Origin of the sequence: Pseudarthrobacter phenanthrenivorans (genome assembly GCF_036455295.1) — a bacterium.
In the GTDB taxonomy this organism is placed as follows: Bacteria; Actinomycetota; Actinomycetes; order Actinomycetales; family Micrococcaceae; genus Arthrobacter; species Arthrobacter phenanthrenivorans_C.
The window spans coordinates 278,862-319,778 of the sequence record NZ_JAYXNX010000005.1; the positions used below are offsets into that span (position 1 = coordinate 278,862).

The following is a 40,917-nucleotide window of genomic DNA, read 5'->3' on the forward strand; positions in this document are numbered from 1 at the left end:
GGAGTTTCCGCGAAAAACGGATCTTCCTTCGGGGACGTAGCTTAATGGTAAAGCCTCAGTCTTCCAAACTGATTACGCGGGTTCGATTCCCGTCGTCCCCTCCATGGAAAAGGACCCCTCAGCTGAGGGGTCCTTTTCGTTTAACCCGGCAGGCGGTCGTGGGGCACTTTGCGGGCGTCGGCGCCGCCTTCAGGGCCGGCCGACGGCGTGTCCGCGCCAAAGTGCCCCGCTTCCGCACGGGAGCAAAGAAGCGGCTAGTCCTGCGGCTGCTGGCAGTACGGGCACCAGTAGAGGTTGCGTCCGGCGAGCTCGGCGGTCAGCACGAGCGTGCGGCACACCCGGCAGGGCAGCCCGTGCCGTTTGTAGACGAAGTGGACATCCTCGCGGTGGGGAAAGTGCGCGCTCTTGACGGGGACCGGCAGTCCCGCCGCGGCAGCCTTGGCAGCGCTGGTGCCGTCGAGGCGCCAGTATTTCGGCGGCGTGGTGATGATCCGCCCATCCGCGACGCCGTCACCCATGACGGCCACGATGTCGCGCCAGAGCTTGCGGGCATCGTTGTCCGGGAGGGCACCGCCGGGAAGCCACGGGTCCAGCCGGCGCCGGAAGAGGACTTCCGCACGGTACACATTCCCGACGCCGGCAATCACCTTTTGGTCCATGAGCAGCGCCGCCAAGGGCGTCTTCCGGGACCGGAGGGTGGCTGCGAACCGGCCGGCGTCACCGCGGAGATTGCGCAGCGGGTCAGGGCCGAGCCGCGCCAGGACAGCCTCCACCTCCGCGGCAGTGATGGTCTCGCAGGTGGTGGCACCGCGCAGGTCCGCCCAGCCGTGGCTCCCGGCCAGCCGGACGCGCACTGCCCCGACGGGAGCCGGCGGTCCCGCATACGGCGCGGACCCGTCGTCGTCCCCGTCGCCGAAGGCTTCCTGCTCCCCTACCCGCCGCGGGGCACCAATGCTGGACGCACCGGCGAACGTGCTGTCGCCGCCGAAGCTCCAGGCGCCGTACAGGCCAAGGTGGACGTGCAGCACCAGGGAGTTGTCGAAGTGCAGGAACAGGTGCTTGCCGTGCGCCTCCGCAGCCTCCAGCGTGTGGCCGTCCAGCAGCGCCGCTCCCCCGCTGAACCGTCCCTGCGGGCTGGACACGGCGAGCTTTTCACCGGCGAAGACGTCCCCGAACTGCCGGGCAAGCCTGCGGACGGAGTGGCCTTCAGGCACTACTCGACAACCTCGCCGGTGGCCTCGAAGACAGCGATTTTTTCGATCCTGCGGACGTGGCGCTCATCGTTGCTGAATGGCTCGGCAAGGAAGGCTTCAACCAGTGCGGTGGCTTCTTCAACTGTGTGCTGGCGGCCGCCCAGGGCAACCACGTTAGCGTCATTGTGCTCGCGGGCCAGGGTGGCGGTGGAAAGGTTCCAGGCGAGGGCCGCGCGGATGCCCTTGACCTTGTTGGCGGCGATCTGCTCTCCGTTGCCCGAACCACCCAGCACGATGCCCAGGGCGTGGACGCCGGCGTCCCGGTCTGCCACGACGGCGAGGGCGGCGTTGATGCAGAACGACGGGTAATCGTCCTGGGGGTCGTAAACCTTGGGACCGTGGTCCACCACCTCGTACCCCTTGCCGGACAGGTGGGTGACCAGGTGGGCGCTGAGCTCCATGCCTGCGTGGTCGGTGGCGATATGGACCCGCGGGAAGGCAGGGGAAGTTGTCACGTGCAATTTCCATTCGGTTGTGGGGAGCCTGGCCACCCGGGTGGAGGCCGAACGACACCGATAAGGATACTAGGACTCGCCATGGGCGGGCGGGGTCCCGCCCCGCCGGGCCCTGGCGGCCACCCGGGTGAGCACTTCGGCCAGCTGCGCGGCGGAGGCCTGGCTGCCGCCGCTGACGGCCAGCCGCTGGCCGTCAGTCTTGCTGACGACGACGGCGGGTCCGCTGCTGACGAGCATGGCGGCGGTTCCGCGGTGGTGGCGGTAGCCCCACCCGCCATAGTCGGCGGCTTTCACCTCTGCTGCGCTGGCGTCCGAGATGGCGCCTGCGGGTACATCCATGACGGGAACCACCCCGGCCAGCAGGACTTTCAACCCACGCCGGTCCGCCCTGATGCGCGCGAAGAGGAACGCGGCGCCGATGAAGGCCAGGACCACCAGCAGGATGCCCAGCCACGGCACCAGGACGGCGATGAGGGCAGCCGGGAACAGTGAGGCGATGGCGATCATGACGAACACCGAGCTCCTGGCGTGGACCCACATCCTGATGCTGTCGCGGGCAAGGTCAGGGTCCAGCTCCTTTGCGACGGCAATCTGCAGCGCCCGGTCGTCATCCGGGGACCACTGCCGGTCCGCTTTGTACACCATGCCCATGGCAACCCCAAGGGATACTGCCGCGCCGCTTCCGAGGGCAAGGACGGTCATATCCACGTGCGACTGCCGGGCGTCCGCCAGGCCGGTCTGGCCGACGAGGCCCGCGGCAAGAGCAGAGGTGACGAAGAGGCTCACGAAGAGGCCGGCGCCCATCATGATCCGCCGCATCATCACCGGCCGGCCAAGGGGCACTGCCTGCAGCAGGACCAGCCACCCTGAAACGACGATCCCCGCGGCGCCGACTCCCACGTAGGCGCCGAAAGGCGCAAAGGAGGCGCCGCCGTCGTCCGTCCACTGGACGGCGAGCGGCTCCGGCAAGTCGGAACGCAGCAGCAACGCGCAGAAGACAAAGCCGGCGGCAAGGACAACCGGGAACCCTGCAGCGAAACGCAGGGCCTTCGTATCCACCGAATCCAGCAGCTTTCCCATGCAATTAACGCTACCCCTGCAGGCGTTCAGCCAATCGCCAGGGCCTGCTGTGAGCTGCGCAACTTGCCAAGGAGTCAGGGGATGGAAGAATGCATCACAGTGCCGGAACCGGGACCACCGGCCGGCAGCCGAAACTTCTCTGGAGGATCTCCTTTGCCAGGCATGAACCTGACGCGCGCCGAAGCCCGTGAGCGCGCCGAACTGATCACGGTCGAGTCCTACGAAGTCAGCCTGGACCTGACGCGCGGCGGAGAGGTCTTCGGCAGTGCCACCACCGTGAAATTCACCGCATCAGCCGGCGCGTCCACGTTCATTGATGCCGTCACCCGGACTGTTCACAGCGTGACCCTGAACGGCCGGAGCCTCGACCCCGCAGCCGTCTCGGACGGAATACGTATCCAGCTCCCCGACCTGGCCGGCCACAATGAACTGACGGTCGTGGCAGAGATGCCCTACATGAACACCGGCGAGGGCCTGCACCGGTTCGTTGACCCGGTGGACAACGAGGTCTACCTGTACACGCAGTTCGAGGTTCCCGACTCCCGCCGGATGTTCGCCGTCTTCGAGCAGCCGGACCTGAAGGCAACCTTCGCCTTCACGGTTACGGCGCCGTCGCACTGGGACGTGGTTTCCAACTCCCCCACCCCGGAACCGGTGGACGCCGGGGACGGCACTGCCCGGTCCACGTGGACATTCGCGCCGACACCCCGGCTGTCCTCCTACGTCACAGCCCTGATCGCCGGCCCGTACCAGTCCGTCCGCAGTGAGGTCACCAGTTCGGACGGCCGGGTCATCCCGCTTGGGGTCTTCGCCAGGAAGTCGCTGATGCAGTACCTGGACGCGGAGAACATCTTCGAACTCACCCGGCAGGGTTTCGGGTTCTTCGAGGCACAGTTCGGCTGCCCTTACCCGTTTGAAAAGTACGACCAGCTCTTCGTTCCGGAGTTCAACGCCGGGGCCATGGAAAACGCCGGGGCGGTGACTATCCTGGAAGGCTACGTCTTCCGCAGCAAGGTCACCGGCGCCCAGATCGAGCGCCGCGCCATCACCGTGCTGCACGAACTGGCCCACATGTGGTTCGGGGACCTGGTGACCATGCGCTGGTGGAACGACCTCTGGCTCAACGAGTCCTTCGCCGAGTACATGTCCCACCTGGCGGCGGTGGAAGCCACGTCCTTCACCAGCGCCTGGACCACGTTCGCCTCCGTGGAGAAGTCCTGGGCCTACCGCCAGGACCAGCTGCCCACGACGCACCCCATCTTCGCCGAGATCAACGACCTGCAGGATGTGGAGGTCAACTTCGACGGCATCACGTACGCCAAGGGCGCCTCGGTGCTCCGGCAGCTGGTGGCATGGGTGGGGCCTGAGCAGTTCATGGCTGGTGTCCGGGAGTACTTCGCCAAGCACGCCTGGCGCAACACCGAGCTCCGCGACCTGCTGGTGGAGCTGGAAAAAGCCAGTGGCCGGGACCTGGACGACTGGGGCCGGCAGTGGCTGGAGACCGCCGGCGTCAACACCCTCGCTCCCGAACTGGAGGTGGACGCGGACGGGAACCTGGAGTCCTTTGCGATCGTGCAGACAGCTGTTCCGGAGTGGCCCACGATCAGGCCGCACCGCCTCGCCGTGGGCTTCTACAACCTGAACACCGACGGGAAGCTTGAGCGGGTGCACCGCGAAGAGTTGGATGTCGACGGCGAACGCACCGAAGTGCCGGGGCTTGCGGGCCTGGCACAGCCTGACCTGGTCCTCGTCAACGATGACGACCTTGCGTACGCGAAGGTGCGCCTCGATCCCAAGTCGCTGGCCACCGCCACTGCCCACCTGAAGGATTTCGCCCAGAGCCTGCCCCGGACCCTCGTCTGGAATTCCGCCTGGGACGCAGCCCGGGACGGCGAGGCTCCGGCGCGCAGGTACGTGGAGCTGATCCTGTCCAACGTCGCCGCCGAGACGGATTCCTCCGTGATCCTGGTGCAGCTCCGCCAGCTGGCCACCACCCTGAACTTCTATGTGGCCGAGGACCACAGGGAAGCAACCGCGGTTGCCGCCGTGGACCGGCTGTGGGACCTGGCCTCCGGCGTTGCGGGCGGCTCCGACGCGCAGCTGCAGTTCATCAAGTCCTTCGCGCTCCTGGCCCGCAGCGGTTCCCAGCTGGACCGGGTGGCCGGACTGCTGGACGGCTCCGTTGCCCTGGCGGGGTTGAGCGTTGACCAGGACCTCCGCTGGGAACTGGTGGCGTCCCTGGTTGCCGGCGGCCGGATGGGGCAGGAAGGCATCGACGCGGAACTGGAACGGGACAACACCTCCAGCGGCCAGAACGCGGCGGCGCTGGCCAAGGCCGCCATCCCCACGCCCGAAGCGAAAGCTGCCGCGTGGGAGTCCATCGTGGTCAAGGGCGAGCTGTCCAACGCACTGCAGGGATCGGCGGTCACCGGCTTCATGCGGGTGCTGGACCGCAGCCTGCTGGAACCGTACGCGGAAAAGTACTTCGCTGCCGTACCGGGGATCGTGGCAACCCGCACCCACGCCCTGGCCCAGCAGATCGTCGTCGGCCTCTACCCGGCGCTGCTGACCACACAGGAGACCATCGACCGGACGGACAGCTTCCTCGCCTCGCTGCCGGCCGAAAGTGCAGCGCTGCGGCGGATGATGATGGAAAACCGCGACGGCGTTGCGCGGGCCCTGCGCGCCCGTGCCGCCGACGTCGTTGAGGAAGGCAGCCCGCAGTGAGCCTTGATGAACACCACTACGCGCTGACCGTCCAGTGGACCGGGAACCGGGGTGACGGCACCTCGTCCTACCGGAGCTACTCCCGCGACCATGACGTGCTCGTTCCCGGCCTGCCGGTGCTGAAGGGCTCTGCGGACCCCACGTTCCACGGGGACCGGGAACGCTACAACCCGGAGCAGCTCCTCCTGGCCGCGCTGGCACAGTGCCACATGCTGTCCTACCTGCACGTGGCGGTGAAGCACGGGGTGGTGGTGACGGACTACCGGGATGAGGCGTCCGGGCTCATGCGGCTCAACCGGGACGGCAGCGGCCAGTTCGAGCGGGTGGTCCTGCACCCGCGCGTAACGGTGGCCGACGCCCGGCATGCCGAGCTGGCGGCCTCCCTGCATCACGAGGCCAACCAGGTCTGCTTCATCGCCCGGAGCGTGAACTTCCCGGTGGAGCATGAACCTGTCACGGTGGTGGGTTAAGCCCCGGGCTTCCCTGCCGGGCAGCTCCACACGCCCGGCAATGCCCAGGTTGCGGCGCTAGGGTTGAAGGACCACCATGCAATATCCCGAGGAGTTTCTTCCACCCATGACCACCATGTTGTCCCTACTTCCTCCTGCCCCCAGCCAGCCGAGCGGCGTGAGCATTCCGGGCATCGTGATCAGCCTGGGCATCGGCGTCGCCGTCTGGCTGGTGGCCACGTTCGTCATTTCCCGCATCACCAAGCGGGTGGCGTCGGGCAGCAACTTCTTCAAGAAACCCAGGTTCAAATGGGTGGCGCCGGCACTTCGCGCCCTTGACCACGAACGCCGCGTCCAGCGCGCAGAGACCATCGGTTCGCTCCTCAACAGTGTGGTGGGCGTCCTGGTGGTAATCATCACCGGCATGTACGTGCTGCAGAACCTTGACATCAATATCGCCCCGCTGCTGACCAGCGTGGGCATCCTGGGTGTGGCCATTGGTTTTGGCGCCCAGCAGCTCATCCGGGACTTCCTGGCGGGCATTTTCATTACCATTGAAGACCAGTACGGAATCGGCGATGTGATCGAAACGAGCGAGGTGGTGGGAGTGGTGGAGTCCATGGGGCTGCGGATCACCCGCGTCCGCTCCGACGACGGCGCCATCTGGTACCTGCGGAACGGCGAAATTCTGAGGGTGGGCAACCGGTCCCAGGGGCGGTACGTTCCGCTGCACGAATCCGACGACGGAACCACCGACCAGGGCTCGGCGCACGTTGAGACCAAGAAGACTGACCAGAAAGCCGGGGACTAGCATGTCGCTTCCCATCGAGCCGCGCCCCGGGCAGCGGCCACAGTTGATGCAGAACGACCCTTTCAGCAAGCCGGACTACACGGACAGCTTCTACGACGCCGTAGGCGGTCACGAAACCTTCGTGAAGCTCATCGACGTCTTTTACGATGGCGTGGCCACCGACCCGGTGCTGCGCCCGATGTACCCCGAAGAGGACCTGGCGCCGGCAAAGCGCAGGTTCCTGATGTTCCTGGAGCAGTACTGGGGCGGCCCCACCACCTACGGTGAGGAACGCGGCCATCCCCGGTTGCGGATGCGGCACATGCCCTTCAGGGTCACTCCCGAGGCAAAGGACCGGTGGCTGTTCCACATGCGCACCGCCGTGGACGCCCTGGAGTTGCCGCCGCTGTACGAGGGAACGCTGTGGGATTACATGGAGCGGGCAGCCCTGTCCATGGTGAACAGTCCCTCCGGTTCCTGAACCCCGGTTCCGGCCTTCTCAGGCGCAGCTGCCTGCGGCTACAGCAGGCCGCTTCCGGTCCGTGCCAGGACGTGGCCACGGGAACCGGACAGGCGGAACCAGCGGCCCGCGCGGTAAAGCTTTTGGTCGCCGTCCGCGAGGAACCCCAGCGCGAAGGCAGCGAACGCTGCACCGGCGGGCAGGCCGGCGTCGTCAAGCTCCCGTCCCCACACGGCTGCCCGGGCGTTGTTCACGATGAGGGCTCCGGGCTTGTCCGGCACGATTTCTGCCACCTCGGCCATGCCTGCCTCAGCCGCCGCGCGCAATTGGGCGTCGCTCACGGCCCCCAGCAGCTCCCATCCGCTCCGCGGGGCGCCCACCCCAGTCCATGACTCGGTGACGGTGGTGGGCGGAACGGGCAATTCGACGTCGTTCTCCCCCGTGCGGGCCAGCCGGTCCAGGACCGATGACAAGGCAACGGTGACGTCCGTGGCGGACGGTTCCGCCAGTGCCATGGTGCGCAGGCCCAGGATGGTGGGGGTTGATTCGCCCAGGAGCCTGGGCCGCAGGACGCAGACGTAGGCGGCCAGGACGGGGCCGGCCGCCTGCAGCCTCATGGCACCGCTGTCGTCGATGGCCTTGGCCCGGGTGGCGAACGTTTTCAGGTCCGCCAGATCCCGGGGATCGGCGAAACGGAACGACGAGGTGAGAAGTTCAGACACACCTATGACACTACCGGCTCCGCTGCGGTTGAGTGGTTCCCGGGGCGCCGTCTAGAGTCGGACCATGACTGAAGCCGAAGCCGGACTGCTGGCGCCGCCAAGCGGGGACCCAACCTCATCACTGATCGAATTGCTGGACCTTGGTGAGCTTGAGGGCGCCCGCACGGATGAGGATATTTTCCTCGGTCCGTCGCAGCAGCAGCCGCACCACAGGGTGTTCGGCGGGCAGGTGCTGGCGCAGTCGCTGGTAGCCGCCACCAGGACCGTGGACCCGGAACGCTTTGTCCACTCCATGCACGGATATTTCCTGCGCCCCGGTGACGCCAACAAGCCCATCACGTTCGGAGTTCAGCGGCTGCGCGACGGCCGTTCGTTCTCCGCGCGGCGGGTGCACGCGTACCAGGAGGGCGTGCCCATCCTGTCAATGATCGCCTCCTTCCAGGGTGAGGACGAAGGAGTGGACCACTCCTCCGTCATGCCTGCCGGTATTCCGGACCCTGAATCGCTGCCCAGCACGGCGGACCTGCTGGGTAAGTTCGACCACCCGGTAGCCCGCCACTGGGCCTACGAACGGCCCTTCGACATCCGGCACGTCGACCCCCCGCTGTACGTGTCAGCGGCGGGACCGCGGGAGGCACGCAATGCCGTCTGGATGAAGACCTTCGGACCAATGCCGGACGACTCCAACCTGCACCGCGCTGCCCTTGCCTACGCGAGCGACTACACGCTGCTCGAGTCCATTCTCCGAAGGCATGGCCTGAGCTGGACCACCCCCGGGATGAACGTCGCCAGCCTGGACCACGCCATGTGGTGGCACCGGCCGGCCCGGGTGGATGAGTGGCTCCTCTACGTCCAGGAGTCCCCCAGTGCCCACGGCGCCCGCGGCCTGGCAACCGGCAGGATCTTCGACCGTGAGGGCCAGCACGTGGCGTCCGTGGCCCAGGAGGGGATGGTGCGCATTCCCACCACCCCGGACGGGCCGTAGCTCCGGAGGCACGCAGAAGGCCGGGACCCCGAACTTGTCAGGGGTGCCGGCCTTCTGCGTTCTGTCAGGCTGGTCCGCGCTGTTAGTCGCGGGTCAGGCGCCGGTGCGTGACACGGTGCGGCTTGGCGGCGTCCGGGCCCAGCCGCTGGACCTTGTTCTCCTCGTAGGATTCGAAGTTACCCTCGAACCAGTACCACTTGGAGGGGTTCTCGTCGTCACCTTCGTAGGCCAGGATGTGGGTGGCCACCCGGTCAAGGAACCAGCGGTCGTGCGAAACCACCACGGCGCAGCCGGGGAACTCAAGCAGCGCGTTTTCCAGGCTGCTGAGGGTTTCGACGTCGAGGTCGTTGGTGGGCTCGTCGAGGAGCAGCAGGTTTCCGCCCTGCTTGAGGGTCAGGGCCAGGTTCAGGCGGTTGCGCTCACCGCCGGAGAGGACGCCGGCCTTCTTCTGCTGGTCCGGGCCCTTGAAGCCGAAAGCGGCAACATAGGCGCGGGACGGCATCTCAACGTTCCCCACCTGGATGAAGTCGAGCCCGTCGGAGACGACTTCCCACAGGGTCTTGTTGGGGTCGATGCCGCCGCGGCTCTGGTCCGCGTAGGAGATCTTGACGGAATCGCCGATCTTCAGGTCGCCACCGTCGAGCGGCTCGAGGCCGACGATGGTCTTGAACAGGGTGGTCTTGCCCACGCCGTTGGGCCCGATGACGCCCACAATGCCGTTGCGGGGCAGGGTGAAGGTCAGTCCGTCGATCAGGACGCGGTCCTCGAATCCCTTCTGGAGGTTCTTGGCCTCCAGCACCAGTCCGCCCAGCCGGGGTCCCGGCGGGATCTGGATCTCTTCGAAGTCCAGCTTCCTGGTGCGGTCTGCCTCGGCGGCCATTTCCTCGTAGCGGGCCAGGCGGGCCTTCGACTTGGTCTGGCGGCCCTTGGCGTTGGAGCGGACCCAGTCGAGTTCCTCGGCGAGGCGCTTGGCCTGCTTGGCGTCCTTCTTGCCCTGGATTTCGAGGCGCGCGCGCTTCTTTTCCAGGTAGGTGGAGTAGTTGCCCTCATAGGGGTAGAGGTGGCCGCGGTCCACTTCGGCGATCCATTCCGCCACGTGGTCCAGGAAGTAGCGGTCGTGGGTCACGGCGAGGACTGCGCCGGGGTAGCTGGAGAGGTGCTGTTCCAGCCAGAGCACGCTTTCGGCGTCCAGGTGGTTGGTGGGTTCGTCCAGGAGCAGCAGGTCCGGCTTCTGCAGGAGAAGCTTGCAGAGGGCCACGCGGCGGCGCTCACCACCGGAGAGGTTGGTGACGTCAGCATCCGCCGGGGGGCAACGGAGGGCGTCCATGGCCTGCTCGAGCTGGGAGTCGAGGTCCCAGGCATCGGCGGCGTCGATGGCCTCCTGCAGCTTGCCCATCTCTTCGAGGAGGGTGTCATAGTCAGCGTCAGGGCTGGCCATTTCCTCGGAGATTTCGTTGAAGCGCTGGATCTTGCCGTAGATCTCGCCGACGCCTTCCTGGACGTTGCCCAGAACGGTCTTTTCCTCGTTCAGCGGCGGCTCCTGGAGCAGGATGCCCACGCTGTACCCGGGGCTGAGCCTGGCTTCACCGTTGGAGGGTGTGTCCAGCCCGGCCATGATCTTGAGGATGGTGGACTTACCGGCACCGTTGGGGCCCACAACACCAATCTTGGCGCCCGGGAAGAAAGACATGCTTACGTCATCAAGGATGAGCTTTTCGCCAACGGCCTTGCGGGCCTTGGTCATTGTGTAGATAAATTCCGCCATGGTCTCAAATCTAGTGGGTTGGCGGGCAGATCTCACATTTTCGGCCGACGGGACAGAGGGGTCAGGACCCCACGAAGCATTTGCCGCTGGCCAGCACGGGAAGGACCGTGACGGTCACTGCCCCTTCACGCACCTGCCCGATGACGCAGTCCCGGCCCTGAAGCACGGCTGCTTCGATGGCGTCCGCCTCCAGTCCGGTTGGTGTTCGGCTCTGCGATACCTGAAGCTGCGATGCTGCAATACCGGCACCTGTGAGGGCGTCGCTGACCTGGGCCGTGGCCGGTTTTGGCGCTCCGGCAGCCAGCCTGGTCAGGGCGTCAGTCACGGTGACTTTTACTTTTTCGGTGGCGGCGGCTGCGGCGGCAGACGCACCGCCGGACGTGTCTGCCAGGGGTTGCGCGGAGGCTCCGGCGCTTTGCGGTACCTGATCCGCAGCCTGGCCAGGCTGTGGCGGTGCCGTGGTGCCGGCGGCCGGGGACGCTGATAGCTGCTGGCTGCCGGTTGTTTCTTTCACGGCCGGGCCGGCGGAAGGGCCGGCGCCACAACCTGACAGGACGGAGGCCAGGACCGCGCCTGCCAGTGCTGCACCGGCACAGGTTGTGTACCGGCGGGAGGGGGTCAGACGCATGCTGTCATTCTGCCACGGGTACCGGGAGGCTCCTGACCCGCAGGGCCGGGAGGCGGGCGATCCGCATTGGCAGGCGGACGGAAGGCGGTTCGGGGTGCCGCCATCCCGTCCGCCCGGGACTGGATGGAAAGGCTGATACCTGATGGGTGCTTCCTTAGACTTCGGCCAGCTCCCCCGTTTCCAGGTCCAGCGAGGCGAGTCCACCGTCATTGTCCTCAACGACGACGGCCGGGTGGCCGTCATCCTCAGGGTGTTCGTCCTGGCGGTCCTCCGGTTCGTCCTGAACCTCATCCATCCCGGGCGTATCGGAAGCCGGCGGCTGTTCGACGAGGGACAGGACCGGCCTGGAAGCCGTGCGGATGAAGTTGGCGGATCCAAAGGTGAGGTCGTGGCCCACGGTCTCTGCATCAATGACGGTGGAGTGGTACACCCGGCCGTCCTTCTCCCAGGTGCGGATCTTCAGCTTGCCCACGACAATGACCGGCTGCCCCTTCCTGATGCTGCAGCCCAGGGTCCCGGCAAGGGCACGGTAGCCCTGGACGGTAAACCAGTTGGTGTGCCCGTCACCCCAGGTTTTGGTTTCCCGGTCAAAGCGCCGGCTGGTGGAACCGAGGCGGAAGGAAGCTGTTGCCACTCCTCCCGGCGTGGTGAAACTCGTAATGCCGGTGGCCACGAAGCCCCGGATAGTGATCGTTTCGCTCATGTCTATGTCCTGTCTGGATGGTGGCGCCCTTAGGAGGCACGACCAGCATCGCGTGGGATGCCCGCCTGACAGGAGGGGCCGATCCCCGTATGTGGACAACAGCCCGTCGGATGCAGATGTGGAGGAGGAGTGGCTGGATGACACCGCCGGCATCCCGGGCAGGGTAAACTTTTCGAGGCGCCGGCTGCAGGCCGGAAACCGATGCCTCAGTAGCTCAGGGGATAGAGCAGCGGCCTTCTAATCCGCCGGTCGGGGGTTCGATTCCCTCCTGGGGCACCTTTACGCAGGACGCCCCGGTCTTCGGACCGGGGCGTCCTGCGTTTCGGCTACGCGTGCAGCCTGTGTGGCGCCTCCATGAGGGAGCGGATGACGCTGCCGGCCGAGCCCAGCAGGGCTCCGGCTTCACCTACCGCGGATACGGCGACCCGCTCCGGCGCATATTTGCCCGGTGCATACTTCCCCAGGCTTTCCAGCAACGGGCCGCGCAGCCACGGTTCAAGGAGTGCAAAGTGGCCGCCGAGGACCACAGATTGGATATCCACCACGCGCGCCGCGGACGCCAGCGCTATGCCCAGGCTGCGGCCGGCACGTTCGACGGCGGTCACCGCCCCGGGCTCGGCGGCCTTCAGCGCCTGCAGGAGCGCGGACATGCTGGCAGAGCGCGAACCGGTGTCCGGGACCAGCCCGGCGGCCGCAAAGATGGCATCCTGCCCGGCGACAGTTTCCAGGCAGCCAGTTCCCCCGCACGAACAATGTCCGCCTTCCGGGTCCACTACGATGTGTCCAACCTCGCCGGCATGGCCCTCAGGGCCGGTAAACAGCTCCGAGCCCAGCACGATGCCTCCACCGACACCCACCTCGCCCGAGACAAACAGGAAGTCGGAAGCACCGTCCGGCCGGTCCCGAAGTTCCGCCAGGGCCGCTGCGTTCGCTTCGTTGAACAGCGCAACCCCCAGGGGTGCTTCGGGAAGCAGGGCATCCAGATCAAGGTCCACGTCCACCCAGCCCAGGTTGGGAGCGGTGAGCACGCGCGCCCTGGCAGGATCCACGAGTCCAGGCACCGCCAGCCCTCCGCCCAGGACCTCCACTCCCCGTTCCCCTGCGGAACTCCGCACCCGCACGGCCAGGGCTGCGAGCGCTGCGAGCACCGGGGCGTGGGCACTGTTGCGGTTGTCGCGCTCCTTGACCTCCCGGATGAGGACCTTGCCGGACAGGTCAACCACCGCCGCCGAGATGTAGTCGACGTTAATCTCCATGCCCATGACGGCGCGGCTGGGGTTGAGTTCCAGGCCAACTCCGGGGCGGCCGCGCCCCTGGGGGTTCAGGCCAACTTCGCGGATGATTCCGGCGTCCAGGAGGTCCAGCACCAGGCTGGACACGGAAGCTTTGGTCAATCCGGTGGCGGCGGCCACCTGGGCGCGGCTTGGACAGGTACCGGGCGGAAACTCTGCGATGCCGCCCAGGACCAAAGCAAGGTTGCTGCGCCGCACATCACCCACGGTTCCGGGGGCTGCCCCTCCGGTCCCTGACACTGCAGGCGCCGGCATCACCATCACAAACCTCCCTGGTTGGGTACCGGCCGGATTTCCCGGCTCTTTCCCAGCTGAACTCTTGACCCCACCCTACGTCCGCTCATATAGTTCAAGCAATGAACTAAAGCTTCGCATTCCCGCGGAGCACCCGATCGCAAGGACGCATCATGACTCTTTCCCCCACCCCCGCCGACAAGTTCACCTTTGGCCTTTGGACCGTCGGGTGGACCGGCGCCGATCCGTTTGGTGTGGCCACCCGCAAAGCCCTCGACCCCATTGAGGCAGCCCACAAGCTCAGCGAACTCGGCGCGTACGGCCTCACCTTCCACGACAACGACCTCGTTCCGTTCGACGCCTCCGCCTCGGAGCGGGAGCTCATCCTGAAGAACTTCCGCTCAGCCCTGGCCGAGACCGGGCTGAAGGTGCCCATGGTGACCACCAACCTGTTCAGCCACCCCGTGTTCAAGGACGGCGGCTTCACCTCCAACGACCGCTCAATCCGCCGCTTTGCCCTGTCCAAGGTCCTGCGGAACATCGACCTCGCCGCAGAGCTTGGTGCCGAAACGTTCGTCATGTGGGGTGGCCGCGAGGGCAGTGAATACGACGGTTCCAAGGACCTGGCCGCCGCCCTGGACCGGATGAAGGAAGGCGTTGACACCGCCGCCGGCTACATCAAGGAGAAGGGCTACAACCTCCGCATCGCACTGGAGCCCAAGCCCAATGAGCCCCGCGGCGATATCTTCCTGCCCACCGTCGGCCATGGACTGGCCTTCATTGCCCAGCTGGAACACGGCGACATCGTAGGCCTGAACCCGGAAACGGGCCACGAGCAGATGGCCGGCCTGAACTTCACCCACGGCATCGCCCAGGCCCTCTGGGCGGGCAAGCTCTTCCACATCGACCTCAACGGCCAGCGCGGCATCAAGTACGACCAGGACCTGGTGTTCGGGCACGGCGACCTCACCAGTGCGTTCTTCACCGTGGACCTGCTCGAGAACGGTTTCCCTGGCGGCGGCCCGAAGTACGACGGCCCCCGCCACTTCGACTACAAGCCGTCCCGCACCGACGGTTACGACGGCGTCTGGGAATCCGCCAAGTCGAACATGGCCATGTACCTGCTGCTGAAGGAACGCGCCCTGGCTTTCCGGGCAGACCCGCAGGTGCAGGAAGCCCTAAAGGCCTCCGGCGTCTTCGAACTCGGCGAAACCACCCTCGCCGCCGGTGAAAGCACGGCAGACCTGCTCGCCGACGCCGCAGCGTTCGAGAACTTCGACGCCGACAAGGCCGCCGAGCGCTCCTTCGCGTTCGTCCGGCTCAACCAGCTCGCCATCGAACACCTCCTGGGCGCCCGCTAAACCATGGTGCTCGTCGCAGGAATCGACAGTTCCACCCAGTCCTGCAAGGTAGTCATCCGAGACGCGGACACCGGGGCGCTGGTCCGCCAGGGTCGCGCACTTCATCCGGAGGGCACCGAGGTACACCCGGACCACTGGTGGACGGCGCTGCAAAAAGCTGTGGCCGACGCCGGCGGCCTGGATGACGTCGCCGCCGTATCCGTCGGTGGCCAGCAGCACGGCATGGTCTGCCTGGACAGCGAGGGCGCGGTGATCCGCCCGGCGCTGCTGTGGAACGATACCCGGAGCGCCGGCGCAGCCGCGGAACTCATCACACGTGCCGGCGGCGGAGATCCCGCCGCCGGCGCGGAGTACTGGGCCCGCACCACCGGCACCGTCCCCGTAGCCTCGCTGACGGTGACGAAACTGCGCTGGCTGGCGGAAAACGAACCGGAGAATGCGGCAAAAGTAGCCGCCGTGTGCCTTCCTCATGACTGGCTGACCTGGCGGCTGGCAGGCTACGGGCCCGGCAGCGGCGGTGAGGGCCTGGCCGCGCTGGCTACCGACCGCTCGGACGCGTCAGGCACCGGATACTACTCGACGGCGGAGGGCACCTACCTTCCCGATGTCCTGGACGCGGCCCTCGGGCATGTTCCCGCCCTGCCCAAGGTCCTCGGACCGTTGGAGCCGGCGGGAAAGACACCATCAGGTGCCATCCTGGCTGCAGGTGCCGGTGACAATGCGGCCGCCGCCCTCGGGGCGGGCGCGGGCCTGGGCGACGTAGTGATGTCGCTGGGCACCTCAGGCACGGTGTTTGCCGTCTCGGATACGGCTGCGGCAGACGCCTCCGGACTCGTGGCGGGGTTCGCCGACGCGGCGGGGCATTACCTGCCGCTGGTGTGCACCTTGAATGCCACCCGGATTTTCGATGCCACAGCGGCTTTGCTGGACGTGGACCTGCCGGAGTTCAACAGGCTTGCCTTGTCCGCCGGAGCCGGCGCCGGAGGCCTGACCCTGGTCCCCTACTTCGATGGGGAGCGGACGCCCAACCTGCCGGATGCCACAGGGTCGCTGCACGGCATCACGAGGGCCAACTACACGCCCGCCAACCTGGCGCGTGCCGCCGTCGAAGGGGTGGTCTGCTCCCTTGCGGACGGCCTGGCGGCACTGCAGGACCACGGGGTGTCAGCCCGGCGGATCCTTTTAGTGGGCGGGGGCGCCCAGTCTGCAGCCGTGCAGGAAGTGGCGGCAAGCCTGCTCGGAACAGCCATTTCTGTCCCCCGGCCGGGTGAATACGTTGCCGACGGCGCGGCCCGGCAGGCTGCGGCGGCACTCACCGGACGGTTCCCTGCCTGGGCGGCAGACGCCGTCGACCTTCCCCTCGGGAAGGACGACGCCGGCGTGCTCGTGCGGTACCGCCGGTTCGCCTCACTGTACGCGTAGGGCAGTAACAAGCAGCAGGCAGGAAGAAGGACCCGGACCAACGGTGGGGCATCCACCGTTGGTCCGGGTCCTTTCATGTGGGGCGCAGGCTCCTGCCGTGACGCAGCAGGAGCCTGCGGTCTGGATCAGGTCAGGCGTACGGCTGGACGAGCTCCGCGTAGCGTTCCTTGACCGTGGACAGGACAGTGTTGCCGTCCGTGTCCCAGATCTCCTGATTGAAAATTTCCACCTCGATGTCGCCGGTGTACCCGGCCTCGCGCACCCAGGTGCCAATCGTGGCAAAGTCCACCACGCCGTCGCCCATGTACCCGCGGGAGAGCAGCGGATCGGCGGCGATGGGCATGTTGAAGTCGCACACCTGATAAGAGGCAATGCGGCTTTCCCGCCCGGCCCGTTCGATCTGCGCCTTCAGTTCGGGGTCCCACCAGACGTGGAAGGTGTCGACGGCGACCCCCACCGTTGCAGCGTCGAACGGCGCCGCAAGGTCCAGGGCCTGGCCCAGGGTGGAGATGAGCGCACGGTCCGCCGCATACATCGGGTGCAGCGGTTCCAGGACCAGGCGGACGCCGTTCTCCCGGGCGAACGGGACCAGGTCCGCGAGCCGGTCCGCCACGCGCTGCCGGGCTGCCACCACGTCCTTCTCCCCCGGCGCCAGGCCGCCGACCACCAGGAACAGCTCCCGGGTGTCCAGGGCCACGGCCTCAAGGATGGCAGCACGGTTGTCGGCCAGCGCGGTAGCCTGCCCTTCGGCGTCAGCGGCGGTGAGGAACCCGCCGCGGCAGAGGGAGGAGACCCGTAGGCCGGCATCCTTGATCAGCCGGGCCGCCTTGTCCAGGCCCGCTTCCGCCACCCGGTCCCGCCAAGGGCCGATGGCCGGAATGCCGGCGTTGACGCAGCCCTCCACCACCTGGGCGAGGGTCCACTTCTTGGTGGTGGCGCTGTTGATGGACAGGCGGGAGAAATCGCTCATGCTCCCACCCCGTTGATCCGCAGGTAATCCGACATCCGGAAGGCGGCGAGCGCAGGGTCCCTGAGGAGTCCGGCCTGGTCCGCCAGTTCGAAGGTCCTGGCCAGGTGGCACACCGAGCGGCCGGAGTGCAGGCCGCCCACCATCTGGAAACCTGGCTGCTTGCCGTTGAGCCAGGACATGAAGGCGATGCCGGTCTTGTAGTAGAAGGTGGGGGCGCTGAAGATGTGCTTGCCCAGTTCGCGGGTGGAGTCCAGTATCCCGCGCGCCTTGGCGTTATTTCCGGCGTCGTAGTTCTGCAGCGCCGCCGATGCGGCCGGGTAGATGGCCGCGAAGATGCCGAGCAGGGCGTCGGAGTGGTGCGCGCCGTCGCCGTCGATCAGTTCCGGGTAGTTGAAGTCATCGCCCGTGTACAGGCGGACGCCTTCCGGCAGGACTGCGCGGAGTGCTGCTTCGTGGGCGGCGTCAAGCAGGGAGACCTTGACGCCGTCCACCTTGTCAGCGTTGTCCCTGATGAGGTTGAGGAAGGTGTCCGTGGCGGTGGCGACGTCGTCGGAACCCCAGTAGCCGGCCAGCGCCGGATCGAACATGGTGCCCAGCCAGTGCAGGATGACGGGCTGGTCCACTTCCCGCAGGAGGGTGGAGTAGACCCTGAGGTAGTCATCGGCACCGGCAGCAACCTTTGCCAGTGCGCGGGAGGCCATGAGGATGACCTTGGGGCCTGCCTCGGCAACGACGGCGATCTGTTCGCGGTAGGCCTCAAGGACCGCCTCAACGCCCGCCCTGCCGGACGGCAGGGCGTCGATGTCCAACTGGTCAGTGCCGGCACCGCAGGACACCAGGTCGCGCACGGACTTGCCGGCGGTGGCCGGGTTGTTGGCGGAAACCACCGAGGCAGCTTCGACGCCGGTACGTTTGATGAGCTGCTGGGTGGCGGCCCAGTCCAGGCCCATGCCGCGCTGGGCGGTGTCCATGGCATCGGCGACGCCCAGGCCGTAGGACCATAGCTCGTGACGGTAGGACATGGTGGCATCCCAGTCCAGCCGGGCCGGGGCGCCGGGGGTGTTATCGGCGAGGACTTCGGGGATTACGTGCGCGGCTGCGTAGGCGCGGCGCGCTACCAAGGGGGCGGTGGGCTTGGCCCACGAGGTGCCGCCCTGCAGGCGGTATTCCCGGGTGCCTCCGTCTTCGGAGGGAAGGATGAGGGACGTCATGAGAGGGTGATCTCCGGAATGTCGATGGTGCGGCGTTCGTCGTTCGAGCGCAGACCAAGCTCGGCGAGCTGCACGCCGCGGGCGGCGGAGAGCAGCCCGAACCGGTGCTCGCGGCCGGCGACGACGTCCCGCAGGAATTCTTCCCACTGCAGCTTGAAGCCGTTGTCCAGTTCAGCGTTGGCGGGAACTTCCTGCCACTGGTCACGGAAGGATTCGGTGACGGGCAGGTCCGGGTTCCAGACAGGCTTGGGAGTGTGGGCGCGCTGCTGGGCGACGCACTTGTTCAGGCCCGCGACCGCGGAGCCGTGGGTGCCGTCCACCTGGAATTCCACCAGTTCGTCACGGTAGACGCGCACTGCCCAGGAAGAATTGATCTGGCCCACCACCTGGTCGCCGCCGGGGGTCTCGAGTTCGAAGATTCCGTAGGAGGCGTCGTCGGCGGTGGCCTTGTACTCCTTGCCGGCCTCGTCCCAGCGGGCGGGGATGTGGGTGGCGGTCTTGGCGTTGACGCTCTTGACCTTGCCGATGATGCCCTCAAGGACATAGTTCCAGTGGCAGAACATGTCCGTGGTCATTCCGCCGCCGTCTTCCTTGCGGTAGTTCCAGGACGGGCGCTGGGCTGCCTGGATGTCGCCTTCGAAGACCCAGTAGCCGAACTCGCCGCGGATGGACAGGATGCGGCCGAAGAAGCCTTCATCCACCAGGCGGCGGAGTTTGACCAGGCCCGGGAGGTAGAGCTTGTCGTGGACAACGCCCGCGGTGACGCCGGCTTCCTTGCCGATGCGCGCCAGCTCGATGGCCTCTTCCAGCGTTTCGGCCGTGGGCTTCTCCGTGAAGATGTGCTTGCCGGCCAGCATGGCCTTCCTGAGGGTGGCGGCGCGCAGGCTGGTCATGGACGCATCAAAGACGACGTCGACCGTGGGGTCGTTGATCACAGCGTCCAGGTCGGTGGTCCACTCGGAGACCTTGTGCTGCTCAGCGAGTTCACGGATCCTGGCCTCGTTGCGGCCCACCAGGATGGGTTCCACCTGTACCCGGGTGCCGTCCTCCAGGGTTAAGCCGCCGGCATCACGGATGGGCAGGATGGAGCGCAGCAGGTGCTGACGGTAACCCATGCGCCCGGTGATGCCGTTCATGGCAATGCGGATGGTTTTGGTTTCGAAGCCCATGGGTCCTCCACGGTGAGTAGGCGATGTTCTGAAGCTTGCCGGGAAAGCGCGTTCCCGTTGGTTCAATGATGCACGCCACGCTGGTCGTTGGCAAGCGCTTTCCGGAAGGAAGGTGACCTGCCATAATGTGCTTAGCGTTTGAGCCCCCGTCCGACAATCAGGAGATGCAGTGGCTGCAAGTACCCTTACCGAGGTGGCGCGCCTTGCCGGCGTCTCGCCCGCCACGGCCTCCCGCGTGCTCAACGGTTCTGCCCGCAAGCCGGGCAAGGACATCGCCGAGCGGGTCCGGCAGGCGGCTGAATCGCTTGGCTACATCCCCAATGCCCAGGCCCAGGGGCTGGCAAAGTCCAGCTCCGGACTGATCGGTTTGATCGTCCATGACATCGCCGACCCCTACTTCGCCGCCATTGCCAGGGGTGTCCAGGAAGCGGCAAGGGAACAGCACAAGATGGTGCTGCTGGCCACCACCGGCGGCGGCCCGGCGGACGAAAAGGAAGCGGTGGCCGCGTTCGCCGCCCGCCGCGCTGACTCGATCGTCATCGCAGGGTCGCGTTCCTGCCGGACGGAGGACCAGGACGGCAACGCGGAACTCGCAGCAGAACTTGACCGGTACTGCCGGAACGGCGGGCAGGTGGCCGTTGTGGGACATCCCGTGGTGGGCGCCACTGTCCAGGAGGGCTACCACGTGGTGAGAGTCCCCAACCAGGAGCTTGCCCGCCGGCTGGCCACGGAACTTGCAGCAGGCTGGGACGGCGACTTTGTCATCGTGGGCGGACCAGAGGGCCTGCTCACATCGGATGACCGCGTGCGTGGCTTCCAGGAAGGACTGGAGCGGGCCGGGCGGCCGCAGGCCGAAGTCCTCAGGACCGCGTTCAACCGGTCCGGCGGATATGACGCCGGCCTTCAACTGGCTGGACGGATCAAAGCGCCAGGGCCGGGAAAGGCGGCGCCGAAGCTCTGCATTTTCGCCGTCAACGACGTGATGGCCATCGGAACGGCAGCGGCGCTCCGGGCAGAGGGGCTCCGTATTCCGCGCGACGCCGCGATCGCCGGGTTCGACGACATCGAAACCCTGCGGGACTTCCGGCCTGCCCTCTCCACCGTCCGCCTGCCCCTGGAAGATATTGGGCGGCTCGCCACCCGGGCCACACGCGTCCGCCCGAACGGCGAAGAGGGCGAAGAGGCCGCTCCGGGCACCGTCACCGGCGAGGTCACGCTGCGGCGCAGCACCGAAGCGGCGTGACACCTCCCCGCGGGCTCTCCGCCATCCCCGCATGTCCGGAAGCCGGCGGACCCCGGCCCGCGATCCTGGTACTGCCCGGGGGCGGCTATGGCCGCCAGGCAGACCATGAGGCGGAGCCCGTAGCGGACTGGCTGGCCGGGCTGGGCATCCATGCGTTCGTGTTGCGGTACCGCGTGGCCCCGGACCGGCACCCGGCTCCGTTGGAGGATGCCAAGGAAGCCATGCTTTACATCCGGAGCGGGCAGCACGGGCTGGCTGTTGACACTGGGCGCGCAGGCGTCCTTGGCTTCTCGGCCGGCGGCCACCTGGCCGCCACCCTCTCCACGGCAGCGGCCACGGGGAACCCGGCCCTCGACGTGCCTGCCGCCGTTCCGGATCTTTCGGTGCTTTGCTACCCCGCGGCCTCCATGACCTGCGAAACGCATGAGGGGTCTGTGATGAACCTCCTGGGCGACGCACCGCCGTCAGACCTTCTGACGGCCCTGTCAGCGGAACTGAACGTCACGCCCCGCACGCCCCCGGCGTTCCTCTGGCACACGGCCGACGACGCGGCCGTACCTGTGAGCAACAGCCTGAACTACGCCAGGGCCCTCCTTGCGGCAGGCGTTCCCGCGGAACTCCACGTCTTTCCGCACGGACGCCACGGGCTGGGACTTGCCACGGACGTCCCCGGGCCGCAGCAATGGACGTCTCTGTGCGCCGCATGGCTGCAGCGGGCCGGGTGGACGGACGCCGCTGCAGCAAGAGCAGCTAGCCCAGTGCGCGGATAGTCCAGCCAGCCGAGTGGGATCCGCCGGGCTGCAGGTGCACCAGGTCCGTCCCGGAATGCAGTGCGTCAGGCGGGCACGTCATGGGCTCGACCGCCAAGCCAAGACGGTCCGGCCCTGCGGGTTTGTCCCCGGTGTGCACCTGGACCCAGGGCCACTCCGGCCCCCACTCCAGCTCCACGCCTGTACCTGACGGGTCAAGCACCCGCACCCGCGCCAGGCCGGCAGCGTCGCGGGAGATGTCCTTGAAGGCGTGGTCAATCTTGACCTGACCCAGGCGACGGGACGAACGGAAGTCGAAGCCGCCTCCCTCAACCGGCCGCAGACCCACGGGCAGCAGCCGGTCCGGAGTGACCTCGAGGTAGGTATCGGCGGGAAGTTCCAGCGACCAGTCATCCAAGGGGGAAGGCCCCGCCACGAGATAGGGATGCGGGCACACTCCGTACGGTACTGAAACCGAACCGGCGTTGACCGCCTGCACCGTTCCCTGGAGGCCGTTGTCCGAAAGGGAGTACGTGACCGTGAGCTCCAGGTCGCCGGGGTAATCGGGTCCTGACGGAATGCGGCAGCGCAAGACTGCCTGGGCTGCCGCAGCGTCAACAAGTTCCCATGCCCGGTGGATCGCAAGGCCATGGAGGGCGGAACCCCGTTCGGGTTCGTTGACAGCGGCGGCGTATGACTTGCCGGCATAGGTGTACGTGCCGTCCGCGAGCCGGTTGGGCCAGGGGGCGCAGATGACTCCGCGGTAGTCGGGCACGGCGCCCTCCGCGCCAAAGCCCACCACCAGGTTCCTGCCGTTGTGGCGCAGTTCGCGCAGCGCCCCGCCCCGGGGGGTTACGACGGCGAAGTAGGGTCCGTGGGCTATGTGGACATCGGTTTCGGGCATGGATTCCCCTTGGGTCGCTGGTTGTTAGCGCTCATCAGCGTACCTCACCCGGCCCCCCGCAATGGCTAAGGTTGCTGCATGGAATCCGCCGCTGACCAGGATCTCGTCGCAGCCGTCAAGTCGGCGCTTCGCGCGATGGCCGACCCGGAGCGGGCTGCCGGCGCGCAGGCCTACATGAAGTCCCGGATCCCGTCGCTGGGCGTCAGGGTTCCCGAGGTTCGGCGGGTGGCTGCCCAGGCCGTCCGGGACTTTCCGCCCGCGTCCGCGGCGCAGCTGCGCGCCACCGTCCTGGAACTGTGGCGGAGCTCAACCTTCCGGGAGGAGCGGTACGCCGCCATCGACCTGACGGCACACCGCCTGCTGGGCGGCTGGATGGACATGCTTCCCGTGTACGAGGAGATCATCAGGACGGGCGCGTGGTGGGATTTTGCCGATGGCGTGTCCGGCCGGATCTGCGGCCTGCTGCTGGCGCACGGCGAAACCATGTCCGCCGTCCTCAGGCAGTGGAGCCGCGATCCGGACGTGTGGATCCGCAGGGCTTCCATTACCTCCCAGCTTCGCGCCGGAAAGGCCACCGACCCCCAACTGCTCGCGGACGTCATCGAACAGAACATCGGAGACCCCGAGTTCTTCATCCGGAAGGCGATCGGATGGGCGCTGCGGCAATATGCCAGGACTGCACCTGAATGGGTGGAGGCGTTCGTCAGCCGCAACTCGGGCGCTTTGAGCCCGCTGTCGCAAAGGGAAGCCCTACGGCGCCTGGGTGTGCGCGGCAGCAACCGGGACGCGATGGGCGGGAGTTAGATCACGGGCCGTTCGACGACGGGTTCGTGCGTTTTGCGGAACAGCCGGCGGGTGCCGGGATCCCAAAAGATCAGGTACAGGGCAAAGAGGAGCGCCGTCAGCGCCGCGGCCACCCTGGCCAGTGCCAGGGCAAAGCCCAGGTCCTGGGTCTGAAGATACGGGAAAACGTCCAGCTGGTCCGAGATGGCGTAGATCATGAAGAAGGACACTACGAAATACAGCGCCTTCACCTGCCAGTCGTTGCGGATGCCGGTCACGGCGAACAGGGGTATCAGCCAGACGACGTACCAGGCCTGGATGATGGGGGCCAGCAGCACCACCGCTGCCAGGGAGAGCGTAAGGCGGCGCATGAGGCGGTCGTAGTCCCCCTTGAGAATCTGCCAGGCGATGATGCCCACCGCAAGCAGCTTCCCGGCGTCGAACACCCAGCCGGCGGGAACCGACCCGTCGAAACCCAAAGCCGTGGCCAGGGATGCAACCACCATGCCGATCAGGCCCACGGGGGCATACCAGATGGAGATGCTGCCGGGAGCTGAAAGACCGTTGATCCAGCCAAAGCCAAATCCGTTAACCATGCTCATCGCGGTCAGGAGCCCCAGGCTCAGTCCGGCCGTCAGCGCCCAGAAGGCCGTCTTTCGTAGCCATCCCGCCTTCCTGCCGGCCCACAACAGGCCGATGAACGGCAGGAAGACAATGGTGATGGGCTTCACCGCGATGGACAGCGTGACCAGAATGATGGCGCTGATCTGCCGGTGGGTTGCGGAATAGTACAACCCGGCCAGGGCCAGCCCGATCATCAGTGAGTCGTTATGCACACTGGCGATGAAGTTGGTCAGGAAGAGCGGATTGGCCACGGTGAGCCAGAGTGCCCTGTGGGGGTTGACGCCGTGCAGTTCGGCGAGGCGGGGCACGTAAATGACGCACAGCGCTACCCCGGCCAGGGAGGCCAGGCGGAACAGCATGATGCAGGCCTCGGGCTGGACGCCGGTGACCCATACGATGAACTGTTCGAGCCATAGGAAAAGCTGCCCGTAGGGAACCGGCGCCTCGGTCCACATCTTGTCGGCGCCGAGCTGGAAGTAGTTGGACAGGGCGGAGATGCCGTGTTCGTAGGGGTTGAATCCCTCCACCATCAGGCGCCCCTGGCCGATGTAGGCGTATACATCCCGGCTGAACAGGGGCACGCTGAAAACCATGGGAAGTCCCCACGCCACCACGGCGCTCAGGGTGGCCCTCCGCGCCTGGTCACCCCACACGCGGACTTTCTGCCCAAGCCGGAGCCACGCGCGCACCAGCAGCATGCCCCCTCCGGCCACCAGGACAATGGACAGGGCCACGCCCGGGGCCTCGGTGCGCATCCAGATGAAGAGGGGCATGCGGCGCAGTTCGGAAACGGGGGCCAGCCAGCCAACGCCGATCGATCCGATCAGCATGAACATGGAACCCAGGAAACCGGCAAGCAGGGGCGAGCGGGGATTGTCCACCTCGGCACTGCCTTCCCCGGCAATGCCGGCCGCCGCCATCTCCCCCATCGCGGGCACGGGCGCCGTCATCTCAGGATCGTCCAATCTTCGTGCGTTTCCGCTGTTCACCCGGCGGCCCACGCGGGCTGGCCGGGACAAGGTTTAAAGGGCGGAAGGGCGACCCGCCGTGTACCCGAAATCCTAGCATCGGCCGGGCGTCAGGGAGTGTAACGGTAGGCTGGTCCGGTGCCTATATCTAACGAACGAATCGTCTGGATCGACTGCGAAATGACCGGTCTGGACATCAAGAACGATGCCCTGATCGAGGTGGCTGCCCTGGTCACCGATTCGGAACTGAACATTCTCGGGGACGGCGTTGACGTCGTCATCAAGCCCGACGACGCCGCCGTAGCGCAAATGTCCGATTTCGTCCGCGACATGCACACCAAGTCAGGGCTGTTGGCGGAACTGCCGAACGGCAAGACGATGGAAGAGGCGGAAGCCGCCGTCATGGAGTACATCTCCAAGTGGGTCCCGGACCCGCGGAAGGCGCCGCTCGGCGGCAACTCGGTGGGGACGGACCGCGTCTTCCTGTCCCGGGACATGCCTGCCGTGGTTGAGCACCTCCACTACCGCGTCATTGATGTCAGCACCATCAAGGAACTCTCGCGCCGCTGGTATGCCAGGGCCTACTTCCAGTCACCGGCCAAAAAGGGCGGCCACCGCGCGCTGGGAGACATCAAGGACTCTATTGATGAACTCCGCTACTACCGGGAAGCAGTCTTCGTTCCCGCTCCCGGACCTGACAGCGCCACGGCGCAAAAGATTGCCCGGGCAATCACCAATGGCGATGCCGGGGTGGAGGCAGCAGAGTAATCTGCGCCACGTTCGGATGAAATTTTGCTGAAAACCGCAAAAGTGGACGAAGCACCCCTTCCGAGCAGGTAAGCTATTTGAGTTGCGTTTCCAGGGAGCCGCTGAGGCGGAAATCCCTTGAGGCACATGGTGGGCGTAGCTCAGTTGGCAGAGCGCCTGGTTGTGGTCCAGGAGGTCGCGGGTTCAACCCCCGTCGCTCACCCTCACGGGGCGGCACATGCAGCCGTCAATAAGGGAGGCCGCACCGGATATCCGGTGCGGCCTCTTTTGTTGTGCCCCGCCGGGGTACGTGCATTGCAGCCGGGGACACCGCGAAGCCAAAGGACTACTGACATGACCGTTCTGCCGATCACCATCTGGGGCGAGCCCGTCCTGCACCGCCGCGCCGCCGAGGTGGAGGTGTTCGACGACGAACTGCGGACCTTGATCGCCGACATGTTCGAAACCAACGATGCCGCAAACGGTGTGGGCCTTGCCGCGCCGCAGATCGGCGTCGGCAAGCGCATTTTCGTCTACAAGTACGCCAATGACGACGGCGCTCCCCCAGCCGGCGTCGTGGTCAATCCTGTCCTTACCGTCTCCAAGGTTTCCGGGGCCGCACCGGACCCGGACGAGGAGGAAGAGGGCTGCCTGTCTTTCCCGGGTGAGCAGTACCCGCTCAAACGCGCCGAATGGGCCCGTGTTGAGGGTTTCGACGGGGATGGCAATCCCGTCAGGTTTGAGGCCACGGGCTGGTTTGCCAGGGTGATCCAGCACGAGTACGACCACCTGGATGGCAAGCTGTACGTCAACCGACTTATTGACCGCTATTCCCGGAAGGCCATGAAGCAGGCCAAAAAGAACGGCTGGGGCGTTCCGGGGCTGACGTGGATGCCCGGAGTCGATCCGGATCCGTTCGGCCACTGAAGCCTTTGAACAGGGTCAGCGGGCCGTGATGGTCTGCTGCTTCGGGCATGAACCGAGGACCTGCTTCATGGCGTCCTTTTCCGCCGCAGTGACCCACAGTCCGTAAGCCGCTTTCACTGAGATCTGGCGGGCCACATAGTGGCAGCGGATGGCCGTGTTTTTGGGCAGCCAGGTGGCGGCGTCCCCGGCGCTCTTCTGCTGGTTGGCTGCACCATCCGCGGCGATGAGGTTCAGCGGATCGTTGGCCAGGTTCTGGCGCTCCTTGGCCCCCAGTCCCTGCGCTCCCTTTTGCCAGGCATCGCCAAGTGCCACCACGTGATCAATCTGGATGGCGCGGCTGCTCTCGGAGCCGCGGCGGAAGTCAACGTCCCTGCCCGTATACGGTTCGCGGAGGTGCCCGGCCGTTACCCTGCACGTGGAGCCCTCGGAAAACACCACGCCGGACAGATCCCTGCGAAGGATGTCGTTGCGGGTATCGCACCCGTTCCGGTCGACGTCCAGCCATGCCTGGCCGAAGGCCTCCCGGCTGTAGTTGGCGCCCGGCGCCCGGCCTTTCACGGCCAGGCCGTCCAGCGCCGACAGGGCCGTACCGGGCGGCACCGGATGGGGCTCCTGCACCGGCCTCATCCAGCCGGCGTCGAACACGGGCGCCTCGGATGGTCCCTGCTGCGTTGGCCCAGCCGCGAATTGGCCGGCTGTGAAGAACCAGCCGAGGGCGGTGACGATGCCCAGCGCGGCTGCGGCCAAAATGGCCCAGGCCTGCCGGGAACGGCGGCGTGCGCGGCGGTACGCAGACCAGCTGGCGGTCACGGCGTAAACGGCGGAAAGGGAAAGTCAGGCACCCCAAGAGCCTAGGTCAAAGCGCCAGGCCGGCCAGTGATATCCACACTGTTGGGGACGAGTGACGGGTCACACGTCCCCCCGGCCCCTACTGCTCCTTCGTAACCCTTCGAAGGTCCTCCTCGGCGATTGCCAGCAGGCCCTCGAGCTGGCGTACCCGCTCATCGCTGACATCGCCCGTCTTCTGCCCTGCACGCGCGCGCTCAAGCAGGCGCACAGCTTCCTTGTGGTTGGCTTTTGCCACGTCCAGGGCGTGTTCGAGGGTGGTTTCGTGCTGAAGAGTCGATTCGTTGTCCATGCCACCAGTCTGGTCCCGTTTCCCGGCTGATTCCAGAGAACCAGCCGGGAATTCGCAGGGCGTGTCGGCAGGGTGCCTTAGACGGCGATGGCCGCCAGGGCTGCCGCGCTTTCCTTGGCAGGGAACGACGGCGGGTTCACGCCGGCCATTTCCTCCATGACGCGAACCACCTGGCAGCTGTAGCCGAACTCGTTGTCGTACCAGACATACAGGACGAGGTTCTTGTCCGTGGATACCGTGGCGAGGCCGTCCACGATGCCTGCGCGGCGGGAGCCGACGAAGTCAGTGGAGACAACTTCCGGGGAGTCGATGTAGTCGATCTGCTTGCGCAGGTCCGAGTGCAGTGACATCTCCCGCAGGTAGTTGTTGACCTCGTCCTTGGTGGTGCCGTTCTCAAGGGTGAGGTTCAGGATGGCCAGCGATACGTCCGGGGTGGGGACGCGGATGGAGCTGCCGGTGAGCTTGCCCAGGAGTTCGGGCAGGGCCTTGGCCACAGCCTTGGCGGCACCGGTCTCAGTGATGACCATGTTCAGCGCCGCGGAACGGCCACGGCGGTCGCCCTTGTGGAAGTTGTCGATCAGGTTCTGGTCATTGGTGAAGGAGTGGACCGTCTCAACGTGACCGTGGACCACGCCGAACTTGTCGTTGATGGCCTTCAGCACCGGAGTGATGGCGTTGGTGGTGCAGGACGCTGCCGAGACGATCTTGTCCGAATCTGTGATGTCGCGGTGGTTGATGCCGTGGACAATGTTCTTCAGCTCGCCCTTGCCGGGAGCGGTCAGGAGGACCCGGGCCACGCCCTTGCTCTGCAGGTGCTGGGACAGTCCTTCAGCGTCCCGCCAGCGGCCGGTGTTGTCCACCACCAGGGCATTGTTGATGCCGTACGCGGTGTAGTCGATGGTGGCGGGGTCGTTTGAGTAGATGACCTGGATCTGGACGCCGTTGGCCGTGATGGTGTTGGCGGCCTCGTCAATCCGGATTGTGCCTTCGAAGGAACCGTGGACGGAGTCGCGGCGCAGCAGGCTGGCGCGCTTGGACAGGTCGTTGTCGGAGCCGCGGCGCACCACGATGGCGCGCAGCCGCAGCCCGTGGCCGCCACCGGCCTTTTCGATGAGGAGGCGGGCCAGGAGGCGTCCAATGCGGCCGAAGCCGTACAGCACGACGTCGGTGCTGGTGCGGTCGTCACCGCCCCGCTTGCCCACGATTTCTGCCAGTTCGGCGCGGAGGAACTCCTCCAGGGTGGCGCCGTCGCCTTCTTCCTTGAACTTCTGGTTCAGGCGGGCGATGTCGATCGCAGCGGCTCCGAGCTCAAGTCCGGCGAGTGTGTTGAGCAGGGGTGCGGTGTCCTCCAGGAGCAGTTCGTCCTTGCTCATCCGGCGCGCAAAACGGTGTGCCTTGAGGATGTTCATGGTGGACTTGTTGATCAGGCTCCGGCCGTGGATGCTGGTCACCACGTTGTTTTCGCGGTACAGCCTGCCGATGACCGGGATCATGGCCTCAGCCAGGGCCTCCCGGCCCATCCACGTATCAAGACAAGAATCAGACGTCTGGCTCACAGAAATACCTTCCTCGGTTCAGCCGTGTACGTCCTCGTACACGGATGTAGGCCACCTGATGATGTCCAGGGGCACCGGCACCTGCAGGGATGACCCCCAGGCACCTGGATCGCGTGCAAAGAAAAACCGCCGGCTGCGAACGCAACTTTCGGCGGTAGAACTCCTGCGTCCGGTATCCATTCTAATTTGGCGCCCCGCACGGAACACGCTTGCGCTGCGTGAAATCACTCACACGGTATGCGGCGGTGCCCTCTCAGTTATGCATGGCGGCATACAGGTTCAGGCTGGCGGAGAAGACAAGCCAGGAGAAATACGGCAGCACCAGGACCCCGGCGGCGGCGTCGACAGGTCCGAACCTCAGGGTGAGGAACGCAAGGGTGCCCGCAAGTGCGCAGATAATCAGGAATGCCGCCCAGAGGGCCGGCGCTCCAAGCATTGGATACAGCCCGAAGAATGCCACCGGCCAGGCAGTGTTGAGCAGCAGTTGGAGTACATAGCCCGTACGGGTGCCGCCGGTCAGGCCGCCCCTGCGCCACACCAGCCATGCCGCTGCGGCCACCCCGACGTACAGGCCCATCCACGTGGTCCGGAACATCCACGTCGGCGGCATCCAGGGAGCCTTCACCGAGCCGGCGTACCAGCCATTGGCATTCAGGATGATGGGGGCCGAGGCGAGCACCCAGGCCAGTGCGGAGAGGGCAAGGAATCCGGCGAGTGCAGCCACCTGTGACCGGGCACCGGCAACAGGTGGCCGGGCGACGGGGCGGGGGGCAGGAATTACGGGCACGGTCCAGCATCCCCGACACATTGCCCGTGGTCAAACGGGATATGTGGATGGGACAGCCGGTACGCCGGGTTCTGTTCTCCCCCGCCGTTACCGGCAAGGGAGCGACGGCCATCCATCTACGAGTACCGTTGCCGGCACCCTCCAGCGGCCTACCCGGACACTCGGGCGGGCAGCCCTCGAACGTGTCCTGTCTGGCCTTGCTCCGGGTGGGGTTTACCTAGCCTTCCCGGTCACCCGGGAAGCTGGTGGTCTCTTACACCACCGTTTCACCCTTACCTGCTGTTCCCGGCCGGGGCCGGGAACGCGGGCGGTCTGTTTTCTGTGGCACTGGCCTGCGGGTTACCCCGAGTGGGTGTTACCCACCACCCTGCCCTGCGGAGCCCGGACGTTCCTCGAGCCACCTGCGTGGCGCGCGGCCGTCTGGCTGTCCCATCCGCGTCCATCCTACCGGCGCCTGGCGGCTGCTGCTGCCGCCGGTAGGATCGGACGGTGCTGATTCTGCTTCCCCCTTCCGAAGGCAAGACACCCGCGCCCAGTGGTCCTGCCGTCGACTGGTCATCCCTGGGCTTTCCGGATCTGAACCCCTGCCGCGCCAAGGTCCTCGAAGCGCTGGGTACGGCCAGCGCGCATGAGGACGCCCTTGCGCTGCTGGGCGTTGGAGCATCGCTGCGGGACGACGTCGAACGCAACACCCGCCTGCACGGCGAGCCTGCGGCGCCGGCACACAGTATCTACTCAGGTGTCCTGTATGACGCGCTGGGCTACCGTACGCTCACGCCTGCCCAGCGCAGGAAGGCGGATGAGGCGGTCGTGGTAATTTCGGCGCTCTGGGGTGCGCTCCGCTTCAGCGACAGCGTCCCGGCCTACCGGTTGTCCATGGGCGCCGCACTGCCCGATATTGGCCGGCTGGCTCCGTTCTGGAAGGCGCATCTTGGCGGGGCGCTTGGAGCCGCAGCACAGGGACACCTGCTGGTGGACTGCCGCTCCAGCACCTATGCTGCCGCGTGGGCTCCGCCGCCGGAACAGACCGTCGCCGTGAACGTCTTCACGGAGACCGGCGGCGTCCGCAAGGTGGTGAGCCACTTCGCCAAGCACACCCGGGGCGAACTTGCGCGGCACCTCCTGGTGAGGCGGGGCAAAGCCCCCGTGTCGCCGTCGGACCTCCTGAAGGCTGCGCGCGAAAAGTGGGACGCCGAACTGGTGCCCGGCACCGCCCGCAAGCCGCACGCCCTGAACATCATCCTGCCCGGCTGACTTACCCCGCGGGGCGCTGCCGGCTGTTCAGGACCATTCGTCGGAGCGGACCAGGATGGCGCCCGAGTCCGGGCAGAAAACAATGTCGTCGGCGGCGGCGGCCCTGATCTCGGCAAGGTCGCCGGGGCTGAGCTTCATGCCCGAGGCCTCGGAGGTGCCGTGGAAGAGGCGCGCTGCGCCGACTCCCCGCTTTGCCAGGGTCTTCTCGTAGACCGCCAGCATTCCGGCATCCAGGCCGGCAGCGAATGCGGCGCGCTGGGCACCGGTCCCCGCTGCCTCCGTGTCCACCTCCGCCAGGGCGGCATCAAGCTCGGCCCTGATGGTTCCGAAAGATCCCTGGATGTCATCGACGATCTGCTGCTGGGCCGCCTGCCGCCCGCGCAGCGAGTCCAGCCGTTCCATGACTTCCAGTTCCGCGTCTTCAAGATCCGAACGCCGCTTGTTCAGTGAAGCGATGTCCTTCTGCAGGGCCACCAGATCCTTGGAGAGCCCGGTGCCGCTGTTGAGCCGGGCCTCGTCGCGTTCGATCCGCGAAGCCACCTGCTCGACGTCGGCCTCGGCCCTTTTCAGCTCGGCCTCGGCGTCGTGGACGGCCACCTTCGCTGCGCCGAGTTCGCCGTTCGCCACGGACAGGGCGGCCTCAAGGTCCTTGATACGGGGATCATTTTCCAGCGTGCGGCGTCGGTTGGCGAGTCCCTTGAGCCTGGCGTCAAGCCCCTGCAGTTCGAGCAACTTCAACTGTTCCGCCGGTGCTGCCTTGGCCACTGTTACCTCCGCTGGATCCCTTCCGGCCGCAGCCGGGCACCGTACCGGCGCTTCCTAGACTCTAGCGCGTGCCCAGCCTCCCGCCTGCCCCGGGGCCCAACGCTAGCCAGGGGTCAGGATGAAATCCCACGGATCACTGTTGGTGGTGCTGACCCGGATCTCCACCTCATGGCCCTGGTCCGCCAGGACGTTGCCCAGGGCTGCCGCCGCCGCAGGCAGCCACAGCCACTCGCTGGCAAAGTGGGACACATCCACCAGGTAGGGCCGCCCGTTGAGGGCAGCCTCCCGCGCCTCCGACGCTGGATGGTGGCGAAGGTCTGCCGTTACGTAGACATCGGCGTTGCTGGCCCGCACCTCATTGAACAGGGAGTCGCCGGCGCCGCCGCATACCGCGATCCGCCGCACCAGTCCGTCCTTGTCACCGGAAACCCGCACTCCCCCAGCCACGGACGGAAGGATGCCGAAAACCCGGGCGGCAAAGTCGCCCAGGCTCATGGCGTCAGTCAGGTCTCCCACGCGGCCGATGCCTTCCTCCGGAAGTCCGTTGGCGGCAACGGTGAGTGGCGCGACGTCCTGAAGCCCCAGCGCGTCGGCAAGGACATCGGAGACACCTCCGACGGCGGAGTCCCCGTTGGTGTGCACCGTCAGCAGCGCGGTCCCGGACTCAATCAGGCGGTGGACGGCCCGGCCCTTTGCCGACGTGGCAGCCACCGACGTGACGCCCTTCAGCAGCAACGGGTGGTGGGTAATAAGCAGTTCGGCTCCCCACTCCACAGCCTCGTCGATGACTTCCAGCGTGGGATCGACCGCGAACATCACCTTGGACACGGACGCCGAAGGGTGCCCTGCCACCAGGCCCACCTCGTCCCAATTCTCCGCAAGGGATTCCGGCCACAGTTCCTCGACGGCCAAGAGCAGCTCAGCCAGCGTGGGGTTGTCCGCGGAACCGGTCGGGGCCGGCGTGTCGGAGGAGGGTTCGCCGTCGTGATCTGCCTGGCCGGTAACGTCGGTGTCCACAGGTTCCATAGTCTTAGTTTTACCCCATTGGGTACCGGCCGCCGCAGATTGCACCGGCCGCGCCGGGCCGCCGGGGAATGATCCTGCGCCGTCAACCATTGAAGAGGTCATGAAAACTTTTGTTCTTGGCGGAGGCTGCTTCTGGTGCCTTGATGCCGTCTACCAGAAGACCAGGGGCGTCACTTCGGTGGTGTCCGGCTACACCGGCGGCCACGATCCGGACCCTGACTACTACTCCGTCTGCAGCGGAACCACGGGCCACGCCGAAGTTGTGGCGGTGACCTTCGATGAGGAAATCATCCCCGCGGAGGTCATCCTGGACATGTTCTTCGCCCTGCACGATCCCACTACGCTGAACCGCCAGGGCTACGACGTGGGCACCCAATACCGGTCCTCGATGTTCTACGAGACCACCGAGGAGAAGATCCTTTTTGAAGAGGCGATCGAACGCAACCAGGCCCTGTGGCCGCATCCGATCGTCACCGAGGTCAGCCGCCTGCCACGGTTCCATGTGGCGGAGGAATTCCACCAGGATTACTACGCCAAACACCCCGAGCAGGGGTACTGCCAGGTGATCATCAACCCTAAGCTGGCCAAGGCCCGGAAATATTACTCTGCGTGGCTTAACGCTTAGCTACCGTTACCCGGCCTCGTTAGGCTGACCTCAGTATTCACCCCTTAGAGATAGGCGTATGTACATGGCACGGATCTATGACGATGTGACGCAACTGGTCGGCGGGACCCCGCTGGTCCGGTTGAACCGGCTCAGCGAGGGGCTGGATGCCACCGTTGCCGTGAAGCTGGAGTTCTACAACCCGGCCAACAGCGTCAAGGACCGCATCGGTGTTGCCATCATCGACGCCGCGGAAAAGTCCGGGGCCCTGAAGCCCGGCGGCACCATTGTCGAAGGTACCTCGGGCAACACGGGCATCGCCCTTGCCATGGTTGGCGCCGCCCGCGGCTACAAGGTCATCCTCACCATGCCCGAGACCATGTCCACTGAGCGACGCGTCATGCTGCGCGCCTTTGGTGCCGAGATTGTGCTTACCCCGGGCTCCGAGGGCATGAGGGGTGCCGTGGAAAAGGCCCAGGAAATCGTGGCCAACACGGAAAACTCCATCTGGGCCCAGCAGTTTGCCAACGAAGCCAACCCTGAAGTCCACCGCAAGACCACCGCTGAGGAGGTCTGGGCCGACACCGACGGCGCCGTGGACATTTTCGTGGCAGGCATCGGCACCGGCGGCACCATCACCGGTGTGGGCCAGGTCCTGAAGGAACGCAAGCCGGGCGTCCAGATCGTGGCCGTGGAACCCAAGGACTCCCCCATCCTGAACGGCGGCGCCCCGGGCCCGCACAAGATCCAGGGCCTGGGCGCCAACTTCATCCCGGAACTGCTGGACACCAACGTCTACGACGAGGTTATTGACGCCACCCTTGAGGATTCGGTCCGGGTGGCCCGCGAACTGGGTGTCAAGGAAGGCATCCTGGGCGGCATCTCCTCGGGAGCCATCGTCTGGGCGGCCCTGGAGCTGGCCAAGCGGCCGGAAAATGCCGGCAAGCTGATTGTGGCGGTCGTGTGCGACTTCGGTGAGCGTTACATCTCCACCGTGCTCTATGACGACATCCGCGGCTGATCAGTCCGCTGTCCGCCCGTTTCCTGTAGAAAGAACTTTGTGGGCTTTTTCGCAAGACTGAAGGAAGACCTCGACGCCGCCCGGTCCCACGACCCGGCGGCTCGAGGTTCTTTTGAGAACTTTTTCGCCTATTCCGGCCTCCATGCCATTTGGATCCACCGGCTGACCCACCGCATGTGGCAGAACCCGTCGCTGCGGTTTCCGGCACGGCTCCTGTCGCAACTGGGCCGCTCCTGGACCGGCATCGAGATCCATCCGGGCGCCACGATCGGCCGGCGCTTCTTCATTGACCACGGCATGGGCGTGGTCATTGGCGAGACCGCCGAGATCGGCGAGGACGTGATGATCTACCACGGCGTAACGCTGGGCGGACGGTCCCTGGCCAGGATCAAGCGCCACCCCACCATTGGCGACCGTGTCACCATTGGTGCCGGCGCGAAGATCCTGGGACCAATCACCATCGGCAGGGACAGCGCCGTCGGCGCCAACGCCGTAGTGGTCAAGGACGCGCCACCGGAATCCATCGTCACCGGCGTTCCCGCCAAGTGGCGGCACCGCGACGCGCAGCGGGAAACCAAACCCGCCGTGGACCCGGCAGAATACGACATCGAATACCGGATCTGATTCATTAGCAGCCATAAACAAGGCGGGCAGTTCCACCGGGTGACCGGGGAACTGCCCGCCTCTGTTATGCGGCAGCGGGGGTACTAGTGCGTGTCCACCGCTTCAACTTCGGACTTGTCCTCGCCCCACAGGGTGTGGAAGGTTCCTTCGGTGTCAACGCGGCCATAGGTGTGCGCACCGAACAGGTCGCGCTGGCCCTGGATCAGGGCGGCGGCCACGCGCTTGCGGCGCAGGCCGTCGTAGTACGCGAGCGACGAGGAAAACACCGGTACCGGGATGCCCAGCTGGACTGCCGTTGCAACCACGCGGCGCCAGGCCGGCAGGGCGTCTGCAATGGCCTTGGTGAATGCCGGGGCGAACAGCAGGTTGGCCGGCTTTTCATCGGCGGCGTAGGCCTTGGTGATGTCCTTCAGCAGTTCGGCGCGGATGATGCAGCCTGCGCGCCACAGGGAGGCGATCTCGTCCAGCTTCAGGTCCCAGCCGTATTCCTTGGCAGCAGAGGTCAGCATGTCCAGGCCCTGGGCGTAGGAGACCAGCTTGGAGGCGTAGAGCGCCTGGCGGACGTCCTCGACGAACGTCTCGGGAATTTCCACCTTAACCTCGTTGCCGGCCAGGAGTTCCTGGCCCAGCTTGCGCTGGGCAGCCTGGGAGGAGAGGGCGCGGGCAAAGACGGACTCGGCGATCCCGGACACCGGGGAGCCGAGTTCCAGGGCTGAGATAACGGTCCAGCGGCCCGTGCCCTTCTGTCCGGCGGCGTCAACCACGACGTCGACGAACGGCTTTCCGGTCTTGGCGTCCACGTGGCCCAGGACCTCCGCGGAGATTTCGATCAGGAAGGAGGACAGCTCGCCCTTGTTCCACTCGGTGAAAATCTTTGCCTGTTCGGCAGGCTCGATGCCGGCGCCTGAGCGCAGCAGGTCAAAGGCCTCACCGATGACCTGCATGTCGGCGTACTCGATGCCGTTGTGGACCATCTTGACGAAGTGTCCCGCACCGTCGGTGCCGATCCAGGCGCAGCAGGGCTCGCCGTCGACCTTTGCGGAGATCTTCTCCAGCAGCGGGCCGAGGGCTTTGTAGGACTCCTTGGAGCCGCCCGGCATGATGGAGGGGCCGTTCAGTGCGCCTTCCTCACCACCGGACACGCCGACACCCACGAAGTGCAGGTCCTTCTTGGCCAGTGCTGCTTCCCGGCGGCGGGTGTCCTCATAGTGGGAGTTGCCCGCATCGATAATGATGTCCCCCGGCTCCAGCAGCGGCTCGAGCTGCTCGATCACAGAGTCCACCGGCTTGCCGGCCTTGACCATGATCAGCACGCGGCGCGGCTTCTCCAGGGAATCAACCAGTTCCTGCAGGGTTTCGGTCCGGATGAAGTCCCCTTCGGAGCCGTGCTTCTCCAGCAGGGCGTCGGTCTTCTCCACCGACCTGTTGTGCAGGGCAACCGTGAACCCGTTCCGGGCCAGGTTGCGGGCAAGGTTGGCGCCCATGACGGCGAGGCCGGTGACACCGATGTGTGCAGACATCAATAACTCCAATTCATTGTTCGCCTCGGCTGCCGCTTTCCGCAGGAGGGAAGGCGCCGGGGCAGATCAGGGGGTCGGAATAAAGCATATATATTCTGTCGGTGACGCGAAAGTAACGTCCGCGTCATGGAACCGATTGTGTCGGTGCCAGTCTAGGGCTGCTGCGCCGCAGTGTCCCGGGCGGGCGGGGCCGGGCTGCAGTCCGGAGGCCTGCCAACAACTAGGCTTGGATTCATGACCAGCAGCCTCCACCACCGTGCCATCGACAACCTGGGCACGCGGATCATCTCAGGGGATCTTCCTGCCGGCCATGTCATGCTGGCCGAGCAGCTTGAGGTTGAACTGAAGGTGTCCCGGTCGGTCATCCGGGAAGCGGTGCGGGTGCTGCAGTCGCTGGGGCTGGTGGAAACCACCAAGCGCGTGGGCATCCGGGTCTTGCCGTCAAGCCGTTGGAATCCCTTTGATCCGCAGGTGATCAGGTGGCGCCTTGCCAGCGACGCACGCGGCGCCCAGCTGCGTTCCCTTGCCGAACTGCGCGCAGCAGTGGAACCGGCCGCTGCCGAGCTGGCGGCGCAGAACGCCCCCGCACCCCTGCGGATGGAACTCGTTGACGTTGCCCGCGCCATGCGGGAGGCCGGCAACAACGGCGAAGTTGCGCGCTTCCTGGAGCTGGACATCCGCTTCCACTCGCTGCTGCTCTCGGGGTCCGGCAACGAGATGTTCGCGAACCTCATGGGGCAGGTTGCCGAGACCCTGACCGGCCGCACGGTCCATGGGCTGATGCCCGACCACCCGCACCAGGCTGCCCTGCAGTGGCATGAGGATGTGGCGGAGGCAATCGCCAGGGGCGATGCCGCCTCGGCCCGCGAAGCCTCAGACCGGATTATGCGGCGGACCATGTCCCAAATGGCCGATACGTGGACGGAGCAGCCCCGGGTGTTCATCCCCGTTCGGCAGTAGGAGCCGTGCTGCCGTGTGCCGGAACGCCGGGGTTTGCGACACAGAACGAACATGACTTTTTGTTTCCGGCAGTTCACGGTATATTCATTGCAGGCCCTCCCCCGCGGCATCCCCCAATAGTCGCGGTGGAGGGTTTTCCAATGTCCGGAAACAGCCGGAAGGCGCCCCGTACCTAGGCTGCTCCCGCCGCAGTTTCCCTGAGGTGCCAGCCGCCGCCGAGCCCGTCACGCTGGAGGTACAGCGTGGTCAAGGCGGACCTGCTGTTGTTTCCCAGCCTGACCTGCAGCTGCAGGACCTCAACGTCGACGCCGCTGTTGCCCTTTGGCATGCGCCGGCTGGTCTCCCACCAGTTGATGCGCTCAAACCACCTGACGGGTTCGGCACCTACAGCCCATTCCCTGCCCCGGCTCAGCACCGCCGTCGGAATGCCGTTGCTGTTTGTTTGCACGATGACCTTTTCCATTCCTGCAACGTAAGGCAGGGGTCTGACAATGGCGGCCGCATCCAGGTATGAAAAAGCCCCGCTGCCTGCGCCGCGATGGGCAAGGCAACGGGGTTTTCGTGGTGGGTCCTACCGGGATCGAACCGATGACATCCACGGTGTAAACGTGGCGCTCTACCAGCTGAGCTAAAGACCCAAAACGCGTTGATCCCGGCCGTTCCGCCGTAACCAACGAACATAGACTCTACCCGACTCCCGGCACGAAACGCGAATCCGGGCGTGCCCGCTCCGCTACAGGGAAGGAAGTTCAACCGCGAGGTAGCCCAGCGCCTGGCTTACCCCCGCTTCGAGTTTGATGGTCGCCTTCTCATCACCGCGGGTGGCACCCCTGTTGATGATGACCACCGGCTTGTTTTCCTTGGCGGCGTGCCGCACAAAGCGCAGGCCGCTCATGACCGTCAGGGAGGACCCCGCCACCACCAGCGCCGCCGCCTCGTCCACCACGGCATACGAGCGTTCCACCCGGTCCTTGGGCACGTTCTCGCCAAAGTAGACGAAGTCAGGTTTCAGTGTCCCGCCGCAGGCAGGACAAACTGCCACCACGAAGCTGCGGATAAGCGTCTGGTCCTCAACCGTTGCGTCCGCGTCGGGGGCCATTTCCACGAGGCCGGTCGCGGCTGCCTGTTCCAGGAATCCGGGGTTGAGTTCCTCGAAGACGCCGGCCAGGAGGCGCCGGGAGTAGGTACGTCCGCAGTCAAGGCAGATGACCTGGTCATACCGGCCATGGAGATCAACGACGTTCGAACTGCCCGCGTCCTGGTGGAGGCGGTCCACGTTCTGTGTAATGAGGCCGGTAAGGTAACCCCGGCGTTCCAGCTCGGCGGCGGAAAAATGTCCCCGGTTGGGGTCCGCGTGCCTCATATGCGACCAGCCGATATGGTTCCGGGCCCAATAGCGCTGGCGGTTGGCCGGGTCGCGGACGAACTCCTGGTACGTCATGGGCGACCGCGGCGGCGAATCCGGGCCGCGGTAATCCGGTATTCCCGAGTCGGTGCTGAGACCCGCACCCGTCAGCAGCGCGAAGGGAGCGCCGGCGAGCAGGTCCCGGATCCGGGCCAGAACTTCCAAATCAGCACCTGAAAGCGGCTCAGGATCCACGGGCGGCATGCTGGCGAAACCCGTAAGCCCGGTGCCGCGCCGCTGCCCATCCATGCCGTTCAAGCCTGCTTTAGACCCGCGAGGACTTTGCGGTATTCGGCGAAGTCGCGGGCTTGGCCACGCGGGTTCACCACGCTGTAACGGACCCGGCCCTCTGCGTCGATGATGAAGGTTGCGCGCTTGGCCATGCCGCTGCCGGCATCAAACACGCCATAGGCCCCTGCGACACCGCCGTGCGGCCAGAAATCGGCCAGGAGGTCAAAGGTGTAGCCCTCCTGGGCGGCATAGGCGCGGAGGCTGAACTTGCTGTCCACGGAAACTGCCAGGACCACGGCGTTCGAATCCTCAAACAGGCCCAGGTTGTCCCGAATCTCGCACAGCTCGCCGGTGCAGATGCCCGAGAATGCGAAAGGATAGAACACCACTGCCACATTCTGCCCGCGGAATGACGACAGCCTGACCGGCTCGCCGTACTGGTTGGCCAGCTCGAAATCCGGAGCGAGTGACCCCAGGGCAGGGACCTCGGCGGAAGCGGCCTCAACCGCTGCCGTCATTTGTTCTTCCTGCTGACCAGGCGGGTGGCGCTCCAGTCCTTCGATACCCCGGCAGAGGTGGTGACATGCAGGCCGGCAGTAGGCGCGGCTTCCTGGATGTCCGCAGGCGAAACATAGCCGTCCCTGCCGGACTTGGGGGTGAGGACCCAGACAACGCCGTTTTCGCTCAGTGTGGTGAGCGAGTCCACCAGGCTGTCCACCAGGTCACCGTCGCCGTCACGCCACCAGAGGATGACGGCATCCGCTACCTCGTGATCGTCCTCATCCAGCATTTCGGAACCGGTGAGGTCCTCAATATCGTCACGCAAGTCGAAATCGACATCGTCGTCGTAACCGAACTCCTGAATCAGATCCCCGTTTTTGAAACCTAATTTTTCCGCCACATTTACCGAAGTGGCGGCGTCGGCCTCGCTCACGTGTTCCTCCAATACCTCATATATGCGGTGCGCATAGTGATTTCCATTACTCCCAAGCCAACACCCTTTGTGCCTGCGCTTCAAGCTGCCGCCCCCGGGATTGCGCATATTCTGCGTCACATGCGGTTACGGCGGCCCCACTGCAGGGGCTTTTCGTCACACAACCAGTATGACGAACGAAATACAACCGGAGCGCCCGGGGGGCAGCTACGCATCGTCTTCCCGTCAGGGCTAGAGTGGCTGGTGACAACTATGCCTGCGGGACGAGAACCTTGTGACTCCGTGCAGACATAGGAGCGCTAGGAAGCTGCCCGGCACACATGACCGGGCTGTTGTAACCGATACGTCGCACACGGCGTATGTACGCCGGGCAGTCACCCTGCCTGGCCTGAGTGCGCCGATTCATGCGCGCAAAGAGAGGTTGGACGTGGCTGCAGGAGAAGATACCTCCCATATCCTCAGCGGGTTGAC

Annotated in this window: 41 protein-coding genes, 4 tRNA genes and 1 other RNA gene; 20 read left to right on the forward strand and 26 right to left on the reverse strand. The window is 66.0% G+C overall.

Annotated features, from left to right (window positions below):
• Positions 1 to 30: 30 nt before the first annotated feature.
• Positions 31 to 104, forward strand: a tRNA-Gly gene (locus VXJ37_RS09130).
• A gap of 150 nt (positions 105 to 254) precedes the next feature.
• Here the strand turns inward: VXJ37_RS09130 and VXJ37_RS09135 are convergent.
• The 3 genes from VXJ37_RS09135 to VXJ37_RS09145 all read right to left on the reverse strand — a co-directional run bounded on the left by VXJ37_RS09135 (position 255) and on the right by VXJ37_RS09145 (position 2,788).
• Entirely contained in the window at positions 255 to 1,214 is a 960-nt protein-coding gene (locus VXJ37_RS09135) for an Fpg/Nei family DNA glycosylase (RefSeq protein WP_331322709.1), read from the reverse strand.
• Entirely contained in the window at positions 1,214 to 1,708 is a 495-nt protein-coding gene (locus VXJ37_RS09140; protein ID WP_331322710.1) for a ribose-5-phosphate isomerase, read from the reverse strand. The genes VXJ37_RS09135 and VXJ37_RS09140 overlap by 1 nt, the downstream gene beginning before the upstream one ends.
• Before the next feature lie 69 nt (positions 1,709 to 1,777).
• Entirely contained in the window at positions 1,778 to 2,788 is a 1,011-nt protein-coding gene (locus tag VXJ37_RS09145; protein WP_331322711.1) for a hypothetical protein, read from the reverse strand.
• A gap of 162 nt (positions 2,789 to 2,950) precedes the next feature.
• On the opposite strand from VXJ37_RS09145, the gene pepN reads away from it, so the two are divergent.
• The 4 genes from pepN to VXJ37_RS09165 all read left to right on the forward strand — a co-directional run bounded on the left by pepN (position 2,951) and on the right by VXJ37_RS09165 (position 7,235).
• Positions 2,951 to 5,515: an aminopeptidase N gene (gene pepN / locus VXJ37_RS09150; protein ID WP_331322712.1), complete on the forward strand. Its 2,565-nt coding sequence runs from the start codon at positions 2,951 to 2,953 to the stop codon at positions 5,513 to 5,515.
• The gene (locus VXJ37_RS09155) at positions 5,512 to 5,985 is read left to right on the forward strand and encodes an OsmC family protein (RefSeq protein WP_331322713.1); all 474 of its coding nucleotides are present in this window, start codon (positions 5,512 to 5,514) and stop codon (positions 5,983 to 5,985) included. The genes pepN and VXJ37_RS09155 overlap by 4 nt, the downstream gene beginning before the upstream one ends.
• A 106-nt stretch (positions 5,986 to 6,091) precedes the next feature.
• Positions 6,092 to 6,775: a mechanosensitive ion channel family protein gene (locus VXJ37_RS09160; RefSeq protein ID WP_331322714.1), complete on the forward strand. Its 684-nt coding sequence runs from the start codon at positions 6,092 to 6,094 to the stop codon at positions 6,773 to 6,775.
• 1 nt (position 6,776) lies between these two features.
• Complete coding sequence (locus tag VXJ37_RS09165) at positions 6,777 to 7,235, forward strand: globin (protein WP_331322715.1); 459 nt, start codon at positions 6,777 to 6,779, stop codon at positions 7,233 to 7,235.
• Between the two features lie 38 nt (positions 7,236 to 7,273).
• Here VXJ37_RS09165 and VXJ37_RS09170 read toward each other — a convergent pair whose 3' ends face one another.
• The gene (locus VXJ37_RS09170; protein ID WP_331322716.1) at positions 7,274 to 7,936 is read right to left on the reverse strand and encodes a hypothetical protein; all 663 of its coding nucleotides are present in this window, start codon (positions 7,934 to 7,936) and stop codon (positions 7,274 to 7,276) included.
• Between the two features lie 64 nt (positions 7,937 to 8,000).
• Here VXJ37_RS09170 and VXJ37_RS09175 point away from each other — a divergent pair, with 64 nt between their 5' ends.
• The gene (locus VXJ37_RS09175; RefSeq protein ID WP_331322717.1) at positions 8,001 to 8,921 is read left to right on the forward strand and encodes an acyl-CoA thioesterase; all 921 of its coding nucleotides are present in this window, start codon (positions 8,001 to 8,003) and stop codon (positions 8,919 to 8,921) included.
• Positions 8,922 to 9,003: 82 nt separating this feature from the next.
• Here VXJ37_RS09175 and ettA read toward each other — a convergent pair whose 3' ends face one another.
• From ettA to VXJ37_RS09190, 3 genes are all read right to left on the reverse strand, one after another.
• A complete protein-coding gene (ettA, locus tag VXJ37_RS09180; RefSeq protein WP_331322718.1) occupies positions 9,004 to 10,686 on the reverse strand; it encodes an energy-dependent translational throttle protein EttA in 1,683 nt (560 codons plus the stop codon).
• A 61-nt stretch (positions 10,687 to 10,747) separates the two neighbouring features.
• The gene (locus VXJ37_RS09185; RefSeq protein ID WP_331322719.1) at positions 10,748 to 11,314 is read right to left on the reverse strand and encodes a DUF6993 domain-containing protein; all 567 of its coding nucleotides are present in this window, start codon (positions 11,312 to 11,314) and stop codon (positions 10,748 to 10,750) included.
• A gap of 154 nt (positions 11,315 to 11,468) precedes the next feature.
• Complete coding sequence (locus VXJ37_RS09190) at positions 11,469 to 12,017, reverse strand: single-stranded DNA-binding protein (RefSeq protein WP_331322720.1); 549 nt, start codon at positions 12,015 to 12,017, stop codon at positions 11,469 to 11,471.
• A gap of 203 nt (positions 12,018 to 12,220) precedes the next feature.
• On the opposite strand from VXJ37_RS09190, the gene VXJ37_RS09195 reads away from it, so the two are divergent.
• A tRNA-Arg gene (locus VXJ37_RS09195) sits at positions 12,221 to 12,293 on the forward strand.
• Positions 12,294 to 12,343: 50 nt separating this feature from the next.
• On the opposite strand, the gene VXJ37_RS09200 is transcribed toward VXJ37_RS09195, so the two are convergent.
• Complete coding sequence (locus tag VXJ37_RS09200; RefSeq protein ID WP_331322721.1) at positions 12,344 to 13,570, reverse strand: ROK family protein; 1,227 nt, start codon at positions 13,568 to 13,570, stop codon at positions 12,344 to 12,346.
• A gap of 146 nt (positions 13,571 to 13,716) precedes the next feature.
• On the opposite strand from VXJ37_RS09200, the gene xylA reads away from it, so the two are divergent.
• Both xylA and xylB read left to right on the forward strand, forming a co-directional pair.
• Entirely contained in the window at positions 13,717 to 14,904 is a 1,188-nt protein-coding gene (gene xylA, locus VXJ37_RS09205) for a xylose isomerase (protein WP_331322722.1), read from the forward strand.
• Positions 14,905 to 14,907: 3 nt separating this feature from the next.
• Complete coding sequence (gene xylB / locus VXJ37_RS09210; RefSeq protein ID WP_331322723.1) at positions 14,908 to 16,326, forward strand: xylulokinase; 1,419 nt, start codon at positions 14,908 to 14,910, stop codon at positions 16,324 to 16,326.
• A gap of 130 nt (positions 16,327 to 16,456) precedes the next feature.
• On the opposite strand, the gene VXJ37_RS09215 is transcribed toward xylB, so the two are convergent.
• Genes VXJ37_RS09215 through VXJ37_RS09225 form a run of 3 tightly spaced genes read right to left on the reverse strand, consistent with a single transcriptional unit; the run spans position 16,457 to position 19,676 of the window.
• On the reverse strand, positions 16,457 to 17,296 hold the full coding sequence (locus VXJ37_RS09215) for a sugar phosphate isomerase/epimerase family protein (protein ID WP_331322724.1): 840 nt from the start codon (positions 17,294 to 17,296) through the stop codon (positions 16,457 to 16,459).
• Entirely contained in the window at positions 17,293 to 18,507 is a 1,215-nt protein-coding gene (locus VXJ37_RS09220) for a dihydrodipicolinate synthase family protein (protein ID WP_331322725.1), read from the reverse strand. Before VXJ37_RS09220 ends, VXJ37_RS09215 begins: the two co-directional genes overlap by 4 nt.
• Positions 18,504 to 19,676: a Gfo/Idh/MocA family protein gene (locus VXJ37_RS09225; protein ID WP_331322726.1), complete on the reverse strand. Its 1,173-nt coding sequence runs from the start codon at positions 19,674 to 19,676 to the stop codon at positions 18,504 to 18,506. The genes VXJ37_RS09220 and VXJ37_RS09225 overlap by 4 nt, the downstream gene beginning before the upstream one ends.
• 169 nt (positions 19,677 to 19,845) lie before the next feature.
• On the opposite strand from VXJ37_RS09225, the gene VXJ37_RS09230 reads away from it, so the two are divergent.
• Together VXJ37_RS09230 and VXJ37_RS09235 are read left to right on the forward strand one after the other, a co-directional pair.
• Entirely contained in the window at positions 19,846 to 20,919 is a 1,074-nt protein-coding gene (locus VXJ37_RS09230; protein WP_331322727.1) for a LacI family DNA-binding transcriptional regulator, read from the forward strand.
• Positions 20,916 to 21,689 carry an alpha/beta hydrolase gene (locus tag VXJ37_RS09235; RefSeq protein ID WP_331322728.1) on the forward strand — a complete coding sequence of 258 codons (774 nt, stop codon included), beginning with the start codon at positions 20,916 to 20,918 and terminating at the stop codon, positions 21,687 to 21,689. Before VXJ37_RS09230 ends, VXJ37_RS09235 begins: the two co-directional genes overlap by 4 nt.
• Here VXJ37_RS09235 and VXJ37_RS09240 read toward each other — a convergent pair.
• Complete coding sequence (locus VXJ37_RS09240; protein WP_331322729.1) at positions 21,670 to 22,572, reverse strand: aldose 1-epimerase family protein; 903 nt, start codon at positions 22,570 to 22,572, stop codon at positions 21,670 to 21,672. The genes VXJ37_RS09235 and VXJ37_RS09240 overlap by 20 nt on opposite strands.
• A gap of 78 nt (positions 22,573 to 22,650) precedes the next feature.
• On the opposite strand from VXJ37_RS09240, the gene VXJ37_RS09245 reads away from it, so the two are divergent.
• Positions 22,651 to 23,376, forward strand: a complete 726-nt coding sequence (locus VXJ37_RS09245) for a DNA alkylation repair protein (protein WP_331322730.1) — start codon at positions 22,651 to 22,653, stop codon at positions 23,374 to 23,376.
• Here VXJ37_RS09245 and mptB read toward each other — a convergent pair.
• Entirely contained in the window at positions 23,373 to 24,929 is a 1,557-nt protein-coding gene (mptB, locus tag VXJ37_RS09250) for a polyprenol phosphomannose-dependent alpha 1,6 mannosyltransferase MptB (RefSeq protein ID WP_331322731.1), read from the reverse strand. The genes VXJ37_RS09245 and mptB overlap by 4 nt on opposite strands.
• A 156-nt stretch (positions 24,930 to 25,085) precedes the next feature.
• Here mptB and orn point away from each other — a divergent pair, with 156 nt between their 5' ends.
• From orn to def, 3 genes are all read left to right on the forward strand, one after another.
• The gene (orn, locus tag VXJ37_RS09255) at positions 25,086 to 25,715 is read left to right on the forward strand and encodes an oligoribonuclease (RefSeq protein ID WP_331322732.1); all 630 of its coding nucleotides are present in this window, start codon (positions 25,086 to 25,088) and stop codon (positions 25,713 to 25,715) included.
• 129 nt (positions 25,716 to 25,844) lie between these two features.
• Positions 25,845 to 25,917 (forward strand) — tRNA-His (locus VXJ37_RS09260).
• Positions 25,918 to 26,048: 131 nt separating this feature from the next.
• Positions 26,049 to 26,621, forward strand: coding sequence for a peptide deformylase (gene def / locus VXJ37_RS09265; protein ID WP_331322733.1), 573 nt, complete (start codon positions 26,049 to 26,051; stop codon positions 26,619 to 26,621).
• Positions 26,622 to 26,636: 15 nt separating this feature from the next.
• Here the strand turns inward: def and VXJ37_RS09270 are convergent, their stop codons facing one another.
• From VXJ37_RS09270 to rnpB, 5 genes are all read right to left on the reverse strand, one after another.
• On the reverse strand, positions 26,637 to 27,431 hold the full coding sequence (locus VXJ37_RS09270) for an HNH endonuclease family protein (RefSeq protein WP_331322734.1): 795 nt from the start codon (positions 27,429 to 27,431) through the stop codon (positions 26,637 to 26,639).
• Positions 27,432 to 27,549: 118 nt separating this feature from the next.
• Positions 27,550 to 27,759, reverse strand: coding sequence for a hypothetical protein (locus VXJ37_RS09275; RefSeq protein ID WP_331322735.1), 210 nt, complete (start codon positions 27,757 to 27,759; stop codon positions 27,550 to 27,552).
• Between the two features lie 77 nt (positions 27,760 to 27,836).
• Positions 27,837 to 29,315 (reverse strand): glyceraldehyde-3-phosphate dehydrogenase, encoded by a 1,479-nt coding sequence (locus VXJ37_RS09280; RefSeq protein ID WP_331322736.1) that lies wholly within the window; start codon positions 29,313 to 29,315, stop codon positions 27,837 to 27,839.
• Between the two features lie 253 nt (positions 29,316 to 29,568).
• The gene (locus tag VXJ37_RS09285) at positions 29,569 to 30,102 is read right to left on the reverse strand and encodes a TspO/MBR family protein (RefSeq protein WP_331322737.1); all 534 of its coding nucleotides are present in this window, start codon (positions 30,100 to 30,102) and stop codon (positions 29,569 to 29,571) included.
• A 44-nt stretch (positions 30,103 to 30,146) separates the two neighbouring features.
• Positions 30,147 to 30,534: RNase P RNA component class A (rnpB, locus tag VXJ37_RS09290), an RNA gene on the reverse strand.
• Between the two features lie 57 nt (positions 30,535 to 30,591).
• Between rnpB and VXJ37_RS09295 the strand changes: the two genes are divergently transcribed.
• Positions 30,592 to 31,356 carry a YaaA family protein gene (locus tag VXJ37_RS09295; RefSeq protein WP_331322738.1) on the forward strand — a complete coding sequence of 255 codons (765 nt, stop codon included), beginning with the start codon at positions 30,592 to 30,594 and terminating at the stop codon, positions 31,354 to 31,356.
• A 27-nt stretch (positions 31,357 to 31,383) separates the two neighbouring features.
• Here the strand turns inward: VXJ37_RS09295 and VXJ37_RS09300 are convergent, their stop codons facing one another.
• Complete coding sequence (locus VXJ37_RS09300; protein WP_331322739.1) at positions 31,384 to 32,121, reverse strand: zinc ribbon domain-containing protein; 738 nt, start codon at positions 32,119 to 32,121, stop codon at positions 31,384 to 31,386.
• A 102-nt stretch (positions 32,122 to 32,223) separates the two neighbouring features.
• Complete coding sequence (locus VXJ37_RS09305; RefSeq protein WP_331322740.1) at positions 32,224 to 33,147, reverse strand: Nif3-like dinuclear metal center hexameric protein; 924 nt, start codon at positions 33,145 to 33,147, stop codon at positions 32,224 to 32,226.
• A 100-nt stretch (positions 33,148 to 33,247) separates the two neighbouring features.
• On the opposite strand from VXJ37_RS09305, the gene msrA reads away from it, so the two are divergent.
• The 3 genes from msrA (at position 33,248) to epsC (ending at position 35,396) form a co-directional block, all read left to right on the forward strand.
• Entirely contained in the window at positions 33,248 to 33,772 is a 525-nt protein-coding gene (gene msrA, locus VXJ37_RS09310; protein ID WP_141941854.1) for a peptide-methionine (S)-S-oxide reductase MsrA, read from the forward strand.
• A 64-nt stretch (positions 33,773 to 33,836) separates the two neighbouring features.
• On the forward strand, positions 33,837 to 34,772 hold the full coding sequence (gene cysK / locus VXJ37_RS09315) for a cysteine synthase A (protein ID WP_331322741.1): 936 nt from the start codon (positions 33,837 to 33,839) through the stop codon (positions 34,770 to 34,772).
• Between the two features lie 39 nt (positions 34,773 to 34,811).
• Positions 34,812 to 35,396 (forward strand): serine O-acetyltransferase EpsC, encoded by a 585-nt coding sequence (epsC, locus tag VXJ37_RS09320; protein WP_018769514.1) that lies wholly within the window; start codon positions 34,812 to 34,814, stop codon positions 35,394 to 35,396.
• A gap of 83 nt (positions 35,397 to 35,479) precedes the next feature.
• On the opposite strand, the gene gndA is transcribed toward epsC, so the two are convergent.
• Positions 35,480 to 36,916, reverse strand: a complete 1,437-nt coding sequence (gndA, locus tag VXJ37_RS09325; protein ID WP_331322742.1) for an NADP-dependent phosphogluconate dehydrogenase — start codon at positions 36,914 to 36,916, stop codon at positions 35,480 to 35,482.
• Between the two features lie 234 nt (positions 36,917 to 37,150).
• Here gndA and VXJ37_RS09330 point away from each other — a divergent pair, with 234 nt between their 5' ends.
• A complete protein-coding gene (locus tag VXJ37_RS09330) occupies positions 37,151 to 37,876 on the forward strand; it encodes a FadR/GntR family transcriptional regulator (RefSeq protein WP_331322743.1) in 726 nt (241 codons plus the stop codon).
• A 172-nt stretch (positions 37,877 to 38,048) separates the two neighbouring features.
• On the opposite strand, the gene VXJ37_RS09335 is transcribed toward VXJ37_RS09330, so the two are convergent.
• From VXJ37_RS09335 to VXJ37_RS09355, 5 genes are all read right to left on the reverse strand, one after another.
• Positions 38,049 to 38,339 carry a hypothetical protein gene (locus tag VXJ37_RS09335; protein WP_331322744.1) on the reverse strand — a complete coding sequence of 97 codons (291 nt, stop codon included), beginning with the start codon at positions 38,337 to 38,339 and terminating at the stop codon, positions 38,049 to 38,051.
• Between the two features lie 99 nt (positions 38,340 to 38,438).
• Positions 38,439 to 38,514: transfer RNA gene (locus VXJ37_RS09340), tRNA-Val, on the reverse strand.
• A gap of 95 nt (positions 38,515 to 38,609) precedes the next feature.
• Positions 38,610 to 39,530 (reverse strand): Sir2 family NAD-dependent protein deacetylase, encoded by a 921-nt coding sequence (locus VXJ37_RS09345; protein ID WP_331322763.1) that lies wholly within the window; start codon positions 39,528 to 39,530, stop codon positions 38,610 to 38,612.
• 5 nt (positions 39,531 to 39,535) lie between these two features.
• Positions 39,536 to 40,030 (reverse strand): peroxiredoxin, encoded by a 495-nt coding sequence (locus VXJ37_RS09350; protein ID WP_331322745.1) that lies wholly within the window; start codon positions 40,028 to 40,030, stop codon positions 39,536 to 39,538.
• The gene (locus tag VXJ37_RS09355; protein ID WP_142133578.1) at positions 40,027 to 40,446 is read right to left on the reverse strand and encodes a DUF3052 domain-containing protein; all 420 of its coding nucleotides are present in this window, start codon (positions 40,444 to 40,446) and stop codon (positions 40,027 to 40,029) included. Before VXJ37_RS09355 ends, VXJ37_RS09350 begins: the two co-directional genes overlap by 4 nt.
• Between the last annotated feature and the right edge of the window lie 471 nt (positions 40,447 to 40,917).

Bases quoted from the DNA above. Each gene is read 5' to 3' on its own strand.
- VXJ37_RS09145 (WP_331322711.1), bottom strand. From the start codon at position 2,788: ATGGGAAAGCTGCTGGATTCGGTGGATACGAAGGCCCTGCGTTTCGCT.
- pepN (WP_331322712.1), top strand. From the start codon at position 2,951: ATGAACCTGACGCGCGCCGAAGCCCGTGAGCGCGCCGAACTGATCACG.
- VXJ37_RS09160 (WP_331322714.1), top strand. From the start codon at position 6,092: ATGACCACCATGTTGTCCCTACTTCCTCCTGCCCCCAGCCAGCCGAGC.
- VXJ37_RS09165 (WP_331322715.1), top strand. From the start codon at position 6,777: ATGTCGCTTCCCATCGAGCCGCGCCCCGGGCAGCGGCCACAGTTGATG.
- VXJ37_RS09175 (WP_331322717.1), top strand. From the start codon at position 8,001: ATGACTGAAGCCGAAGCCGGACTGCTGGCGCCGCCAAGCGGGGACCCA.
- ettA (WP_331322718.1), bottom strand. From the start codon at position 10,686: ATGGCGGAATTTATCTACACAATGACCAAGGCCCGCAAGGCCGTTGGC.
- VXJ37_RS09185 (WP_331322719.1), bottom strand. From the start codon at position 11,314: ATGCGTCTGACCCCCTCCCGCCGGTACACAACCTGTGCCGGTGCAGCA.
- VXJ37_RS09190 (WP_331322720.1), bottom strand. From the start codon at position 12,017: ATGAGCGAAACGATCACTATCCGGGGCTTCGTGGCCACCGGCATTACG.
- VXJ37_RS09200 (WP_331322721.1), bottom strand. From the start codon at position 13,570: ATGGTGATGCCGGCGCCTGCAGTGTCAGGGACCGGAGGGGCAGCCCCC.
- xylA (WP_331322722.1), top strand. From the start codon at position 13,717: ATGACTCTTTCCCCCACCCCCGCCGACAAGTTCACCTTTGGCCTTTGG.
- xylB (WP_331322723.1), top strand. From the start codon at position 14,908: ATGGTGCTCGTCGCAGGAATCGACAGTTCCACCCAGTCCTGCAAGGTA.
- VXJ37_RS09215 (WP_331322724.1), bottom strand. From the start codon at position 17,296: ATGAGCGATTTCTCCCGCCTGTCCATCAACAGCGCCACCACCAAGAAG.
- VXJ37_RS09220 (WP_331322725.1), bottom strand. From the start codon at position 18,507: ATGACGTCCCTCATCCTTCCCTCCGAAGACGGAGGCACCCGGGAATAC.
- VXJ37_RS09225 (WP_331322726.1), bottom strand. From the start codon at position 19,676: ATGGGCTTCGAAACCAAAACCATCCGCATTGCCATGAACGGCATCACC.
- VXJ37_RS09240 (WP_331322729.1), bottom strand. From the start codon at position 22,572: ATGCCCGAAACCGATGTCCACATAGCCCACGGACCCTACTTCGCCGTC.
- VXJ37_RS09245 (WP_331322730.1), top strand. From the start codon at position 22,651: ATGGAATCCGCCGCTGACCAGGATCTCGTCGCAGCCGTCAAGTCGGCG.
- mptB (WP_331322731.1), bottom strand. From the start codon at position 24,929: ATGACGGCGCCCGTGCCCGCGATGGGGGAGATGGCGGCGGCCGGCATT.
- def (WP_331322733.1), top strand. From the start codon at position 26,049: ATGACCGTTCTGCCGATCACCATCTGGGGCGAGCCCGTCCTGCACCGC.
- VXJ37_RS09275 (WP_331322735.1), bottom strand. From the start codon at position 27,759: ATGGACAACGAATCGACTCTTCAGCACGAAACCACCCTCGAACACGCC.
- VXJ37_RS09305 (WP_331322740.1), bottom strand. From the start codon at position 33,147: ATGGAACCTGTGGACACCGACGTTACCGGCCAGGCAGATCACGACGGC.
- msrA (WP_141941854.1), top strand. From the start codon at position 33,248: ATGAAAACTTTTGTTCTTGGCGGAGGCTGCTTCTGGTGCCTTGATGCC.
- cysK (WP_331322741.1), top strand. From the start codon at position 33,837: ATGGCACGGATCTATGACGATGTGACGCAACTGGTCGGCGGGACCCCG.
- gndA (WP_331322742.1), bottom strand. From the start codon at position 36,916: ATGTCTGCACACATCGGTGTCACCGGCCTCGCCGTCATGGGCGCCAAC.
- VXJ37_RS09330 (WP_331322743.1), top strand. From the start codon at position 37,151: ATGACCAGCAGCCTCCACCACCGTGCCATCGACAACCTGGGCACGCGG.
- VXJ37_RS09335 (WP_331322744.1), bottom strand. From the start codon at position 38,339: ATGGAAAAGGTCATCGTGCAAACAAACAGCAACGGCATTCCGACGGCG.
- VXJ37_RS09345 (WP_331322763.1), bottom strand. From the start codon at position 39,530: ATGGATGGGCAGCGGCGCGGCACCGGGCTTACGGGTTTCGCCAGCATG.
- VXJ37_RS09350 (WP_331322745.1), bottom strand. From the start codon at position 40,030: ATGACGGCAGCGGTTGAGGCCGCTTCCGCCGAGGTCCCTGCCCTGGGG.